This is a genomic window from Pararhodobacter sp. SW119, from assembly GCF_017811755.1.
In the GTDB taxonomy this organism is placed as follows: domain Bacteria; phylum Pseudomonadota; class Alphaproteobacteria; order Rhodobacterales; family Rhodobacteraceae; genus Pararhodobacter.
Genome location: NZ_JADDJF010000004.1, coordinates 112,999 through 169,786 on the forward strand (window position 1 = coordinate 112,999; position 56,788 = coordinate 169,786).

Below are 56,788 nucleotides of genomic sequence, written 5' to 3' on the forward strand. Positions count from 1 at the left end.
CGGGGGGGCAGGTCCATCCCCTCGGTCATGCGCGTGGCGACGAAGCCGGGCAGCACGGTGATCACGCGCACCGGGCCGCGCGCGAAGCGGTTGCGCAGCCCCGAAAGATACGCGGTGAAGCCCGCCTTGGCCGCGCCGTAGACGTAGTTCGAGGCGCGCCCGCGCTCGCCGGCGACCGAGCTGATGCCGATGAGGGTGCCGGAGCCGCGCGCCTCGAACCGCTCGGCCAGTTCGGCCAGCAGGATCGCCGGCCCCTCGAAATTGCTGCGCAGCACGCGGATCGCCGCCGCCGGGTCGCGCTGGTTCTGATCCTGCGTGCCCATCAGGCCGACGGCGCAGACGGCGATCTCGGGCAGGACGGGCAGCGCGTCGAGGAAGGCGGCGAAGCCTTCGGGGTCGAGCGCGTCGAAGTCGTGGCAGGTAACCGTGACCCCGTGGCGCAGCCCGATGTCGGTGGCGTCCGGCGCCAGCGTCGCGGCGTCGCGGGCGGCCAGCATGACAGGGTGCCCGCCTTGCGCGAAACGCTGCGCGCAGGCGCGCGCGATGTCCGACCGCGCGCCGAGGATGAGGACCGCGCCCCCTGTTGCCGCGCCGGTCATAGCGCCAGCCGCTGCGACTGCGCCGAGGCGAAGGCCTCGGCCAGCCCGGTCTTCTGGCGCATCTGCGCGAAGTCCGACCAGCGCGGGTCGGTCGCGTGCAGCGTTGCGGCGTCGAGGCGGGCGTCCTTGGCGAGGTAGAAGCGGCCGCCGTGGTCGGCGGTGATCCGGTCGAGTCGGTCCATGAGGGTCAGGCTTTCGCGGTTATGGGGGAAATCGAGGGCGAGGGTGTAGCCCTCCATCGGGAACGACAGGCGGCTGTCCTGCGCGCCGAAGCGCTTGAGCACCGCCAGGAACGACCCTGCGCCGCGCGCGGCGATGGCACGCAGCAGCGCGTCGAGGCCCGCGGCGGCGGCGGGCAGCGGCAGGACGCACTGGAACTGAAGAAACCCGCGGCGGCCATAGAGGCGGTTCCAGCCGGCGACCGCGTCGAGCGGGTAGAAATAGCGGTCCCAGTCGACCAGCGCCGCGCCGGCCTTGCGGTTGCCGGCCCACCAGTAGGCGGCGTTGAAGGCGCGCAGCGTTAGCGGGTTGAGCGCGAAGGCGGGCAGATCGACGGGCAGGCTGCGGGCGCGGCGGCGGGGCACGTCGAACGGGGCGCGCCGCGCGGCGGGGGGCAGATCCTCGACGCCCGCGTGGCGGCCCAGCATCACCAGGCTGCGCCCCAGCGCCGGGCCGCGCGCGGTGCAGTCGATCCAGGCGACCGAATAGGGCGCGTCGAGATTCCCCTCGAACGCGTCGATGGCGGCGGAGAGCGAGGGCGCGGGTAGCGTGGTCTGCGCGATCCAGCCGCTCTCCACCGGTTGCAGGCGCAGGCCCGCGCGCAGGATCACGCCGGTCAGACCCATGCTGCCCAGCGTCCAGTGAAAGAGGTCGGAATGGGTGTCGTGCGACGCGCGGGTGACGGTGCCGTCGGCGCCCATCACGTCGATCCAGTCGAGGGCGGCGCCGAAGCTGCCGGCGCCGTGGTGGTTCTTGCCGTGGACATCGGCCGCGATGGCGCCGCCGAGGCTGACGAACTTGGTGCCCGGCGTGACCTGCGGAAACCAGCCGCGCGGCAGGAATGCGGCGATGACTTCGGCCAGGGTCACGCCGGCCTCAACCTCCAGCGTGCCGGTGGCGGGGTCGAAGGCGAGGAAGCGGTTGAAATGGCCCATCGAGACGGTGTTGGCGGCATTGAGCGCGCTGTCGCCATAGGCCCTGCCCATCCCGCGCGCGATGGCCGGGCCGCGGGCCAGCGCCCGGGCCAGCGCATCGGCGTCGCGCGGCGCGCTGAGCGCGCAGTCGATGCGCGGGTAGCGGCCCCAGCCCGAGAGTTGGGTCATGCCGGCCCCGGGCGGGTGAAGACGAAGGCGCGGTCGAGCCGGTACTTCACCACGTAGCCGATGGTCAGCCCGATGACCGCGCCGATCTCGCGCATCGTGTGGGTCTGCCAGATTGCCCAGAAGGCCGTCTCGGTCGCCCAGAAGATCGCAGTGGTGGCGATGCCGGTGGCGGTGTAGCGCGAGAACTGCCGGCCGGTGGCGCGGAACCCGGCGCTCTGCTGCCCGAAGATCCAGCGCCGGTCGAGCAGGTACTTCACCACCAGCCCGACCGCCGTGCCGAGGGCGACGGCGGCGACGAAATGGCCGGCGCTTTCGCCGAAGGCCAGCACCGCGCGCTGCGCCGCGAGGTTGGCCAGCACCGCCAGGACGGCGAAGGCCGCGTAGCGCAGGGCGAGTTCCCAACGGCTCACAACAGCACGGCCCCGAGGTAGAAGACGAAGATCAGCGCCAGCACCAGTTGGCTGACCCCGTCGCGCGCGGCAAAGACGATCGGATCGTCGTGCATGCGGCCGCGATGGGTGACCATGGTCATGCGGATGATCCAGTAGAGCAGCAGGAGGCAACTGCCCCAGAGGAGGAAAGGCGTGGAGTAGCGCGCGATCGTATCGGGTTCGCTGAGGTAAAGGACCATGACCAGCGCCGCGACGAACCCCGCGCCGGTGGCGACCTGGGTGACGATCGGCAGGTCGTCGACGACATAGCCGCGGCCCTTGGCGTCGTCGAAGCCGCGTTCGATGGCGTCGACCAGTTCGGCCTGGCGCTTGACCGCGGCGAGCGAGAGAAAGAAGAAGACCGAGAAGGCCAGCAGCCAGACCGAGGGCGTGATCGCGGTTGCGGCGGCGCCGGCCAGCACGCGCAGGGTGTAGAGCGTGGTCAGCACGAAGATGTCGATCAGCTGCCGGCGCTTGAGCCAGATCGAATAGAGCACGGTCAGCACGTAGTAGCCGGCCAGCACCAGAACGAAGCGCAGATCGAGCGTCAGGGCCAAAAGCAGGCCCGCACCCAGCATCGCCAGGATCAAGATCATGCCCTGCTTGATCGGCAGCGCGCCCGAGGCCAGCGGGCGCTCGCGCTTGCGCGGATGGGCGCGGTCGGCGGAGAGGTCCAGGAGGTCGTTGAGCAGGTAGACGCTGCCGGCGACCAGTCCGAAGGCGATGAAGGCGGCGAGCGCGGCGAGGAAGGTCGCGGGGTCGAACTGGTGCGCGGCCAGCATCGGCAGGAAGACCAGCAGGTTCTTCAGCCACTGGTGCGGCCGGATCGCGTGCAGCGCCGGGGCCAGCGACGCGGCGGGGGGGCTGAGGTGGCGGGCGTCGGGGTGGCGGGCCTCGACCCGGGCGCGCAGTGCGGGCGAGGCGCCGACGGTGATGGCGGCGTCGGCTTCGTGCCAGACCGGCAGGTCGGCGGTGCTGTCGCCCGCATAGACGAAGCCGGGATCAGTGAAGGTCTGGCGCAGGAAGTCGGCCTTGGCCGGGCCTTTGAGGTTGGTCGTGCCGTCGGAGCCGCGGGCGAAGTCGAAGAGGCCCAGATGGTCCGCCACCGCCTGCACCAGCGTGTCGTCGGCGGCCGAGACCAGCGCCGTGCGCCCGCCGGCCTCGCGCCAGTCGCGGATCAGGGTCAGCACCTGCTCGTCATAGGGCAGGAGCGTCGGATCGGGCGGCGCGCAATCCGCCAGCATCCGCTTGAGCGCGGCGCGCCGGCGGCTTTTGCCCAGCGTGTGCACGGCGCGAAACGGGATGCGCCAGTCGCTGGCCGTCGCCGCCCAGAAGCTTTCGAACAGAAGGTCGGAATGCACCAGCGTGCCGTCGAGGTCGACGACCAGCACACGATCCGCCATTCCGTCACCACGCATTGCGGGGTCCCCGTCTACGCCCCATGAACGGGACCATGCCGAAGGCTTGCACCGGCAAGGTGAGGGGGCAAGGGAAAATTTCCGTTAAGGGCGACACGGCGGGCAGGATGCGGTCAGACGTCCTCGATCCGCAGGGCGACGGGGTCGCCGACCAGCACGCCGGTGGCCTCGAACCGCGCCAGCGCGTCGCCGATGTCGTCGCTGGAGGCCTTGTGGGTGACGATCAGCACCGGGGCATGCGCGCCCTCGTGTCCGTACTGGCGCATCCGGTCGATGGAGATGCCGGAATCGCCCAGCGCGGTGGCGATGCGGGCCAGCGCGCCGGGTTTGTCGAGAAGGGTCATGCGCAAATACCAGCGCGCCGCGGCGGATACCGCGGCGGGTGCGGCGACCGTCAGGTCGGCGGCGGGTTCGCCGAAGGTCGGCAGGCGCAGGCCGCGGGCGATGTCGATCACGTCGCCCATCACGGCGCTGGCCGTCGGCCCCTCGCCGGCGCCGGCGCCGCGCAGCACGATCTGGCCCACCGCGTCGCCCTCGACCACCACCATGTTGGTGCCGCCCTGCAACTGGCCCAGCGGGTGGGTTTCGGGCACGAGGCAGGGGGTCATGCGCTGTTCCAGCCCGCGGCCGGTCATCCGCGCCACGCCCAGGAGCTTGATCGCGAAGCCCATGTCGCGCGCCAGCCGGATATCGTCGATGGAGACCGCGCCGATCCCTTCCAGATGCACGTTGTCGAAATCGACCCGGGTGCCGAAGGCGATGGCGGCCAACAGCGCCAGCTTGTGCCCGGCGTCGATGCCGCCGACGTCGAGGTTTGGGTCGGCCTCCAGATAGCCCAGCTGGCGGGCTTCCTCGAACACCGTCTCGTAGGGCAGGCCCGCGCTTTCCATCCGGGTCAGGATGTAGTTGCAGGTGCCGTTCATCACGCCCATGACGCGCTCGATCCGGTTTCCGGCCAGCCCCTCGGACAGGGCCTTGATGACCGGGATGCCGCCGGCGACCGCGGCCTCGAACCGCAGGGTGCGGCCCGCGGCCTCGGCAGCCTCGGCCAGGGCCTGACCGTGATGGGCAAGCATCGCCTTGTTGGCGGTGACCACGTCCTTGCCGTTCTTCAGCGCGGTTTCGACCAGCGCCTTGGCGGCGCCGTTTTCGCCGCCGATCAGCTCGATCACCAGGTCGACATCGGGGCGGCGGGCCAGTGCGACCGGGTCGTCCTCCCACGCGTAGACGGAGATGTCGGCGCTGCGGTTCTTCTTGCGCGAACTGGCGCTGACCGCCACGATCTCGATCGGCCTGCCGGCGCGGCGGGCGATCAGCGCGCCATGCGCCTGCACGATCTTCACCACGCCAATGCCGACCGTGCCCAGACCGGCAATGCCGAGGCGGAGGGGGCTGTTCATCGGAAACTCCGGTTGCGGACCTGCCTCCCCTAGCCTGAAGGCCGGGCGGGCGCAATCGGGCCGGTGCGGTCGTCGGAGGGGTCGGGCAAGCGTCAGCTGCCGGTGCGCAGGGCCGCGGCGCGGACGCGCAGCGCGGCGGCGCGGGCGGCCAGCGCGGCCTCGTCGCTTGCGGCCTGTTCTGGCGCGGTCGCGGTGTCTGCGGTCAGCGCGGCGATCTCGGCCGGGCTGAGCAGGCGCGGCGCCTGCGGCGCGTCGGGGCGCGCGCATCCGGCCAGCAGGGCGCCTGCGCAGGCAAGGGCCAGCAGCGGGCGGAAGGCGGGACTGGCGGGGATGCGGATCATCGGGTTCCGGCGCGGTGGTGGCGGGGCATCCTAGCGCGCCGGGTGCTGCGCCGGCAAGCCGGCAGCGACGCCGCCCGATCCCGGCCCGACGAGGGCGCGAATGTCATCGACTGCCAGCCCCTGCGCGCGAAAAAGCGACAGCGCACGGGCGTCGTCGCGCTTGGCCAGGCGCTGGCCGGCGGCGTCGCGGATCAGGCGGTGGTGGTGGTAGTCGGGTACCGGCAGGTCCAGAAGCCGCTGCAGCAGCACATGGATCGCCGTCGCCGCAAAGAGGTCGGCGCCGCGCGGCACCAGGCTTACCCCCTGCACGGCGTCGTCGACCACGACCGCCAGATGGTAGGAACTGCCGATATCGCGCCGCGCCAGCACGATGTCGCCCACCTGACCGACCATCTGCGCGGTGTCGAAGACATGGCGGCCGGGATAGATCGGCCCGGCCTCGTGGAAGCTGACCAGGCCGCCGACCCGCGCCATCGCCGCGGCCATGTCCAGCCGGACCGCCGCGTCGCTGTCGCTGTGCCCGGCCTGCCGGCAGGTGCCCGGATATACCGGCCCGTCGGGGCCGTGGGCCGGCGCGCCCTCCTGCGGGGCGGAGAGCGCGGCGCGGATGTCGCTGCGCGTGCAGATGCAGCGGTAGGTGAGCCCCATCGCCGACAGACGCGCCAGCGCCTGCGCATGGGCGGCGGCGCGGTCGGACTGGCGCATGACAGGTTCGGGCCAATCGAGGCCGAGCCAGCGCAGATCGTCGAAGATCGCCGCCTCCCATTCGGGTTTGCAGCGCGCGGTGTCGATATCCTCGATCCGCAGCAGGAAGGTCCCGCCGCTGGCCTGCGCGAGATCCCAGGCGATCAGGGCGGAAAAGGCGTGCCCCAGGTGCAGCGGCCCGGTGGGCGAGGGCGCGAAGCGGGTGATCAGTCCAGCCATTCCCGGAACGCGGCCTTGGCGCGGTCGGTGTAGGCGCGGTAGCGGTCCTTGCGCCCGCGCCGTCCGCCGTTTGCGTCGATGGGCGGGAAAAGCCCGAAGTTGACGTTCATCGGCTGGAAGGTCTTGGCCTCCGCCCCGCCGGTGATGTGGTGGATCAGCGCGCCCATCGCGGTTTCGCGCGGCGGCGGGGGCAGGGTATCGCCCTTGATCTCGGCCGCCGCCATGCGCCCCGCGACCAGCCCCATCGCGGCGGATTCGACATAGCCCTCGACGCCGGTGATCTGCCCGGCGAAGCGGATGTTGGGGCGGGTGCGCAGGCGCATCTGCTCGTCCAGCAGCGTCGGCGAATTGAGGAAGGTGTTGCGGTGGATGCCGCCGAGGCGCGCGAAGCTCGCGTTCTCCAGCCCCGGGATCATGCGGAAGACCTGCGTCTGCGCGCCGTATTTCATCTTCGTCTGGAAGCCCACGATGTTGTAGAGCGTCCCCAGCGCGTTGTCGCGGCGCAACTGGACCACGGCATGGGCCTTCACGTCGGGCTGGTGCGGGTTGGTCAGGCCGACGGGCTTCATCGGGCCATGGCGCAGCGTTTCGCGGCCGCGCTCGGCCATGACCTCGATCGGCAGGCAGCCGTCGAAGTAGCCGGCGGTTTCACCTTCGTGGAATTCCGTCTTGGGCGCGACCAGGATGGCGTCGATGAACGCCTCGTAGGTGGCGCGGTCCATCGGGCAGTTGAGGTAGGCCTTGCGCTGCGCTTCGGTCTCGCCCTTGTCGTAGCGCGACTGGAACCAGGCCTTTGACAGGTCGATCGAGTCGAAATGCACGATCGGCGCGATGGCGTCGAAGAAGGCCAGCGCCTCCTCCCCGGTCTCGGCCCGGATCGCCTGCGCCAGCCTGTCCGAGGTCAGGGGCCCGGTGGCGATGATCCAGTGCCCGTCGCGCGGCAGTTGCGCCACCTCGCCGGGTTCGACGCGGACCAGGGGATGGGCGCGCAGGCGCTCGGTCACCGCCCGCGCGAAGGGGTCGCGGTCGACGGCCAGCGCCCCGCCCGCGGGCAGCGCATGGGCATCGGCCATCGCCATCACCAGCCCGCCCGCCGCGCGCATCTCCCAGTGCAGCAGGCCCACGGCGTTCTGTTCGTCATCGTCCGAGCGGAACGAGTTGGAACAGACCATCTCGGCCAGATCGCCGGTGCGGTGGGCGAAGGTGCCGACCTGCGGGCGCATCTCGTGGATCACCACCGGCACGCCGGCCTCGGCAGCCTGCCAGGCGGCCTCGGATCCGGCCATGCCGCCGCCGACGATATGCAATTCGGTGCTCATGGCGCCCATCTAGCGGTGGCGCGCTGCGAAGGAAAGGGGCGCGATGGGGACGGGCCCCCGGCCCGGACCCGCGGCGAGAGACCCCTCGACGGGGTCTCTCGCCGCGCCGCCGTTTCCGGTCAGGCGGTCAGGGGCGCGGCGCGGCCGAGCCTGGCGTCGATGGACCACTGGCCGGCGCCGGCAAGGGCCAGCAGCAGGTAGCCGCCGGTCAGCCCGAGGTTCTTCATCAGCGCCGTCATCTGCATCTGGTCGCCCAGGTCGAAATGATAGAGCAGCCCCGAGGCCAGGCAGAACGCGCCGAGCGCCAGCGCGGCGATCCGGGTCTGGAAGCCCACCAGGATGGCAAGGCCGCCGAGGATTTCGAACAGGACGACCGGCCAGGCCAGGAAGGCCGGCACGCCGCCCGAGGCCATGTAGGCGCCGAAGCCCTGGACATCGCCAAGCTTGCCAAGGCCGGCGACGATGAAGAGGATGGCCAGCAGGACGCGGGCCGCGAGGATCGTTGCATGGGTCATGTGTCTGTCTCCGGTCGGCGCCGGGAAGTGGCGCTGAGCGGCAGATATAGTGCGTGAACTGGCGCACCAATCCGGCACGGATCAACAGCCGCCGCGCATCTGCGCACAGAACGACGGGCGGTTCAGATCAGCGCGAGACGTTCGGCGCCTTCCGGATCGGGATAGGGACGGTAGAGGCCGAATTCGACATGCGCGATATGCTGGTGCATCTGGTCGTAGCGGCGTTGGGCGTCCTCGTCCGCTTCGGCGAGAAAGCGGAAAGCGGAGTCGAGTTGGGCGAGGTCGGCAACCTCGATCTCCAGCAGGAAGTCGGCGCAGGCGGGGCCGGCGAGGTTCAGCTTGCGCCGGAAAAGCCGCCAGGCGCCGATGCGGCCCTGATCCTGAAGCAGTGTAAGCCATTGGTCCAGCGCGAAAGAAAAGAGAAGCGCCTTGGCATCGTGCTTCAGGTCGATCATGCAGTGATAGAGGTTCATGGGCCCGCCCGCTTCGGCTGATCGCGGCAGTCTAGGCGGGCTTTATTGCGGCGTGGTAAACGCCTGCGGGGCCTTTGGCTTGGATCCCCGCGGCGTACGTCTCGCAGGCGCACACCGCTGGACCCGGGCGGGGGCGGCGGGCTCAGGCGTCGCGCAGCATCCGCGCGATCGTGTCCTTCAGCTCCAGCCGCTTGCGGCGCAACTCGGCCTCGTGGGCCTCGGACACCGGCTCGACATTCGTTTCGGCGCGGTGGATGTCGCGGTTGACCGCGTGGTACGCCTCCGACAGCCGGGCGAAATGCGGATCGGCGAGTTTCAGGTCATGCAGCTTCGCCGCGTGCTCCGGGAATTCCTCGGCCAGTTCGTGGGGGGTGTGGGTCATCGTATCCTCGTCTGATGGGTAACGGCGACGTAACCCGGCAACAGGCGCGGGGCCTTGATCTGGATCAGAAGAGGGTCACGACCGACGAGTTGCGGAATGGAGGCACCAGAAGATCGAGGCCGCGCGGGACATGCAGCGCCTTTCCAGCAGCCCCTCGGGCTGCAATCGGTCGGTTTCGAGCGCTCTGCGGGTCAGTCCTTGGCCACTTTCAGCGTGTTGCCGAGGCGATCATAGGGTGCGCCCTGCACGATGGCATCCAGCCGACGCTGTGGTACGGGGGCGGTCTTGCGCTGCAGCATCAGACCGACCGCGCCGAGCCCGACAAGGCTGCCGCCGACCGACAGGCCAAGAACCAGATTTTCAACTCCGACCGCCTCGAACATGGCACCCTCCGCTTTCTGTTTCATAGATAGGGTATTTCGCCGTCGATTTCCAGTCACGGCAGGTCACCGATGGCTTTTGCCAGCGACTCCGCCTGGTCGGCGCGCTTGCGGTGCCGGGCGCGGCGCCGCATGAGCCGCAGCCGGCCCCAGGAGGCGGCGCCGACCAGCACGAGCGGCGCGGCGACCGCTGCCACCGCGCCCAGGCCGGCGATGCTGCCGGCAATGACGCCGCCGAGCGCGAAGACGAAGAGCGTGGCGCCCAACCGTTGGGTCCAGACGCCCCAGGCGGAATCGCGGTTGCCGAATTCCTCGGACAGTTCGACCAGATCGGCAGCGCGCGAGCGCAGCAGGTCGGCGACGATGATGCGCACGTCGCGGTCGTTGACCCTGCCGAGCGCGGTCAGAAGGGCGGCGCGTTCGGCGCGGTCGGACACCACCGCCTCGATCAGGAGGGCGAGATCGGCGTCGGCGACCGGCACCTGCATCGAGAGCGCCTGGGCATAGGCGACGAGCGCGGTCGCCGGGGAGCGCTTCATCGCGTCGTCGGCGGCGTTTACCGGGGCGTCGGTTGTGCCCTCGGGGGTCGATCCGTCCGCGCCGGTGCCGCCCGGCCCGCTTGCGCCCGTGCGGCTTCGGCGGCCCGATCCTGGCGCGCGCGCCATTGCGGGATCAGCCCTCGTCCGCCTGTTCGGCGATGCGCGCGACCGAGACGACTTCCTCGCCCGTGCCGTTGAGGTTGAGCACCTTCACCCCGCCGCCCGAGCGCGCCATGAAGCGGATGCCCTCGATCGGCACGCGGATCGACTGGCCGCCCGAGGTGACGAGCATGACCTGATCGGCCATGTCGACCGGGAAGCTGGCGACCAGCGGGCCGCCGCGCCGGGCGCCGTCGGTGGCGCGCACGCCCTGCCCGCCGCGGCTGCGCAGCGGATAGTCGAAGCTGGAGGACAGCTTGCCCAGCCCGCCGGCGGTGATGGTCAGCAGCAGGTCCTCGGCGGCCGACATCTCGGCGTAGCGTTCGGGCGAAAGCTGGCCGATCTCGACCGCGACTTCGTCCTCCTCGGGCTCGGCGTCGGTATCCTCGGGCGCGCCGGCCATCAGGCGGCGCTGCTTGAGGTAGGCCGCGCGTTCCTCGGGCGTGGCCTCGAAATGGCGGATCACGGCCATCGACACGACGCGGTCGCCGTCGGCCAGGCGGATGCCGCGCACGCCGGTCGAATCGCGGCCCTTGAAGACGCGGACATCGGTCGTGGGGAAGCGGATGGCGCGGCCCAGCGCGGTGACCAGCATGACGTCGTCCCCCTCGTCGCAGATGCGGGCGTTCACCAGGCTCACGCCGTCGGGCAGGCGCATGGCGATCTTGCCGTTGCGCATGACGTTGGTGAAATCGGAAAGCGCATTGCGCCGCACCCCGCCTTCGGAGGTGGCGAAGAAGATCTGCAGCTTGTCCCAGTCGTCCTCGGGCGCGTCGACGGGCATCAGGGCGGCGATGCCGATGCCGGTGGCGATGGGCAGGATGTTGATGATCGCCTTGCCGCGCGCGCTGCGGCCGGCCAGCGGCAGGCGCCAGCACTTCAGCTTGTAGACCATCCCGTCGGTGGTGAAGAACAGAAGGTTGGTGTGCGTGTTGGCGACGAAAAGCGTGGTGACGACGTCGTCTTCCTTGGTCGACATCGAGGAAAGCCCCTTGCCGCCGCGGCGCTGGGCGCGGAATTCGGCGAGCGAGGTGCGCTTGATGTAGCCGGACTGGGTGATGGTCACCACCATGTCCTCGCGCTCGATCAGGTCCTCGTCCTCCATGTCGCCGGCCCAGTCGACGATCTCGGTCCTGCGGGGGACGGCGAAAAGCTCCTTCGCCTCGGCCAGTTCGGAGGAGATGATCTCCATGATGCGGGCGCGCGAGCGCAGGATGTCGAGGTAATCGCGGATCTTGCCGGCCAGTTCCTCCAGTTCGTCGGTGACCTCCTTCACGCCCATCGCGGTCAGGCGCTGGAGGCGCAACTCAAGGATGGCGCGGGCCTGGATTTCGCTCAGGTTGTAGGTGCCGTCGTCGTTCATCGTGTGGCTGGGATCGTCGATCAGCCGGATATAGGGCGCGATGTCGGCGGCCGGCCAGCGGCGGGTCATCAGCTTTTCGCGCGCTTCCGCCGGGTCGGCCGAGCCGCGAATGGTGGCGACGACCTCGTCCACGTTCGACACCGCGACGGCGAGGCCGCAGAGGACATGGCTTCGCTCGCGCGCCTTGTTCAACTCGAACGCGGTGCGGCGGGTGACGACCTCCTCACGGAAGGTGATGAAATAGGTCAGGAAGTCGCGCAGCGTCAGCTGTTCGGGCCGGCCGCCGTTGAGCGCCAGCATGTTGCAGCCGAACGAGGTCTGCATCGGCGTGAAGCGGAAAAGCTGGTTCAGCACCACGTCGGGCGTCGCGTCGCGCTTCAACTCGATCACGACGCGCACGCCGACGCGGTCGGATTCGTCGGCGACGTGGCTGATCCCCTCGATCTTCTTCTCGCGCACCTGGTCGGCGATGCGTTCGACCATCGTGGACTTGTTCACCTGGTAGGGGATTTCGTCGACGATGATGGCAAAGCGGTCCTTGCGCACCTCCTCGATATGGGTGCGGGCGCGGATGAGGACGGAACCGCGCCCTTCGAGATAGGCCTTGCGCGCGCCCGAGCGCCCGAGGATCAGCGCGCCGGTCGGAAAGTCGGGGGCCGGGACGAATTGCATCAGCTCTTCGCTGGTCAGATCGGGGTTCTCGATCAGCGCCAGCGTCGCATCCACCACCTCGCCGAGGTTGTGGGGCGGGATGTTGGTGGCCATGCCGACGGCGATGCCTCCGGCGCCGTTGACCAGCATGTTGGGAAAGCGCGCGGGCAGGACCGTGGGTTCGCGGTCCTTGCCGTCGTAATTGTCCTGAAAGTTGACGGTGTCTTTCTCGATATCCGCCAGGAGGAAGTTGGCCGGCCGGTCCATGCGGACCTCGGTATAGCGCATCGCGGCGGCGGTGTCGCCGTCCATCGAGCCGAAGTTGCCCTGCCCGTCCAGCAGCTTGAGCGACATCGAGAAGGGCTGCGCCATGCGCACCAGCGCGTCGTAGATCGCGCTGTCGCCGTGCGGGTGGTACTTGCCCATCGTGTCGCCGACCGAGCGCGCCGACTTCCGGTAAGGCTTGTCATGCGTGTTGCCGGATTCGTGCATGGCAAAGAGGATGCGGCGGTGCACCGGTTTCAGCCCGTCGCGCAGGTCCGGAATGGCGCGGCTGACGATCACGCTCATCGCGTAATCGAGGTAGGAGGTGCGCATTTCCTGCGTGATCGAGACGGTCGGTCCCGAAGGTTTCCGTGCTTCGGTGTCGTCCGGATTTTCGGGCGTGTCGGTCACCGGGGCCTCGCTGGGTGGAATCCGCTAGATTTTGTTGCCCGGCTTATAGCAAGACCCAAGGGGCGGGCGCAATGGCGGGGGCGATCCGGGCCTGACCCGAGTCAATGTTCCCCGCCGGTTTATCCTGCTAGGATGACGGCCGACAGTTTGCAGGAGGTTTCATGTATCGCAACATTCTGGTCCCAGTCGCCTATGAGGCGGGACACGACGCCCGGGAAGAACTGGACGCGGCGCGCAAGCTGGCCGATCCGTCGGCGAAGATCACGCTGCTGCACGTCATGGACCCGGTGCCTTTCTTCGCCATCGACTACATGCCCGAGGGCTACCGGGACGAGTTGACCCGCGCCATCGAGGCGGATCTGCAGCGGCTGGCCGACACGCTGCAGAACGGCGCCGTCGCCGTGCTGGAAGGCGACGCCCCGCGCGAAATCCTCGACTGGGCCGAGGGCAACCAGGTCGACTGCATCGTTCTGGCCACGCATCGGTCGGACCGGTCGCTTTACGGCTCGACGGCTGCGCGGGTGGTGCGGTATGCGCCCTGCTCGGTGCATCTGCTGCGCTGAAGCGTGGCACGGAAGGAGGCGGAGATGACGGCAAGGCGGGTCGCGATCCTGGGGGCTTCGGGCTATACGGGTGCGGAACTGGTGCGCCTGCTGGCGACGCATCCGGGGTTCAAGATTGTGGCGCTGACCGGCGAGCGAAAGGCCGGCCAGCCGATGGCCGCGGTGTTCCCGTTCCTGCGCCATCTGGACTTGCCCGAGCTGACCCGGATCGAGGAACTGGACTTCGCCGGGATCGACATGGCGTTCTGCGCGCTGCCGCATGCCACCAGCCAAGCGGTGATCGCCGAGCTGCCGCGCGATCTGCGCGTCGTCGATCTGTCGGCCGATTTCAGGCTGCGCGAGCCCGACGCCTATGCGCGCTGGTACGGCAAGGCCCATGCCGCGCCCGATCTGCAGGAGGAGGCCGTCTATGGCCTGACCGAGTTCTACCGCGACGAGATCCGCGCGGCGCGGCTGGTGGCGGGAACCGGCTGCAATGCGGCGACTGGGCTTTACGCGCTGCTGCCGCTGGTCGCGGAAGGGGTGATCGATCTGGATGAGATCATCCTCGATCTGAAATGCGGCGTGTCGGGCGCGGGGCGGGCGCTGAAGGAGAATCTGCTGCATGCTGAGTTGTCGGAGGGCACGCAACCTTACGCGGTCGGCAGCACGCACCGGCATCTGGGCGAGTTCGACCAGGAACTGAGCCTTGCCGCCGGACGCCGCGTCGAGATCCAGTTCACGCCGAACCTGGTGCCGATGAACCGCGGCATCCTGGCGTCAGCCTGGCTGCGCGGCGAGGCGCGGGCGATACACGAAGTGTTGAGCGCGCGTTACCGGGACGAGCCGTTTCTGAAGGTGCTTCCTTTTGGCACAGTGCCCTCGACTCATGACGTGCGCGGCTCCAACTATGTGCATATCGGGGTGGTCGGGGACAGGCGGCCGGGGCGGGCGATGGTGGCGGCGGTGCTGGACAACCTGACCAAGGGGTCGTCGGGGCAGGCGTTGCAGAACGCCAACCTGCTGATGGGATTTGACGAAACCGCGGGGCTGATGGCGCCGCCGGTGTTTCCGTGAGGGGGTCATGAGGGGCCTGAAGAAAAAGCGCAGGGTGCAGATCATTCTGGTCGCCGCGGTGTCGCTGACGCTGTCGACGGCGCTGATCGGCTATGCGATGCGCGACGGAATCAACTTCTTCCGCTCGCCCAGTCAGGTGATGGCCGACCCGCCGCCCGCGAACGAGGTCTTCCGTTTGGGCGGGCTGGTCCAGCCGGGATCGATCCGGCGTGGCCAGGGCGAGGAGGTCTACTTTCGCGTGACCGACAACTGCACCGCGGTCGAGGTGCGCTTCCGCGGCATCCTGCCCGACCTCTTCGGAGAGAACGAGGGCACGGTGGGCACCGGCCGCTGGGTCGAGGGCATCTTCGAGGCGCATGAGGTGCTGGCCAAGCACGACGAGACTTACATGCCGCGCGAGGTGTCCGATTCGCTGGCCGCGATGGAAGAGGCGCATGCGGCTGGCGCCGAGTGCGCCGAGATGCCGGTTTACGAAGCGCCCGCTCCCGAGTCCTGATTTCAACCTTTCGTTCACATCCTGTCCTTCGAAACACCAATTTGGAGAGGCAGGATGCGCAATCTACGCCAGCTTGCCGAAGACATCGTCGCCCGCGAGGGTGGCTTCGTGAACGACCCCGACGATCCCGGCGGGGCCACGAACTTCGGCGTTACCATTCACACGATGCGCCGGCTGGGCATGGACCTGACCGGCGACGGGCAGATCGATGTCGACGACGTGCGCGCGCTGACGCGCGGTCAGGCCGTCGAGATCTTCATCGACCATTACTGGCGCAAGCCGCGGATCGAGGCGTTGCCGGAGGCGCTGCAGGCGCCGGTCTTCGACATGTATGTCAACGCCGGCGCCAATGCCGTGCGGGTGCTGCAGCGCCTGCTCGTCGAGATGGGCTACGACATCGACGTCGACGGCGCCATCGGGTCGCAGACCGTGCGCGCGGCGCAGGCGGCCGCACTGGCCGCGCCGGCGCATCTGGCCGACGCCTACGGGATCGCGCGGCGAAACTACTACTACGCCATCGCCGACGCGCGTCCGGCCAGCCGGAAATTCGCCCGGCGGCGAGATGGCGGCAAGGGCGGCTGGATCGCCCGCGCCGAGGAGTTCATCAGCGCCCGCTATCACCTGAGCCGGGGCGAGCATCTGGAAAGGACCGCGGCATGGGGTTGATGGGAGCAGGATTGCGCACGCTTTTCGGCGGCGGGGCGGCGGGGGCCGTCGCACTGGGGCAGACCGTGGGCAGCGTGGCCGAGGTCTTTCGGGCCAACGCGACGCGGCAGATGGAGTTGGGGCACGACGCCTACATGTCCGCCCACGCCAGCCACACCGCGGAATTCACACATGCGCGGCAGGGCTGGTTCGACGGTTTCGTCAATGGGCTCAATCGCCTGCCGCGGCCTTTGCTGGCGCTGGGAACGCTGGGGCTGTTCGTCTATGCGATGGCCGATCCCGAAGGCTTCGCGCGCCGGATGCGCGGCCTGGCCGAGGTGCCCGAGCCGCTTTGGTGGCTTCTGGGCGCCGTCGTCGCCTTCTACTTCGGCGCGCGGGAGGCGCATCACCTGCGGTCGCACAAGCCGGTGATCGTGCCGTCCCCGTCGGCGGCGCCAGAGGCCGCGCCAACCACCGCGAACCCGGCGCTGGACGACTGGCGGCGGCCGGCCAACGATTCCGGCCGTGACCATCACGGTCCCTGAGCGATCAGCGATCCAGGAACGACAGCGACGGCGCCCGCGACCCGCGGGTGCCGTTTGCGTTTCGGGCCGCACCCGCGCTGTCCTGACGCAGGATTTACCGCCGCTTCCGCTTTGCGAGGCGGTCAATCGCGGCTATACCCTTGGTCATGATCGTCGAACTTGGACATTTCGCCCTGATCCTGGCCTTCGCGGTGGCGCTGATCCAGTCGGTGGTGCCGCTGGTCGGCGCGCACAAGGGTTGGGGCGACTGGATGGCCGCGGCCAACCCGATGGCCAGTGCGCAGTTCGCGCTGACCGCGCTGAGCTTTGCCGCGCTGACCTGGGCCTTCGTCACCTCGGATTTCTCGGTCTCGCTGGTGGTGAACAATTCGCACACCGCCAAACCCCTGATCTACAAGATTTCCGGTGTCTGGGGGAACCACGAAGGGTCGCTGCTGCTTTGGGTGCTGATCCTGACCCTGTTCGGCGCCTGCGCGGCGTGGTTCGGGGGCAACCTGCCGGCGACGTTGCAGGCACGGGTGCTGGCGGTGCAATCCTCCATCGGCGCGGCCTTCATGGCCTTCACGATCTTCACCTCGAACCCTTTTTCACGCATGTCCTTTCCGCCCTTCGACGGGCGCGACCTGAACCCGCTTCTGCAGGACCCCGGCCTGGCGCTGCATCCGCCATTTCTGTACCTCGGCTATGTCGGGCTTTCGATGGCGTTTTCCTTCGCCGTCGCCGCGCTGATCGAGGGGCGGGTCGATGCCGCCTGGGGCCGCTGGGTGCGCCCCTGGACACTGGCCGCCTGGGTCTTTCTGACCATCGGGATCGCACTGGGGTCGTGGTGGGCCTATTACGAGTTGGGCTGGGGCGGCTTCTGGTTCTGGGACCCGGTCGAGAATGCGTCCTTCATGCCCTGGCTCTTCGCGACCGCGCTGCTGCATTCGGCCATTGTGGTGGAAAAACGCGAGACGCTGAAGGCCTGGACGATCCTGCTGGCGATCCTCGGTTTCGGGTTTTCGCTGCTGGGCACGTTCATAGTGCGCTCGGGTCTGCTGACCTCGGTCCATGCCTTTGCCAGCGATCCCGAGCGCGGGGTCTTCATCCTGATGATCTTCGCCTTTTTCATGGGCGGCGCGCTGATGCTGTTCGCCTGGCGCGGCGCGGCGATGGAGGCCAAGGGGGTCTTTGCGACCGTCAGCCGCGAATCGGCGCTGCTGACCAACAACGTCCTCCTGGCGGTGTCGTCCTTCGTCGTCTTCATCGGCACGATGTGGCCGCTGGTGGCCGAGATGTTCTTCGACCGCGTCCTGACGGTTGGCCCGCCCTTTTTCAACGCGGCCTTCACACCCTTCATGGTGGCGCTGGCCGTGGTGTTGCCGGTGGGCGCGATGCTGCCGTGGAAACGCGGCAACCTGCTGACCGCGGCCCGCCGGATCTGGGGCGTCGCCGTGCTGGCGGTGACGCTGGGTGCCCTGACGTGGGTGTTGCAGACCGGTGGCGCGATGATGGCGCCCATCGGCGTTGCGCTGGGGGTGTGGGTGGTCGTCGGGGCGCTGGCCGATCTGTGGCTGCGCGGCGGGCGTGGCGGTCCGGTCGAACGGCTGCGCCGCATCACCCGCCTGCCGCGCGCCGACTGGGGGAAGGCGACGGCGCATGCCGGGATGGGCATCACCATCTTTGCCATCGCCGCCCTGCTGGGCTGGGAGACCGAGGATATCCGCGTCGCCCATATCGGCCAGAGCTTCGAACACGACGGCTACACGCTGACCCTGACCGATGTGCAGCGGGTGCAGGGGCCGAACTACATCTCGACCATGGCTTTCGTGGATGTCGCCCGCGATGGCCGGTTCGTCACCGAACTGCGCCCCGAGAAGCGCATGTACCCGGCCGCCGGCATGCCGACGACCGAGGCCGGGATCGACTACGGCTTCTTCCGCGACGTCTACCTCGCGCTGGGCGACCCGCAGGAGGGGGGCGGCTGGGCGCTTCGGACCTATATCAAGCCGTTCGCGAACTGGCTCTGGGCGGGCTGCGCGCTGATGGCGCTGGGCGGGCTGATGTCGCTGTCGGACCGCCGCTTCCGTGTGGCCGCAGGTGCGCGCAGCGCCCCGGCGCAGGCGCATCCGGCGGAGTGAGGCCATGCGCGCGCTTTTCCTCGCCCTCATCCTGGCGCTGAGCCTGCCCATCGCCCCGGCGCTTGCCGTTCAGCCGGACGAAGTGCTGAGCGATCCTAACCTGGAGCGCCGCGCGCGGTCGATTTCGGCCGATCTGCGCTGTGTCGTCTGTCGGAACGAAAGCATCGACGAATCGAACGCCGAACTGGCGCGCGACATGCGGCTGATCGTGCGGGAACGGCTGGTCGAAGGCGACACCGACGCGCAGGTGGTCAGCTTTCTGGTCGACCGTTACGGGGAATACATCCTGCTGCGGCCGCGCACCGATGGGGTCAACCTGATCCTCTGGGTCTCGGCGCCGCTTCTGTTTGTCGTGGCGCTGGGGATCGCGGGGGTAGCATTGCGCCGCCGCGCCGCGCCTGAAAAACCGCTGAGCCCCGAGGAAGAGGCACGATTGCGCGAGATTCTGCGAGACTGACGCAGGGTTGTATCTTGGCGCGCCGCACAACCTGAGGCTATGCTCGCCCCTGCATCCGCCGCAGGAGGGCCGCATGGACTACCAGACCCTGATCGTGACCGAGGAAAATGGCGTCGGGACGATCATGATGAATCGACCGACACTGTTGAACGCGCTCAACACCCAGATGCGGGCCGAGATCCTGCACGCGGTGCGCGATCTGGGGGGCCGGATGCGGGCGCTGGTGCTGACCGGCGCGGGGCGGGCGTTCTGTTCGGGGCAGGACCTGGGCGGCGGCGTATCGGTTGATGAGCTCGACCTCGAACGCATCCTGCGCGAGGAATACGAGCCGATGTTGCAAGCGATCACCGATTGTCCGCTGCCGGTGATCGCTGCGGTGAACGGAGCGGCGGCCGGGGCGGGGGCGAACCTGGCGCTGGCGGCGGATGTGGTGATTGCGGCGCGCTCGGCGGTGTTCATTCAGGCGTTCACGCGGATTGGCCTCATTCCGGATGCCGGCGGCACCTACTGGTTGCCGCGGCAGGTCGGGTTTGCCCGCGCGATGGGCCTGGGGCTCTTTGCCGAGCCGGTCACCGCCGAGCAGGCCGCGGCGATGGGCATGATCTGGGCCGCCGTCGATGATGACGCGTTCGAGGGCGAATGGCGCGCCCGCGCGGGCCAGTTGGCGAAAGGGCCCAGCGTCGCCTATCGCGCGCTCAAGCAGGCGATCCGGGCAAGCCAGCAGAACGACTTTGACCAGCAGCTTTCGCTTGAAGCCCAGCTTCAAGGCGAGTGCGGGCGGTCGCGCGACTTCCTGGAGGGGGTGATGGCGTTCCTGGAAAAGCGACCAGCGCGGTTCGAGGGGCGCTGAGGCGGGCGGGCCAGCTGGTTCCGACGGCCCACCGGCACGCGATGGATTGTGCGCCTGCGACCGGGAAAGGCGGCGGGTCCACGCGTGGACGATCGACCAAGGCACTGAAACAAAACGGAAAGCGTTTTTCTGTTAACCTTTCTGAAACGCGTGACTCGAGCGTCGGACCCGGTCGCTGACGATTGGGCAGGCCACCAACCCGCCCGTCGCGCGATTGACGGCGATCGGGCGGCATTCCGATGATAGCGACGGGTCCGGGCAGCACGGCCGGCACGGGCCCGGGTCGTCACGGGCCGCCCGCCGGCCAGGCCGCACCGCGCAGGCGCCAGAGGTCGCGCACGAAATGTTCCAGATCGCTCAACGCGCCGCCGTAGCGCGGCGTGCCGCCGAAGCGGGCGTCGTAGTAATCCTCGCAGATCTGCGCCTGCTGTTCGCGGTTGAAGTCGGAAAAGCCGCGCCCCGCGGCGATCGAGGCCGCAAGGGAGCCATCAAGGCGATTGTAGTCGTAGCCCTGCCCGGCAAGCTGCGCGTGCAGGGCCTGCGCCATGTATTTCGCCCCGGCCATCGTGTACTGGCCGACATGGGTGAGTTCATGGACCGCCAGGCCGGCCGACATCGTGCCGGTGCCGGTATGGATCACATGCATCGTGGTGACCGATCGAAAAACCGCCCCCGGACCGCCGACAAGCTGGTTCAGGATCGGCGCGCCACTGCCCTGGATCGCGGCTAGGCGCGCGCCGATGCCGCCCCGGTCGACCAGCACCTGCGCATAGGGGATCAGCCCCGGCGGATGAACGTGGCGCGAGGCCGTCTCCTCGGTCGGATCGAGGGGGCTGAGGGCGCCGCTGGTGACGAAAAGCGAGCGGGCGAATTCATCGATGCCCAGCACGTCGATGGCTGCGCCAAGGACTTGGCCGGCAAGTAGCGAGCCGTCCTGAAGGCCCCGGATCAGATGGTCGAACAACTGCTGCGAGCTGTGACCATGTACCAGGAGGATCCGCACCAGATCGGCTGTCCAGCGGTCGGCGGCCTGTGCGCCGTCGCGGACCTCCAGCAAGAACCGAAGCAGACTCCGCGGAAGCGCCGCCACCACCCGCGCGTGCGCTGCGTTCACCCCGGGCGCGGCGGCCAGCGCATAGCCCACCGGTTCGGCGAGGAAGTCGCGCACCGGATCGAAGATGCCAAAATGCACCTTCTGCGCGTCCAGCCGTTCCGGGGAGGGGTGCGCCACGCCTTCGGCGATCCCGCTTGCACGGCGCGGGCCGCCAAGAGCGCGGCCAACGGCATCGGCATGCGCCTCGTCCCCGGCGGCGAGCGTGGTGCCGCCGCGATGCCGGGCGATATGGCCCAGTTCGTGGCCCAGCGCAAAGCGGCCCGACGGGGACCGCAGATCCGGCAACCCGCCGGAGAAGGCGACGGTGTTTCCGGCGACGGCTGCATCGGCGCCGCGTGCCCGTGCCCTTTCAGTCAGGGCGCCGGTCGCGGTCAGTCGCACATCGGCCAGCGTCACCCCCAAACGCGCCTCGGCCGCACTGCGAAAGCCCGGCTCCAGCGGGACGCCGGGCGTCGCGGACACCGACCGCGCCGATGCGGCGCGCGGCTGCGGGCCGCAGGACGGGCAGCCCCCGCCGCAGGCGCAGCCCGCGACCGGCCGGGGCCTTGGCGTCTGGCCCAAGCGTATCGGCGGGGGCGGTTTGACCGGGGCATGTCGCTGCGGGGACTCGGACGCCCCGCGGATCGGCGGGCGGGTTTCAGCGCGTCGCATGGTCAGCCACCGTTCGGTCGGTCACGGGCGTCGCGTACCGCGATGCGCGCGTTGTTGCGGATCGTCTCGGCGCGCCGTCCGAGGATCGACTCCAGGCGATCAATCGGGGTGTCGAGAAGTGCTGCGGTGTCGGCGATCCCCTCGTTCCGCAGCCGCTCGGCAATGGCCGGGCCGATGCCGTCCACCACTTCCAGGCGCAGGCGCGGGGTGGCCGGGTCGAGGTCTGGTCGCGGCGGACGCTCGGGCTGCGGTGTCGGGATCGGCGGCACCGGCTGCGGTGTCGGCGTGGGCCTGGGGGGTACGGGTTGGATCGGGTCAGGTCGGACCGGATCCGGTCTGACGGGATCCGGCCTCACCGGATCGGGGCGCAGCGGCGGATCGGTGGGGCGTTGCGGACCCGTCGGGTCCGTCGGGCGAAACGGGCTGCGCGGCGGAAGTTCGAAGCGGAATTCCTTCAGCGGATCGTAGGGGATGTCGATGCGCTGCCTTTCGTCGCTGCTGCGCAGCAGTTGCGTGGCGGGGATCGAGGCGGGGTCCGCATCGCCCAGCCGCGTCCGGATCGTCAGGTTGTCCATCGAGGCCAGATTCGCGCGCATCTCGGCGGAAATGGACAGGGCGTAGTATCCGGCGCGGTCGGTCGTGGCCCCGATGTCGAGGCTGCGTCCGCGACCATCGATCAGTTCCACCTCGGCCGCGGCGACGCCGCGTCCGTGGGCGTCGGCGATCCGGCCATCGATGACCAGCCCGCCCTGGGCGGGTTCCGCGACTTCGCGCACGGTGGCAAGATGGGCGCGTTCCTGCAGCGCCTCGGCGGCGGCCTGCCGTTGAAGGATCTCGAGCCGGAGATCGGTGTCCGGTTGCGGCTGCGCGCCGCCGATGTGCCGGACACGCTCGGCCTCGGCCGCCTTGGGCACGGTCATCCGCTGCTGGAAATCGCCGAAGCCCACAACGGTGTGCGAAAGGCCCTTCGACAGGTCGGCGCCGGCCCTTTCGATCTCAAGGTCGGGCTGGGCATCGAGGCGCATGAGCTGCGCAAGCGCCGCCAGGAGATACCTTGCCTTGTCCGGCGCCTCGATCGGGCAGAAGGCGGCGTAGACGACCTGATTGGGCGTCTCCAGCACCGGTTGTCCGATGGGCGGGCCGTTGCTGGTTGCGATCACGCAATGATCGGCCTGGTTGTGGGTGGCGATGTTCATCGCGTGCAGGCGGCCGGCCTCGCCCAGGCCGAAGGACATGGACAGCGCCGACATCGCGGTGCTGCGCGCGCGTTCGCGAAAGCGGTTGTCGGTGATGCGCACGCTCAGACCAATGGCGGTGAGATTGGTGAAGACCGCGTCGGACTTGAAGATCGCGGACTGGTTGCTGTCGAACCCCAGGTCGTCGCAGGTGGCGATGAGCGTCGCGCTGTAGGCCCGGTTGCGCGACCCCGTGCGCACGCGGTTCGAATTGAACATCACCTCGCCGCCCGGCAGCAGGTCCTCGGCCGGGGCGCGGGCGGCGAGGCCGGTCGTGTAGCGTGTGTCGCCATGCGTGCGGCCGGGCTCGAACGCGGTGTGGCCCAGAAATTCGAACTGCCGGTGCAGCCCGCCGAGGTTGGCGATCAGCACCGCCCCGGCAAAGCGGTCGACGAAGCTCCAGCGGCCCTCGCGCTCGCTGTTGAGGTGGTTGCCGACGCAGGAAACCGGGCCGAAGGCGAAGGCGGTGATCGCGCGGCCTGCCGGCTGGTCGATGTGGTTGTCACGGATATCCAGCGCCGGGCGTTCGCGGGCATCGGCCGCACCCCCGGCGATCATGGCGCTGGCCATCCGCACGACCACGCCGCCGCGCAGCCCCTCGATCCCGGCGGTATCGTAGTCGGATCCCAGCGGCCCGTTGCCGGCGATGTAGTTGCCGCTGAGGATGACTTCCTCGCCATAGCCGACGAAGATGCCGGCACAGGGATTGGCGGCGCTGGTGCCGTTGCCGGTGATGTGGTTGTCGGTGATCCGCAGTCCCTCGACCAGCGGCAGGGAGATGCCGCCCTGCGCGATCCGGGGCGCAAGCGCCCGCATCGCCGGGGTGAAGATCAGGCGCAGATTGTCCTGGATCCGGTTGCCGCGAACCTCCAGATCGCGGATCAGGTTGGTCGTGCAAATCAGTTCGCGCGGCGCGACGAGTTCGGCGACGAATTCGGCCAGCGCCGCGGGACCCGCGCGTTCGGGCGGCGGCGGTGGCGTCGGCGTCGTGCCATGAAGCAGGAAGCCGATGCCGGACAGGCCCATGCGTTCGATCGTGTTGTCGATGATCCGGATCCGGGTCAGAAAGCCCGTATCCCGCCGATCGGTCGCCGCGACGCGGCGCAAGGTGACCACCAGACGCCGCGCCGACGCCGCGTCCGTGTCGACCTCGACAACCTGATAGCCCTCGGATGCCTCGAGAAAGTAACCGCCCGTGGCCGGCACTTCGAAAACGAACACGCCGTTCGGCGGGGCCGAGACGCGCGACTGAACCGCGTTCCCGCTGGTGTTGATCAGGGTCAGCGCGACGCCGGCCACGGGTTCGCCGTCCTCGTCCTGCGCGCGGCCGCCGATAGGGCCGGCGGGAAGTCTGAAGACCCGCGGCGAGGGCGGTGTTTCAGGTGCCTCTGTCGCCGGCATTTCGCTGGCATAGGCCCCGCCCAGGACGATCCCGTGGCTGGCCCCGCCAGCGATCCGGTTGGCGATGACGTCGATCCGGTCGCAGCCGCCGCGCAGGTGCAGCCCGCCGCGCGCCCGATAGGGCTGTTCGGGCGTTGCGACGATGGTCGCAGTCCAGACCATCAATACATGCGCGACGAACAGCTTGAGGTTGCCATAGAGCTTTTCAGGTTCCAGGCAGGGATCGGCCGGGTCGGGCGTGCGTTCTCTTTCCGGCGCCTCGTCGTCGTCGACGGGCGGGGTGAAGGCGTGGGGCCAGACGGCCAGAACGTTCCTTTCTACCAAGGCGTCGCGCGCCCGAAGCGAGATCGCGGAAAGCGCTGAGGCGTGGTCGAGCATCCAGATACGGTTGCCGGTGATCCGAACCTTCTCGGCCCGCTCGACCCGGAAGCCGTAGGCAAGCGACAGGGCGCGGCAGTCCCGGATCGTCAGGTTTCGGAGCGGCGCCCTTTCTTCGCCTGTGGCATCCACGGCGATTCCGAAGGGTGCGAAGAAGTCCAGATCGGCGATCTCGACCTCGCTTCCGCCTTCGATACGGATCACCGGATCGGCGGCGGCGTCCGGTCGGGGCAGGACCATCGTCCGTTCGCGGCACCCGTGGATCTTGATGTTGCGCCGACCGATCAGCCGCAGGTTTGCCAGATGCACACCCGGAAGCAGACAGACCTGTCCGCCGCTTTCCGGCAGATGCGCGACCGCTTCATCCAGGCTGTTGAAATCGCCGAAACTGGAAACACCGTTGCCCACAAGCCAGGTGCAGCAGGTCTTCTGGTTGGTCAGCGGCCGGAACCGACGGCGGCAATCCTCGATCGCGCCGGCATGGTCGGTGTCGCGGCGGTCGGTCCAGCTGATTTCGGCCAGGGGCACCCGGTGCCGGATCGGCCCCTCTGGCGGGGCGTCGTCGTGCAGTATCTCGGGGTTCACGATCTCGCCGGCGCGCAGGTCGAAGGTCCAGAAATCCTCGGCCCGGTAGGCGGCTGGGGTCGAGGTGAAGTGAAGTTCGATACCGGCCCGCAACGGGGTAGGGCCGCCGGTGAATGCACTGATCGGCGCGATCCCGTTCCAGAGCCGGAAGAAAACCGGACCGCCCGCGCCCGGCATCGTGCCGAAAGTCGCGGGTGTCGTCAGGTTCAGGTTTCCATCGGCGTTCAATGTGGCCGGCGCACCGTAAACCACGCGCCAATAGCCGAAGTGCTCCGTGTATTCGAGTGCCTCGAGATAAAATTCGGACAAGCCGGAATTAATGATCGCGGTGCGGTTTCCCGACAACTCGACACGAGGGGTGGCGCCGCCCTGAACGCGGCCACGCCCGACCAGCCCGCCGTTCAGGCTGGACCATTTGAACAGTACCGGCGCGTCCGCGGTCTCGGCGATCTCGATCCTGTAGAGATTGTGCTCGAAACCACTGTAGCCGCCGCCGTCGACGACCGGGCAGTCGCCGGGAATCGTTGTCGGTGCTTCCAGCGTCACGCTGAGCCGGCCGCGAAGAGCCGGATCATCGCGCAGCCGCGGGCCGATGGTCGTGCAATCCTCGGCGGGTGCAAGGCGCAGAAGCCGAAGCCTTTGCCGTGGATGGATGCGCTGGGCGGTGTCCGGGCCGCCAAGCGCCGCCTCGATCAGGCGTTCGGGCTCCTGAAACCCGTTCAGCGTGTCCAGCACGACCTCCAGGATCACCGCGTCACGGATGCCGGCGCCGATGCTCCCGACATCGGTGCCTGGCGCGTTGGCGGGGGGCGAAAGATAGGTCGCGGCGAACGTTCGCGCGGGTGCGTCCGCGTCGGGGGACAGGGTCAGGGGGATGCCGTCGGCCCACATGCGACCCGGCGCAAGCCGCACGTCGACATGCGCGTCGTGCATCGTCGCGGCCTCGACCCGGTAGCCGTCGGGCTCGGTTGCGGGCACGGCGGCCACGCCGGCGCCGATCACGTCGCGGGCGGCGGTCGCGCGCCAGTTCTGCGCGATGATTTCCCCCGCCGTCAGGTCGCGGTCGGTGATGACCCGTCCCTGCTGATAGAGAAGACCCAGATCGTTCGGCGCAGAAAGCTTTGCGGCCTTGGAGAAGTCGCCCTTCATGTCCGCTCTCCTTCAGGTCATGGTTACAACCAGCGCGCGCACGCCGACGGGCATGAACTCGCGCAGGCGGATATCGAGATTGGTGCGCTTGTGCGCTTCCAGCAGAAAGCCGAAGGCGCCCATGGCATCGTCGCCCGGCCCGCGGGTCAGCACGCGCGGGTCGGTACCGCGGGCAAGCTGGCCGTAGCCCGGCTGGCCCTGGCGCAGGCTGGTGAAGGCCACGCGCGCGTCGGGCCCGGAAACGCAGGCGCGGTGCGGCGGCAAGCGGTCGCCCAACCCCGAGAAGCGACAATGCGTCAGGCAGCCCACCTGGTGGTTCCAGACAGTCAGCGCGTGCGTGAAGATCGCGCCGGTCCCGCGCGCTTCGCGCACATGCACCGGGCCGAGGAAGGTCGCCCCGGCGACCGAGATCGGGGCGGCGGGCAGCGTGCCGGGATCGGCGGCCGAGGCGACCGCCCGGGCCGTACCCGGCGGCATGCCCGGTCCGACGCCGGCATCGACGATGCTGTCCTGAACCGTCAACCGATAGCCCGGATCGACCCGAAGCGCGCCTGTCACGCTGCGCAGAAGCACGATCTCGGGGATCGCGTCGAAAGCCTCGAACTCGGCGGGGTCGGTGAACCCGAGGTCGTCCGCGACCTCGATGCCCAAGGCCAGCGGCGCGCGACTGCCGTCGCGCAGGGCATGTCCGCCGGGATCGAGCGTTACGCCGTCGCATTCCAGCAGCGCCACCGCCAGCCTTTCGATCAGCGCGCGCCCTGCGGGAAAGCCATCGGCGCGGGAGACGAAGACACCCTCCAGCCGGACGGCAAGGTCCAGGGTTTCGGGCGCGGCGGGGTCGGTCGGTCGCAGGCCCAGCGGGTGGGCCAGGCGGATTACCGGCCGCGCGCCCGCGACCGCCCGAATGGTCAGCGGGTGCGCCAGCCGCAGAGAGACGCGCCCGCCTTCGTTCATCGCCCCGCTGAGCGTTTGCGGATCGAGGTCGTGCACCATACTGTCGCGTATTTCCACGATCACCGGGCCGGTTGCGTGGTGGAGGTTCTGCAGCTGGTCTTGCAGGCTGGGCCCCCCGGCCAGCGTATCGACGATGCGCAGAACGGTGCCCGGTGGCACGTCCTGCTGGCGCGAGACGGGATGCGCGCCGACCGGACCCACCGCGCCGTAGCTGTACCCCGCCAGGAACGTCGGAGCCCCCCCGGCGACGAGCACGTCGCGCTCGGCCGCGCTGGCGAGGCCGATCAGCATCCGCCCAATCGACGGGTCGATGGCGATCTCGTGCAGCAGGAGCGGTCGGCGTAACCCATCCTCCCAGGCGCAAAGGTTCTCGCCGCGGAAGGTCCAGTCGATACCGTCGAGGATCGAGGTCGGGAAATAGAGCTGGATGCCGGTTTCGCCCAGGTTCAGGTCGGTGGGCGGGACGGAAGAGCCGTCGAATGCGTCCACGTCGACATAGGCGGCTGGGTTGCCTGCCTCGGACGCGCTGCCGAGGCGCGCGGGCAGGATTGGCGCTGCGACTGCATCCGGCTCGGTCAGCCGCTCGACCCCGTCGACCGCGCCGGGCCTGGGACGACGCCAGAGGTTGAAAAGCTGCACAGGCCGGTCGAGCGCGTCGAGATCGATGCGCAGCACATAGCGCGACATTCCGGCCGGGACGGCGCCGGGACCCAGATCGGAGACACCCTTCAGCAGCGGCCGTGTAACTGGCAACCGATAGGCCGCGAGACGCCAGAGGTAGACCGCAAGGTTCGGCAGGTTGATGTGCCGCGCCCCGGTATCGGCGCGCTTGACATCCGGCGTATGCGCAAAGGGGTCGAACGCGGTGCCAAGGAGCGACAGCATGGCCGGATCGCGCAGCGGGATCGTCCCGCCGATCCGCGGCGTCGAAGGGCCGACCGTGGCCAGTCCATAGGGCGGTTGGCCACCCCGGTCGTGGCGCTGATGGTTGATGTGCTGAGCCCAGGCGACATTGGGGCGCAGTTCGGCCGCGCGGGCGGGCCAGCCGGTCAGGTTGCGCGCCAGCCGCTCGATCGCGCCGAGCGTGCCCTTGCGCCGGCGCAGCGCCACGGTATCGGCGACATCGGCGCGCAGCGTCCAGGGATCGCCCTTCAGATGCGTGGTGCCCAGCAGATCGGCGATATAGGGCACCACCCAGTCATCGCAGGTCTCGATGAACAGGTCGTCGTAGAGCGCCTCGATATTCTCGTGCACGGCGCCCAGCACCGTTTCGGCCGCGCGCAGATAGGCAGCCAACATCCCGGGTGGGGTCTGTTCGGCGTCGCGGATCCGGTAGATCTCGGGCAGGCGGCCGTAGAGGGGAACGCGCGGAAGGTCGGTCATGTGCAGGCCTCCCCGGGGTCGGCGGGCGCGGCGGAAAGCGTCAGATGCGCCGAATGGAGTTGCAGCAATTCAAGCGCCCCCGCCGCGACCTTGGCGTGCCGCGGGCGCGGTGCGCGCGGAAGGCTCAGTTCATCGGGCGGCGTGCCGGGCGGTGTCGCCGCGAGCCTGGCGAAGGCCTGCACCCGCGCCCATCGGACGCCGGCCACCGACTGAACCCGCCCTTCGATACGACTGGCGTATTCCGGCTCGGCGATGGTGCGGGCGGTCAGCGCGAAGACGCCATTCGCGGACGCGTCCGGCCGATCCATCGGCGCCAGCAGCCGGGTCACGGCGGCGGTGACGTCCTCCTCCAGCAGCGCGGGATCGAAGGCGAAGCGCAGGTCGAGGTGAACCTGCCGCAGGACCGCCTGATCGACCTTCAGTTCGAAACGATTCGACCCCCGGCAGCGCTGGAAGGCGTAGATTGAATCGCGCACGGAGTCGTATTCGCTTTCACGCCCGCTTTCGAGCAGGACGCGCAGGAGGACACCGGGCGCCCCGTCCAACATATCCCAGGCGGCGCGCACGCGGCTGACGCCGGGGATGGACAACAGCTCGGATTCGTAATCGGCGAGACTGACGATCCGACCCAGGCCCTGGACGCGCCCCGGCGCAGCCATGCGGGCCTTTCCGGCGCTTTCAGGCTCTGCGCCGCCGGCGATCACGCCTGGAAGCTGCAGTTTCGCAACGCCCTCGATCCGCGATCCGGTTGGGGACGCGCCTTCGGCAAGCGTTCCGCGCGCGCCGGATCCGGTTCGGAAGGTTGCGGTGACGTTCCCACGGCCTGAAGGCAGGCGCGCGCCGGTTTTCCCGTCGCCGAACTGGATATGGAATTCGCCTGCATCGTTCTGGCGCAGGACATAGACCAGGTTGTCGCCGGCCTCACCGTGAAGGCTCGAAACCCGGTCCACCCTGCGCCCCGCCACATGGACCTCCAGTTCCGGCACCTCGGCCGGGTCGGCGCCCGGATGCAGATGGTGCGTCACCGGTTTGGGCAAGGCGAAGGTCTGGAACGCCGCACGCGCGTCGCCATTTCCCAGCACGACCGTTTCGACCGCCTTGCCCTGGCTTGCCGAAACCGTGTTGCCCCAGACCGTGACTTTCGGTACCGCCTCGTCGAAGTCTGTCCGCAGGAAGGGCGCGGGCGGCGCGTCGACGGACAGCGCCCACATCCTGGCCACGGCGTCGGAACCGGTGAAATCGGATTCCTCATTGATGCAGGTCAACTCGATCGCGCGGCCGTCAGCGTGTTTCAGGCTCAGTCGGCGCCCGGCGAGGCGTCGCACCTCGGTGCGCGTGCCGTGGAATGCCAGCGCCGCGTTGCCGGAACCGAACGCGCCGCCCGATGCGCTTGCGGCGGGGCGCAAACGAAGCTGGGGGCTGGTGATCTCGTGGATGCGGTAGTCGCGGATATCAGCCTCGTCGCCCTTATTCGTGCCATGGGTGACCAGCGCGCCGTCCAGCGTCAGCAGCGTCGAGGGGCCTGTCTGTGGCCCGAAGCCCAGCGTGGTCGTGCGCAACTCGCTGATCCGCCGGACCAGAAGGCAATCGCGCATTGTCCCTGCTCGCCGTATCCGGGTCTCGACGGCGACGCGGGTTCGCGGGGTCAGGTCCGCAGCCTCCTGATCCAGGGGCAGGACCGTGCCGGGCAGACTGAACGAGATCGACGTATTGATGCAGTCGTGATCGTTGCCCACATGGCGCAGGTACTTGGTGGTGAGCGTCGTCGCGCCCGTCACGTTTCCGGTGGCGGGGGTCGGCCTTGAGTAGCTTGGCGGCGCGGCATGGCCGAAATGGCGCCAGCTTCGACCCAGCCGATACGCGGTCAGCGGCAGGCTCCAGCTACGCGCGAGGCGGCTTTCGAAGGTAAGCAGGGTTCGGTCGTGAAGCTTCGACACCTCGGCGATCTTGAGCACCTGAGAGCTGTCCTGCGCGCTGAACCCGGCCGTTGCGCTGCTGCTCCAGGCAGGCGCGGAGGGCACGAGCAGGATGCGATCGCCCTTCTTCAGCTCCGCCGCCTCGACGCTGGCCGGGGACGAGTTGCCCGCGACGCTTTCTATTTCTAGCGTCAGGCTGTTCACGGGGGCCGATGCGGCGTAGCTGCGCGGCCGATACAGGTGGAAACGCGACAGATGCGGCCAGGCGACCAGTTCGGCATCGGTCTGGAACTCGGCAGGCTGGTCCTGTCCCGCCAGTTCGGCCTTGAAGGCAAAGCCCGCGGGCACCACGACCTTGCCGGCGGCGGGTTTCAGCTCCACCGCCAGTGTCGCGTGGCCGCCCAGGCCCGGGGACAGACGATAGCCGAGAAGCCGCACCAGACCCGCGACACTTTCGCGCCAGGTGGCCGTACGCAGGAACGCCTCGTTGGCGTAATGCTCCTGATAGAAGGTCAGGATGTCGCCGAGGATACCGACGCTTTCCAAGAGCGCGATGCCCGGATCGTCGGCGCCGCGATGCGTCCAGCCAGCCAGCGCCACCTCGCCGTCGATGTGGCGCAGCATCGCGGCGACCATGTCGGGGTACTCTCCGATGCGGTAGGCGATGCGGTCCAGACCCGGGCGGTTGGTCGGGCGCTGCGGAAAGCGGAGCGGATCATTGAAACCGGGATCGCAGAGGCTCATTGCCGCCCCCCTTTCAGGTCCAGCGTGATCGTGCCGCGTTCCATGTGGTCGGGGTCGTTCTCGACCAGGAAGATCTCGTCGAACGCCGCGTCGAGTTGCTCTGGAGCGGCGCCGCCGCCGGTCGGCGCGTCCCAGCGCCGCATGCGCACCTTCAGCAGATGCGCGACGCCGGCAAGCGCCTGCAGCCGGCCACTGATGCGGCTTTGGTGCAGGGCCTGCCCGAAGGTCCATTCATCGGGATGGAACAGGCCCCGCCGCCCGTCGGGCGTGTAGCCGGACGAAAGCTCGGCCTCGATGATGTCGCGCATGTCCTCGGGCCAGGCGTCTGGTGTCAGGCAGACCTCGACCTCGATCGCCAGCGGAATGAAGCGCGGCGGGCGCAGTTCCAGATCTTCGCCGATCAGCCGGACGGCCTCCAGATGCGCCGAGACCGCGTCGATCAACTCGGGCGACAGCACGGTTGTCCCCGCCGGGTCGAGGACGATGCGCACGGTACGCCAGCTGCCGGTCCAGGCGTAGGAGGCGACGGCGCGAGCGATCCCCGGCACTTCCTCGGCGCGGGCGGCGTAGTCGGCGGGCGTGACGGCGCGCAGCTGGCGCGTGCGATAGGCTTCGGGCGCGGCGCGAAGCGCCTCCGCAGCCGGTTCGGGGTCGGCGCCACCGGTAACGTCGAAGGGGTTGGAAAGGGCGACCACGGCCTCTGCATGCGGCGCGGCCAGCGGGGCGAAGCCGCGGATGGCGTCGGTGCCGACATTCCCGGCACGCCCGCCGCCAATCTGCCAGGCCGCATGAACGGTCGCGCCCCGCGGTAGAAGCCGGCCATTGATGCCGTTGCCGAAACGGATACTGCTGCGTTGCCGTTCATCGGTTTCCACGACGAAATGATCGCCCTCCTCGCTACTGTCGTCGCTGAAAACCAGCGACGGCCTTTCATCCCAGAGATTTGACGGCCCGGCCGGCTCGATCACCTCGACCCGCAGGGTCGAGCGGGGCGGCACGATCCCCCCCTTGGGGGTGGCGCGCCAGGCGAGCGGACCCGCCGGCAGATCGCAGAGCACCCCCCTCGCCTGCCCGTAAAGCGAAACGCGCCGGAAATGGCGGTGGTAGATGCCGGCGGTTTCAGGCGGCAGCACGGTTCCGGGTTCATGGAACTCGGCCATGACCGGCAGACCGTGGTTGACCTCGACCAGGTTGCCGCGAAAGATCGAAACGTCGGTGATGGGACCGCCGGGGCAAAGCGTGGTGAAGCTGTAGGCGTGGCGGAGGGCATCCTCGGCACTCCAGAAGATGCGAACCACGTCGCGGCCGGCCATCGGGTCATGGATGACCTGCGCTTCGGGCCGCAGGTGCAAGAGCTGCCGATGCGTCGGATCGCGGCCGGGTTCATGGCCGGTGCGCGGGTTGAGGCGTTCCACGACAAGAAGGCGCGTCAGCCGCTCTTCGCGGATCGCCTCGGCAAGATCGACTGCGGTGATCAGCCCTGCAGGCGCACCGTCGGCCGGCGCCGGCACGATATCGGCGGTGGTCGTGCCGCGCGGCAGCGCGGGTTGCGCGCCCGACCACGTGTGAAGAAGAAAGCTGTTGAATTCCGGCGCAAGCAGGGTGCGCTCGCTTGCAGGCATCGCTGCCTCACGCGTTGCGAAGGGGATCATGCCGCCCTCGGCCTCGGGTCCGCCGGCCCAGGCGATCAGGTCGTCGGCCAGGGTGAATGGCGCGGTGCCGTGGGCGATCTGCAGCCAGACCCAGGTTGTGGCCTGCTGGCCCTGGTGCAGATGATAATCCATCAGTCGCGCGTGACGCGAAATCGAGACCCGCTTGCGGGCCGTGCCGATGCGCGCTTCGGCCATCACCCGGTCCTGAAAGTCCGAAAGTTCATCCGCGGCAGCGGCGAAGAGGTCGATAAGAACCTGGTCGAAGTCGGCCTCGCTCGACGGCTGCCAGCCCGGCACGCGGTCCATCATCGCGACGATCATCTGATGGCGGAAGCTTGCATGATCCTTGGCGAGATAATCGATGCGGGGCGCCGCGACCCTTTCGCGACCGGCCTGCCAGTCGGGCGCGCAGGAATGGCTGAAGCAGCCGGGCCGGAACTTGAAGCCGAGACCGGCGAAGAAAGGATCGATCCGCACCGGGTCGAACATCAGGTTCAGTCGGTAGGTCGAGTAGTCCCCGACAGGTGCGACGGTCAGGCGCAGGCTCTCGGGCGTGTGTCCCGGCGCGACGGAGGTGACCTGCACCTGCCCGCTGCCGGCGCCCGCCGGCAGCCTGTGCCCGCCCTGGATCGGGAAGACCTGCGACGGCGGGGTGCCGCCGGAAAGCTCGGCCAGGATTTCGGACAGATGCAACGGGTTGTGGAAATGTACTTCCAGTTCTGCGGCGCCGGGCGGTACCGGCGCATCGAGGGTAACCAGCACCGCGGCCAGGCCGTTCAGTCCCGCCGCCTGAAGATCGCGGGCGCGATCTGCGGCGGCGATTTCGTTCCGAAGCGGGGCGACGGTTTCGGACCACATGGCTATCGACCCTTTCGCTGGAAGCGCAGGACGCGGCTGTCGGGGCTGCCGGCGGGGCGGAACTTAACGAGCACGTCCACCGTCTCGCCCTCGAAGACGACCTCCAGCGCCTCGATCGCGGCGCGGTGCCCCAGCCACCGTTTCAGCGCCTCGGTGATGCGTGCCTTGGTGACGCCTTTCAGCACGTCCGAGGTGGGTTCGAACACCAGCCGCCGCACGCCGCCACCGAAGCCGGGCAGGAACAGCCGCTCGCCAGGGTTGGTCAGCAGAAGCTGCAGGATCTCGTCGCGGACATGGTCGCTGTCGTTTCGTGGCGCGGCCGTGCGGCCGTCGCCGTCGATGCGGAAGGGAAAGGCAAGGTGTCGTCCAGCCGAAAGCGTCATGGCGTCCCCCTCATGTCGCGCGCGCGGTACTGCCGGCGTTGGCGATGATCGCCGGACCCTGCGGGATTTCCTCTGCGCTGTAGCAAAGACCGACGGAGGCCTGCGTGACGACGCTGGTACCGCCGACCTTGACGGCGGTGGCCCCCATCTGCCAGCGCAGGGTAACGCAGGGTTGCGGCTTGGTTCCGGCGCCGACCGGGACCTGGAACGCGCAGCCCGCGATGGTGTGCTCGTCGCTGGTCAGGATCACGCGCCCGCCGTCGGCCTCGGCATCGGATTGACTGGTCGACAGCGTCGCCGCCCCGCCATGCGGGCACATGACAGAGCCGTTCGTGGTCAGGATCGGTACCGACATCGCCTACCCCCCCACCTTGAAGGCATCGTTCGCCAGGCTGGCCCCCGCGGTGGTGATCTTGGCCATGCCGCTGTTGATGACCACTTCCGACCCGGTCAGTTCGATCGTCGACTGGCCTGCCGACAACGTGATCCCGCCCGAGCCCAGCACGATCCTGGCGCCGCCGGGATGGATCAAAGCGATCTCGTCGGCATCCTCGTCGATCAGGATCTGGTGGCCGGCCGCGGTGGCGAGCAAGCGTTGCCGCGCGCCCGACGGTTCCGGGCGCTGGCCGTCCGCCCACCAGCAGCCGGTCCAGATCGGATTGTTCAGGTTGCCGGCCTCGAACTCGACCCAGACACCGTCGCCCGGTTCGGGCATCAGCGCCAGGCCATGGTCGGGCCCGGCGAATGGCACGCAGGGCATCGCCCATTGCGACGTGCGCTCTCCCAGCACTGCCGGAACCTCTGCCCGGATGCGGCTGCGGCCCTCCGGGTCGGCATTGTCGGTGACGATCCCTCGGTATTTTCCGAAATAAGTCGTCCGCTGCCGTTCGCTGATCTGCTCCAGCAGGGTTTCGAGATCCGTGTCCATACCTGGCATGCCTCCCTAGAACAGGCCCGAGGCCGCGCCCAGGTCGAGCGGCCCAGCCGCCGGGTCCGAGCGGGCGTTGCGTTTTGCCTCGATCTCCTGCGCATAGATCGAGGGGGTGATCCGGTGGGTGACCTTGTGCAGCAGCCAGTCCCCCGACTGCGGCAGCGTGCCCGCCCGGACGGTCACGACCTCGTAGGGCGAAAGCACATCGTCGTAGCTGCCGGGCACCAGCGTCGCCGACATCCGCATCCCGTACGAGGCACGCCGCGCGCGTCCCGCCGCGGAGGTTTCCGGGTCTTCGCGCAGGTTCTCCTCGGGCGGAAGCTCGCGCAGCGCTGCGGTGTCGCTCGTGACCGGCGGCAGGTCGCCCATTAGCGCCACATCCGCATAGCTGCGCTCCGACGCGGTGACCTGCTGGTCGGTGATGGACAGAACCCGCCCGGAACTCCGCTCGGGTCCCTCGGCATCCTCGCGGAAGGTGGCGGCCTGAAGATTGCGCGCACGGCCCAGCAGCACCAGCGCCGGGTGCCCGCGAGGCTGGCTTGCCGGCGCGTCGAAGACGCCGACGCTGGTTCCCGGCCTGTCGCCCGGCAGCACATAGGCGAGATAGCCATACGCACGGGCCAACTGCCGGAGAAACTGGATCGACGTGCCGCGCCGCACCGTCGCCGGATGCACCGTGGTTGCGGCGCCCATGCGAGTTTCCGCGATGCTTGCGAAACGGCCGAAAACCTCCTCCGCGATGGACGCATCCGAGCGGTTCTCGAAAACCTCGATATCGTCCTCCCGGTTCATCAGGACACTGTCGTCGCGCACCACCAGGTTCACCACGCTGCTGCCGGGTGTCGCGGCGAGTTCGGTATCGAAACCGGCGACTGGGCCGTCGATCAGTGGCCGGAACCCCCGTTCACCCAGACGCACCTCGATCCGGACGCGACTGAACGGGCGCACCGTGGTGTTGGGCGGCGCCCGCCATCTGCCGCGATCGTCCAGGCTGAGGGACAAGCGCACGCGCGCCTCCCAGGCCATTTCCATCTCCTGTTCGACGACGATCTCTTCGACCTGCCGCAGCTGGGCAACGGTCGCCGGGGCCTGGTCGTAGAACATTCTGAAAGCCGCGTTCGACATCATTTCTCCGGCAGGTTGAAGCGGTCCAGGACCCGCGCCAGCAGGTCGTTCGCGACAAGTTCGGTGTTGGCATCCGCGATGTGCCAGAAGCGCGTGCCGTCGCCGAAATGACGTTCGGCGAGGACGTCCAGCCGGTCGCCCTCGATCACCGTTTGCGGCCGGCCGGTGGTGGGCGGCAGGGGGCGCAGGCGAAGCGCTGTCACCTCGGGGCCGTCGCGCGTGGTGACCGTATCGGTGGGAACATTGGCGTAGCGCGAATTTTCAAGAAACATGACGCGGTGTCCTCAGAGCGGGATGAGTTCGACGATTTGCTCGGCGGTATTGGCAAGGTTCGCCACCGCCTGAACGTCCTTGGCAAGCTGGGTGTATTGTGAGGCGCCGATTGCCAGCACATCGTTGGAAAAGGGATCGATCGGCAGGACCTGGATTTCCATCTCGACCTCGGCGCGGATGGGGTTCAGCAGGTTGTCGTACTCGACCTCGGCAATCCTCATCGAGGCGACGCGAACGGGTTGCACGCGCGTGAGGCCCCAGATGAAAAGCGTGCGCGGGAAGGACTGGCGCGGGATCGGCTGGATGGGTCCGTCGTCGCCTCCCCCGCCCCGGCCCAGCGCGTCCCCGATCGCGTCCAGCGCCTGGCCCAGCAGCCCGCCGCCTTCGGGTGGCGGCACCACCAGCTTCTCCAGCGCCGCCAGTTGCGGGCCGATCCCGAAGGCCTTGGCAAGGGCCTTGTCCTCGCCAAGCATGTCGAGCGCGCTGAAATGCGCGGTCAGCGAAATCTTTTCGCCGACAGGTTCACCTGCCTGGTTCTGTTCGCGGTCATTGGTACTGGTCGGGCGCTGCGGCAGCAAAAACGTGCGGTTGAGCGATTCCGGATTGAACTGGAAGATCACGACATTCGGGATCGGCCCGATGAGATCGGTGCCATATTCGATCAGAGCACCCTTGAGCAGTATCGCCATGTCAGTTCTCCGCCTTCGCGTGTGCGTCCAACCCGGCCCGCACCCGCGCGGCGACCTCGCGCGCGAGTTTTTGCGCGATGGTCGGTGCATCGGTTGCGGTCGTGGATATCGTGGCGTCGGTCGGCGCCCCGGCGCGCGACAGTTCCGTCCGGATCGCGCCGGGCAAGGCCGCCGCGACGGCGCGGGCGAGTTGCGCATCGACGCCGCGAAGCTGCAGGTCGAGCGCCTCGATCCGGGCCAAGCGGTGATGCGTCTCATTCGGCATGGCGGATCTCCGCAGCATGGGGGCCAAACTGATCCAGGCTCACGGTGCGCCCCAGCTTGTCGAATTCGTCTTTCACCGCGCGGACCAGGGCGCCCATTTCCAGACGCGGCGGCGCGCCCCGGCGCGCGCTTTGCAGGCACGCATTGAAGATGGCCGAACGAATGTGCCCGCCCGAAAGCGGCAATCGCTCGGCCAGGAACTTCAGGTCGAGCGCGGTGCAATCGACGCCTTCGGGCATCATCCCCTGCCAGATCCGCAGCCGCTCGGGCGCCTCGGGCAGCGGGAAGGTGACGATCGTGCGCAGCCGGCGCAGAAAGGCCTCGTCCAGATCCTTGCGCCGGTTCGAGGCCAGGATCGCCATGCCCTTGAACCGTTCCATGCGTTCCAGCAGGTAGCTCACCTCCAGATTGGAGTAGCGGTCGTGGGCGTCCTTGACCTCGGTCCGCTTGCCGAAAAGCGCGTCGGCCTCGTCGAAGAACAGGATCGCATCGCCGCTGTCGGCGGCATCGAAAAGGCGGCGCAGGTTCTTTTCGGTCTCGCCGATGTACTTGTTCACCACCTGGCTCAGGTCGATGCGGTACATCGGCATCCCGACCTCGGCGGCGATGGCCTCGGCCGCCATGGTCTTGCCGGTGCCCGGCGGCCCGGTGAAGAGGACCGACAACCCGCTTTCGTTCCACACCCGCGCCATGCCCCAGTCCATATGAACCGTCCCCAGCGCGCCAAGCGCCCGGATCAGGCCACGGATCTGGTCTTCCTGGCGCCGTGGCAGCATCAACTCGTTCAGCCGGAAGCGCGGACGCACCGGCTGGGCCAGATCGCCCAGGTCCAGAACGGCGCGGCAAGCCGCGAAAAGCGTGTCGCGGTCGATGCTGCGGTCGAGGGCGCGCACGGTCGCCGCGACCCGCTCTATGGCTCGTGCCTCGATCCCGAAGCGGTGGGCGCATTCATGAAGAACCGCGCGCCCGGTTTCACCCGCCCAGACCTCGGGCAGCGCCGCGCGCCAGGCGGCCAGGCGCGCTTCGGGCTTCAGGGGGGCAAGCGTGACCCGCGGCAAGGTTTCACGCCGGGGCAGCAGGGACAGGCGGTCTCCGTCGGACATCGGCACGAACAGGGTCACGGGCAAGCCGGCAAGCGGCAGGTCAACCCGCCCATCGCTGCCTGCGAGTCTAGCCGCAGGTACAAGCACGGCGGCGCGACGCGCCCAGGCGACCACCAGCATCGGTGCAATCTCGCCGGCGCCTTCCAGCGCAAGCAGTTCCAGGCCCGCTGCCGCGGCTATGGCGGCCGCGGTCTCGGCGTGGGGCGCGTCTTCGGGGCCGACGAGTGGAACGAGGGTCGCGCGGTCGGTGCTTCGGGCGCGCAAACGCGCGGCGGTCAGGGTGACCGCTTCGTCCGCCATCGCCGGAATCGGGGGCGCGACGGGGACCAGCGCCTTGGGCGGCGGGTCATCGGGGAAAAGCAACTGGCGCGCGATCACCGGCGGGATCGAGAGTGGCGCGTCCCAACCCGTGCTGGCTGCAAGCGGCAGAATTCCCGCCGCAAACAACCTGTGCCCCGGATCCAGCAGCGGCAGGACCGCCTCGGGCAGGTCCCACAGTCGCTGGGCAAGCGCCAGTGTCGGGTCGCGCGCCTCGGGCGTGTTCAGGCAGGCCGCGACGACAGCGCCGCGCGCCGCATCCACGGTCCCGCCCAGCGCCAGCGCCAGGACGAAGCATTCGACGGGTTCCAGCGCCAGCTCCGCCGCCAGCCAGCCGAACCCACCCCGGCGCGGTGGTCCGCCGTCGGGGACAAGCGCCGCGATTCGGTCACTCAGGTAGCGTGCGGTCGGGTCGGAGGCGAAAAAGGCGTTACGCTCGACATCGTGGCGGGCCAGGTCGAGCGCGTCGTGCAGCGGGTCGTTCAACGGGGGCAAGGTGCCGCCGCCCTCGATCCCCTGCACCGTGCCGCGCTCGTGCCAGAGCCAGGCAACCTCGCGACGCAGGCGAAGCGTCGCCTGCGCCAGCCATAACCGCGCCAGCGGATCCCCCACGGTGATGCGCGGCGTGAAGCCGACAGGTTGCGCACCGGCGCCGGATCCCGCGCGCACCGTCATGATACCACCACGCGCGGCGCGACCCGGGCCGGCTGGCCGTTCACCCGCAGCAGCGCAAGGTAGCTGCCGGCGCCCACCGAGGCGATCCCGGACACCGTCAGGCTTTGCTGGTCGTCGGTCGTCATTACCGCCTCGAAGCTGCGCACCGGCACACCATCGCGCAGCAGCGTCAGCACGACATCATCGCTGGCGCCGCCCAGCAACTGCCCGGTCAGTTGCAGATCGGCCCCGGCGAGCGTGGCGCCGGTCACCACCGGGCGCAGTTCAAGCTCCAGCAGCTTCGATCCGCGATACCGCCCACCGGGCAGCGATTGCCGCACCGACAGCGGATGCGCGCCAGCCGATATCGACCGTCCCGCGGCAATGGGACCCACGGCGCCGCCATCGGTCGGCGTGCCCTCGACCTCGACGACCAGCCGGTCGGGTTTTTGCGCGACGATCCGCAGCACCACGCCGCCCAGGACAGCTTCCAGCCGCGCAGCGTCCAGATCGTGCCCGTGAACGGTGATGCGCCCTCCGGGTTCGACGGCGGCCGGGGTCACCCGCTCCAGCACCGGGCCCAGGCCGGGAAGCGTGTCGATCCGCACGCCCTCGGTCCCGATCTCGGCGGGCGGGCTGCGGCTGTAGTCGACGCCCACCAGCAGCGACGATGGCTCTGGCACGGCGGGCATCAGCAAGACCGGGCGCACCTGCACGGCCGCCGACAGCCGGTAGCTGTCCTCGGCGCCCTGCATCAGTTTCGACAGCAGATCCGACGAGCTGTCCTCGAAGGTCAGCTTCAGGGGCTCCGGGTTCATCTCCAGCGCGCGCCGCACGTTCATCGCAGTCGTCGCGTCGAGGCGAAGGTAATTCAGGTCGTTGAGCGCCATCAGCCCGCGGCCGAGCAGTTCGTGCGCCGCGGCACTGTCGCTGCGATCGTCATCGTCGAAGGCGCTGAGCAGATAGTGCAGCGTCAACCAGACCGGCGGCGGCCGACCCTCCTCGAGCGACAGGTTGCGCATCGCGCCGTCGAAGGAAATCTCGTAGAGAAAGAGGTTCAGTTTGGCGGCCGTTTCGGCCGCTGTGGCCTCGTCCGGGCGCCCCACGGTCACGACTAACGCGCGCCGGTTCAGATGATCCTGCAACAGCCTGGTCACCGCCCCGATTGCCCGCTGGGAGTCCGCCTGCGCCATGGCCGCTCACACCCTGATGAAGCGCCGGCGCAGGCGGCTGGTGGTGGCAGGGGCCAGACCACGCGGAGCGGGCGGAGCAGGCGCGGCAGGCGGCGATCGCTTCGCGTCGGCCGACGTGGGCGGCGGCGTAACCTCAAGCCGGATCGCGCCGATCGAGATGTCGATGTGTTCCTCGACGATGCCGTTTTCGGGTGGTGTCGGGGATTGCCGCTCGCGCGCGGGTGCGGGCCGTTCCCGTGGCGGCACCGGGTGGGCGGATACCGTCTGGGCGGGCGCGGGCTGGGATATCTCGAGGAACGGCAGGTCAGAAGCGTCGAGCCGGGAAGAATGCGCTGGACGGGGCGTTTCGGTCGTCGAATGGGTATCGGATCGGCGGGTAATCGGCGGTTCCGACACACCCTCCTGCGCCGGCAGTCGTTCGTTCGTGGCGACCCACTCCAGGACCTGCCGGATGCGCATTTCGCGCACTGAATCTGGCGAAGGGGGTGCTTCCGGCGGGAAAGTGTCGGGCTTTTCGGGCGGCTTCATGCGTCGCGCGGTCGGCGCGGGCGAGGGCCGCGAGGCTTCGTTCGGCCGTTTCACCGTGGCAGGGTCTTGCGTCGGCAGTGCGGGCGCGACGTCGACGTGTTTGTCGATCGAGGACGGTGGTCCCTCGCGCTCTTCGAAAAGCGGTTGGAAGGGCATCGGCGGCTGTGTTGGGACAGATCGGGGAAAAGCCGCCTCGGCGCCCGACGCCTCCGGTGACGGCAATTCCACCGTCTCCACGATCTCCAATGTTTCTGGCAGCGCGGGCGTGCGCGCCGGGCGTTCCAGAAGTCCGCTCTGCAGGACAAGGCGCGCGAAGTAGTTCACATCCACCCCTCCGCGGTTTCAGCGATGCGCAGATACCGCGCGCGGCGTCGGGCCGGCATCGCCAGGATATCGATGTCGCGCCAGCCATAGCGCCGCGCGAGCGTGTCGATCTCGGTGAAGAGGCGCGACTGGTCTGCGGCAAGCCGGTCGAGCAACGCCCCCTCCAGATCGATGGGATGCGTCGCCTCCGCGCCGCAATCGGGGCAGCGCGCGGCTACCGAGAAGGCGGGCAGCGGATCGAACTCGGCCAATGCCTCGGCCAGGTCGTCGCGCGCCTCTTGCGTTGTCGGCAACGTGCCCGATTCCAGAAGCGAGGCGAGGATGGCGGCCTCGGGGTCGTCGCAGGGCATGGCGGCGCGCCACCGCCTCTGATCGGCGCCGGTCGGGCGTCGCAGTGTCAGGTCGGCGCGCGAAAGCCCGCGCGTCGTTTCGGCCGTGCGCGCCAGTTCCATGAGCGCGTCAACCGGCACCGCGGCTTCAAGATCGGCGCCGCAGGTCCCGACCGGACAGCGCAAGCGAAACTCCAGCGTGTCGATGCAGTTGCCGGCGGTCCAGACCGCGAGCAGCCCGCCAATCCGCGCGGCCAGCGTCAGGGCGATGACCGTCCCGGCCTCCTGAGGCGGCTCGGCGCAGCAGGCCAGGACCGTCGTCACCAGGCGCGGGCGATCCGGCGCGGCGAAGTCGATGTCCAGATCCTCCACGCGTCCCAGCGCGCGAAACCGCAAGGCAGCCCCGGTGCCGCCGGGCAGGATGCTCAGATCCGACCGCGCCGCCATCACGCGTCCCCGGCCCATAGAGGCGCAGGATCAGCCGGCCGCGGGAACCGCGCCAGCCTCGTCGGGTTCCTTGGTGTCGACGTCACGTTCCCACCCTTCCATCTCGATCTTGATCGACTCGATCGCCACTGCGTTCGCGTTGGCGTCCAGGTCCGGCAGGGCGGTGAATTCGCTGACCCAGCAATTGTAGAGCGCATAGCGCATCGCCACGTGGCCGCGCTCGTTCAGCACCTCCAGAACGAGGTTCTTCTTGTAGCCGACGAGGTCCATCGCCGGGTCGCCCGCCGGGGAATGGACCTTGTTCGCCCAGGCCTCGAACTCGTGGTCATGGGTGATGCCGCGCTCCATCGTCACCCCCTCGTAGCTGGTGCGCCCCGGGGACTTGTGATCGGTCGAGTTGTCGCCGCCGTCGCGGTGGGTCACGACCTCGGTAGTGCGTTTCAGCGCGCTCACCTTCGAGACGCCCATCACCACCCGTCCGTCCCACACGACCCTGAACTTGAAGGCCTTGTAGGGATCGGTCCGATGCGCGTTGACCACGAAACCTTTCGCCATGTCTCAGATCCTCTCTTCCTCGCCCTTCCTTCCGGTCCGGGCGCTCGCATCAGGACAGATCGCCGGCGATCTGCTGGATGGTGATGACGACGAACTCGGCCGGCTTCAGCGGCGCGAATCCGACCTGGATGTTGACAATGCCGAGGTTCCGGTCCGCCTGCGTCGTCGTTTCGGCGTCGCACTTGACGAAGAAGGCCTCGGATCGACTGGCGCCCTGGAAGGCCCCCTGCCGGAAAAGCCCATTCATGAAGACCCCGACATTCAGCCGGATATTCGCCCAGAGCGGCTCGTCATTCGGCTCGAAAACCACCCATTGCGTGCCGCGATAAAGCGACTCGGCGATCATCAGTGCCAGCCGCCGAATCGGGATGTACTTCCACTCCGACCCCAGGTCGTCGGCACCGTCCATCGTGCGCGCGCCCCAGTTCACATGCCCCGAAACGAAGGACCGCGCGCAGTTCACGCCAAGCTTGTTGAGCACGCCGTTCTCAAGATCGGTGAGCTTGACGTTCAGCCCGGCAATGCCGCGCAGGTCGGCCTCGGTCCCGGCGGGGGCCTTCCAGACCCCGCGGCTTGCATCCGTCCTTGAGATCAACCCGGCGATCGCCCCCGTCGGCCCGACCCGGCGCAGCACGCCCGCGTCGTTCCACAGAAGCTTCGGGTAGAAGACCGCCGAATGGTCCTTCACCACCGTGGCGCGCAGGTTGTTGATGTCGTCGGTGTTCTGCACCACCGCCGGGCGTCCTTCGGCGTCGGTCCAGCTGTCGGGCGGATCGATCAGCAGGAAGGCCCGGCGCGCATGGCAATAGATCGACGCCGGCCCCCACAGCTGGCGCCGCTCGGCCTCGGTCATCGCGGTGTCGGCGGGCAACAGCATCAGGTTGAACAGATCGACCGTGTCGAGCGCATGAAAGCCGGTCTTGGCCACCGGATCGCCGACATAATTGACGAACGCGGGCGCGCCGCCGTCCTCTCCCTCCTGCGTCGCCGCCGACGCCGCGAAGAGGCTGGTGCCGTTGGGGCCTAGCGGCACCTGCCGCGTGTTGCGCACGACCGAAGGATTGACCGTCGCCGCATTCGGGCCGGCGTAAGCGATGCTGGCCGGGATCTCGTTGAAGGTGCCGTCCTTGGCGAGCACCGTCAGCAGGTAGCCGCTTGCCTCGGCGCGGTAGCGGCTGCCCGGCGCGGTCGAGATCGCCTGCGCGATGATCCGAAGTTTCTCGCGCACGCCATCGTTGTTTCCGTTCGGGCTGGTCGCGCCGGCATTGTCGACCAGCATCGGATCGCCCGCCCCGGTCGTGACGATGCTGTTGGGCGCGGCGTTCAAAACGATCGGCGGCTCGCTGCCCACCGTGATCTGGGTCAGGTCGGCCTGCGTCAGCGCGGCCAGCGCATTGAGCGGGGTCAGCGCGCCTGCCCCGTCGTCGATGCGGAAGACCGAACCGGTCGGCGCCGGCCGTTGCTCCGACAGCCGGGCGAATTCCACGCCGCCGTTGTCGACCCCGGCCATCAGCGCCGCGGCCAGATCCTCGGACGCGGCGCGGCGAATGCGGACGCTGGCGGCGTTGCCGCTGGTCGCGGTCATGCGCAGGAAACGCTGCCCTCCTGGCGCTGCCGCGACGCTGACGTCAACGGTCTGCGCCGGCACCAGCGCGCCGAGGGCGTCGTTGACCCGGTCGCGCAACTGCTCGGCCAGCACCGCGACGCCGGTGATCGACGCGTCGTTCACGTCCCAGGCCCCGAGGTTGACGGTCACGAAGGACGATCCGTTGACCGAAATCTCGAACCGCCGGGCGCCGGTGGGGTTGCCGAACTGGATCAGCCCGCCCAGCGTCGCCCGCATCTGCGCGAGGGTGCTGCCCAGGGGGCGGCGGGCCTCGGAAAAACCGGCATGGGCGGGGGCGGTTGGGTCGAAATCGGCGCCGGTGGTCAGGTCGACCAGCGCCGAACTCTGGCTCACCAGACTGGCTGCGAACCGCGCCTCGGTCGGGTCCATCGACAGGTTCGAATGGACCTCGCGCGCAACCTCGCGACCGCCCTCGACCTGCGTCACGATCAGGTTAAACGTCGCCCCCGGGTTCGGTGTCGCATAGGAGATCTCGAGCCGCAGCCCGTTCCCCCATACCCCCGCCATCTTCGCGGTGGCGGTCAGCACATGCGCGCTGTCCCAGCTTAGCAGATCGACGCCAGCCTTCTGCGCGCCGGCGCCCGCCAGCCGGACGACATAGCAATCCGTCCCGCCGTTGTCGAAGAACAGCTTGACGCTTGCGCCGATCTCGCTTTCCGGATGGGCGCCGCCGAATGCGCGCAGGAAATCGGCATGGCCGAGGCAGCGCACCGCCTTGTCGATCGGTCCCTTCTGCGTACGCCCGAAGAAGGCGGCGATCGAGGTGGCGACACCGGTGATCGTGTTCACCCCGCTCGGCTTCTCGACGACGTAGACGCCGGGATAGGAAAGTTGCACCATGGTCAGGACTCCCGCATTTCAGGAAGGACGGCGCGCATCACCGGGGATCGCCGGTGCAAGCGACGAGGCGTTTCGGTCAGGGATCGCGGAGGCCGCACAGACCGCTGCCGCCCCCCGCAACTCACGATAGAGGCCTGCGCGAAAAATGGACCGGGCTGTGCCATGAAAGCCCTCGGAACATCGCTGAAAACAAAAGATATAGGGCCGCCCAAACGGCGACAGACGCGAACTTGCACTCAAAAGTATTGAGGCGATTCCTAACACATCTTCGGGCAGAAATCTATCGAAGTGTTGGGTGTCCGTGCCCGGTGTGCGCCGCCTGGTTGTGCCGGATCGCGTCTAGTTTCGCGCCCACAGATCCGGCTCGGCGAACTCGATCGAGTTGCCCGCAGGGTCGCGGATATAGAGCGAGCGCGCGCCGTTCGGCCAGTCGAACGCGACCTCGATCTCGATGCCGGCCGCATCAATTCGCGCTTCCCAGGCGGCAAGCGACGCGCGGTCGGCGCTGAAGCACAGGTGACCCGGTCCGCGTGCGCCGTGCGGCGGCACCGGCAAGGCCGGATTGCTCGACGGGCGCTCCGAATTGTCGGGGTTGAAGAGCAGCAGCATGCCGTCGCCCAGCCGGAAGAAGACATGCCTGTCCGCGACCTCCGGCCCGCGTTCCAGGCCGATGATCTCCTCGTAGAACCTCGCGCATTCCTCCAGGTTCACGGCGTAGAGCGCGACTTCCAAAGCGCGCGTCGGGGGCGGAGCGGGCGGAAGTGGCACGGTCATGCCGCCATGCTGGCCCCGACGCGCGCACATTTCAAGCCGTTTGCGATCGCGCGCCCTTGCCGTTGATCTGCGCGTGGGACGCGATATCTGCCTTCTCCGGGTGCCGCACCGGCTCAAAACCCGCAAGGCAGGGGAAATCTCCGGTGGCCCGAATGCGACGCAAGGCCGATCTCCCCCGCAAGCTCTGCGCCATCTGTGGCCGCCCTTTCACCTGGCGGCGCAAATGGGCGCGCGACTGGGACGCGGTGCGCCACTGCTCGGATCGCTGCCGACGCAACCGCCCGCGACCCGGCGAAACCACGCCGCACGACGAGCACGCGTGATCCCCGGCCTCCGGTTGCTTACGGACCGCTTCTTCCGTATGTGTGCCGCCGCAAATCAGCGGCGCAGCGCCCGATCCAGGAGAAGATCATGACGAAGCGGATCGAAAAGCACGGTCTTCAGGTGGACGCCCGAATGGTCGCCTTCATCGAGGACCACGCGCTGCCCGGCACGGGGGTCAGCGCCGATGCGTTCTGGTCCGGCCTCTCGACCCTCGTCCACGACCTCGGCCCGCAGAACCGGGCCCTGCTGGAAAAGCGCGCGAGCCTTCAGAAGGCCATCGACGACTGGCACATCGCCCGGCGCGACCAGCCGCATGACGCGGATGCCTACACGGCGTTTCTGTGCGAGATCGGCTACCTGGTGCCCGAGGGGCCGGATTTCGAGATCGAAACCACCCATGTCGACCCCGAGATCGCCGACCTGCCCGGCCCGCAACTGGTCGTGCCGGTGATGAACGCCCGCTACGCGCTCAACGCCGCGAACGCGCGCTGGGGGTCGCTCTATGACGCGCTCTACGGCACCGACGCGCTGGGCGAGACGCCGCGGCCGGGCCCCTACGATCCGTCGCGCGGTGCCCGCGTCGTCGCGCGCGCCAAGGCGTTTCTGGATACCGCCGTGCCGCTCGCCAACGGCGGGCACGCCGACGTGACCGGCTACCGGGTGCAGAACGGCGCGCTGGTCCCCGCGCTGCAGGACCCCCGCCAGTTCGCCGGCCATGCCGGGGAACCCGGACGACCGACCGCCATCGTCCTGCGCAACAACGGTCTGCACATCGTCGTGGTGATCGATCCCGCGCATCCGATCGGCAAGACCGACCCCGCGCATGTCGCCGACATCCGCCTGGAATCGGCCATGTCCTCGATCATGGATTGCGAGGATTCCGTCGCCGCCGTCGATGCCGAGGACAAGGTGCTGGCCTGGGGCAACTGGCTGGGCCTGATGCAGGGCACCCTGCAGGAGCGGTTCGACAAGAACGGCAAGCTGACGACCCGTCGCCTCGCCCCGGATCTGGAATTCACCGCCCCCGACGGCAGCCCGCTCGTCCTCAAGGCGCGGGCGCTGATGCTGGTGCGCAATGTCGGCCACCTGATGACCAACCCCGCCGTTCTGGACCGCGACGGAATAGAGGCGTTCGAGGGGCTGCTGGACGCGATGGTCACCACGCTGTGCGCGATGCACGACCTGCAGAAGTCCGAGGGTCTCCGCAATTCGACCCAGGGCTCGGTCTATGTGGTCAAACCCAAGATGCACGGCCCCGAAGAGGTCGCCTTCGCCGACCGGATCTTCACGCATGTCGAGGACGCGCTGGGCCTGCCACAGTACACCGTGAAACTGGGCATCATGGACGAAGAACGGCGCACCAGCGTCAACCTCAAGGAATGCATCCGCGCGGCGAAGCATCGCGTCGCCTTCATCAACACCGGCTTTCTCGACCGCACCGGGGACGAGATCCACACCTCGATGGAGGCCGGCCCGATGATCCCCAAGGGCGAGATGAAGAACGCCGCCTGGATCAAGGCCTACGAGGATCGCAATGTCGACATCGGGCTGGCTTGCGGGCTGGCGGGACGGGCGCAGATCGGCAAGGGCATGTGGGCGATGCCCGACCGCATGGCCGAGATGCTGGAGGCGAAGATCGGCCATCCCAAGGCCGGCGCGAACTGCGCCTGGGTGCCCAGCCCCACCGCCGCGACCCTGCACGCCACGCATTACCACGCCGTCGACGTCCGGGCGCGCCAGGCGCAGATCGCCGCCGGCGGGCCGCGAGGTACGCTTGCCGACCTGCTGTCCATCCCCGTCGCCCACGGCCGCAACTGGACCGAGGACGAACTGGCGCGCGAGGTCGAGAACAACGCCCAGGGCATCCTCGGCTATGTCGTGCGCTGGGTCGATCAGGGCGTCGGCTGCTCGAAGGTGCCCGATATCAACGACGTCGGCCTGATGGAGGATCGCGCCACCTGCCGCATTTCCAGTCAGGCGTTGGCCAACTGGCTGCACCACGGCGTCGTCACCGAGGATCAGGTGTTGGCGGCGATGAAGAAGATGGCGGCGGTCGTCGATCGGCAGAACGCGGGCGATCCCGCCTACAGCCCGATGGCGCCGGACTTTCAAGGCCCGGCCTTTGAGGCGGCCTGCGATCTGGTTTTCCGCGGGCGGGTCCAGCCTTCGGGCTATACCGAGCCGGTGCTGCACGCGCGCCGGCTTGAACGCAAGGCGGCCGGGGACTGACAGGCGGGACGTTGACCTTTGCCCGCGCCGTGGTAGGGCAGGGCGCAGCAAGGAAAGACACTGATGAACCTGTTTACCGATATCCGCGCGCTGGTGCTCGACTGCCTCGCCGCGATGGCGGCCGAGGGGGTCCTGCCGCAAGGACTGGACCTGGCCAACGCCGCGGTCGAACCGCCGCGCGATCCGGCGCATGGCGATATGGCGACCAACGCCGCGATGGTGCTGGCCAAGCCCGCCGGCTGCAACCCGCGGCAGATTGCCGAAGCGCTGGCGCCGCGGCTGACCGCCGATCCGCGCATCCATACGGCCGAGGTCGCCGGGCCGGGTTTCCTCAACCTGCGGCTCGCCCCCGCCGTCTGGCAGGACGTCGTCCGCGCCGCGCTGACCCAGGGGGCTGACTTCGGCCGCGCCACGGTCGGCGCGGGGGAACGGGTGAACATCGAATTCGTCTCGGCCAACCCGACCGGGCCGATGCACGTGGGCCATGTGCGCGGCGCGGTCGTGGGCGACGCGCTGGCGAGCCTGCTGGACTTCGCCGGCTGGCAGGTGACGCGCGAATACTACATCAACGACGGCGGCGCGCAGGTCGACGTGCTCGCCCGCTCGGCCTACGAGCGCTACCGCGAAGCGCATGGACTGAGCCCCGAGATCGCCGAGGGGCTCTATCCCGGCGACTACCTGATCGAGGTGGGCGAGGCGCTGAAGGCCGAATACGGTGACCGCTTCCTTGACCGGCCGGAAAGCGAATGGCTGGCCACCGTCCGCGACTTTGCGACCGATCGGATGATGGCGATGATCCGCGGCGACCTCGCGGCCCTCGGGGTCGAGATGGACGTCTATTCCAGCGAAAAGGCGCTCTACGGCACCGGCCGGATCGAGGCCGCGCTGGCGCGCCTGCGGCAGGCGGGCCTGATCTACGAAGGCGTGCTGGAACCGCCCAAGGGCAAGACGCCCGAGGATTGGGAGCCGCGCGAGCAGACCTTATTCCGGTCGAGTGTGCATGGCGACGACGTCGACCGCCCGGTGAAGAAATCCGACGGCGGCTGGACCTATTTCGCCCCCGACATCGCCTATCACTGGGACAAGATCGAACGCGGCTTCGACCAGCTCATCGACATCTTCGGCGCCGATCACGGCGGCTATGTCAAGCGGATGAAGGCCGCGGTCTCGGCGCTGTCGGACGGGCGCGTGCCGCTCGACGTCAAGCTGGTGCAACTGGTCAAGCTCTGGAAGAACGGCGAACCCTTCAAGATGTCGAAGCGCGCCGGCACCTTCGTCACCCTGCGCGACGTGGTCGAGATGGTCGGCCCGGACGTCACCCGTTTCGTGATGCTGACCCGCAAGAACGACGCGCCGCTGGACTTCGACTTCGACAAGGTGATGGAGCAGTCGCGCGACAACCCGGTCTGGTACGTGCAGTACGCCCATGCCCGCATCGCCTCGGTCCTGCGCAAGGCGGCGGATGCGGGGGTGGCGACGTCGGACACCGCGCTGGCGGCGGCAGAGGTGTCGCAGCTCGACGATCCCGCCGAACTTGCGCTGATTCGCAAGCTCGCCGACTGGCCCCGCCAGGTCGAGATTGCCGCCCGCGCGCGCGAGCCGCACCGCATCGCCGGCTTCCTGACGGAGCTTGCCGCCGACCTTCACGGCCACTGGAATCGCGGAAACGACGAGCCCGCCCTGCGCTTCCTGCAGGACGATCCAGCAACAGCCGCGCCGAAAATCGCGCTGGCCCGCGCCGTCGCCGTTGTCATTTCGGCCGGTCTTGGTATTCTCGGGGTCAAGCCTGCCGAAGAAATGCGCTGATTTACAGGCCAGCGGCGGCAGGCGCGGCGGATCGCGCCGCGATCGAATGACGACCGGGACAACCCGGCAGGACATGAGGCGAGCATGACCGAGTGGCATGGATATCCGCATGCCGCCGCCCAAGCGCACCACGACGCATCGCCGTCGCTGGGCGCTCGACTGGCGGTGGTGGCGAACTGGACCGGGGCGCTGATTTCCGTCGCCTTGCTGGCGGGCGTCGGCGTCTGGAGCTATCGATTGATGGTGCGCGACATCTCCGGCGTGCCGGTGGTGCGCGCGCTCGACGGGCCGATGCGCATCTCGCCCGAGGATCCGGGCGGGCGTCAGGCCGCGTATCAGGGCCTGGCGGTGAACGCCGTCGCCGCGGGTGAAACGCCGCCCCCCGCCGCCGATGCCGTGGCCCTGGCGCCCGAACCCGTCGCACTGGCGCCCGAGGATCGCCCCCCGCCCGCCCCCAGCATCGAGACCCCGCGCCCGGTGCCGGAACTGGCCGCGACCGCCGAACGCGCCGAGGCGCAGGACGCCCCGCCAATCGACGACGGCACCGACACCGCGCTGGTCGAGATTGTGGCGATGTCCGCCGACGTGCCCGGCATCGCCCGCTCGCCCTTCCCCTTGTCCCGCCCGACCGCGCCGCCGCGCTTTGCGATGGCGCGCGGCCAGCCGCAGCCGGTCAGCGATGCCGAGGCGGACGACGCCGAGGCCGAGGCGCTTCTGGAATTGCTCCTCGCCCGCCTTGCCCCCGGCACGCAGACCGAGATCGACCCCGAGACGCTGCCGGTCGGCACCCGCCTCGTGCAACTCGGCGCCTTCCCCGACGAGGTTGGCGCCCGCGACGCCTGGGAGGCGCTGAGCACGCAGTTCGCGGCGGCGTTCGACGGGCGCGCGCGCGTGATCGAACCCGCGGTCTCGGCCGGACGGACGATCTACCGGCTGCGCGCCCACGGCTTCGCCGACGAGCCCGAGGCGCGCCGCTTCTGCGCGCTCCTCGTGGCCGAAGGCGCCGATTGCATCCCCGTCCTGATCCGCTGATCCGGCCGGACCGGACACCTCGCGCGGAAGGACGGCAATGACCGGTGCAACGATCCTGGGCTGCGCGGGGCCGCGGCTGACGGCCGCCGAGGCGCGCTTTTTCGCCGAGGCCCGCCCCTGGGGCTTCATCCTCTTTCGCCGCAACATCGAGGACGCGGACCAGACCCGGGCGCTGGTGGATGACCTGCGGTCGTCGCTGGGCTGGCACGCGCCGGTCTTCGTCGATCAGGAAGGCGGCAGCGTGCAGCGCCTGCGCCCGCCGCTGGCGCGCGACTGGCCGGATGCGCGCCATCAGCCCGGCGGGGCGCGGGCGGCCTGGCTGCGCCACCGGCTGATGGCGGCCGAATTGCGCGCGCTCGGCATCGACGGCGACTGCGCCCCGGTCATCGACGTCGCCGGCCGCGCGACTCACCCGTTCCTCGCGCGCCGCTGCTGGTCCGACGACCCGGCGCAGGTCGCCGCACTCGGTGGCGCGGCCGCCCGAGGCCTGCTGGACGGGGGCGTCCTGCCGGTCATCAAGCATCTGCCCGGCCACGGCTCGGCCGCCGCCGACAGCCATCACCAACTGCCGCGCGTCACCGCGTCCCTTGATACCTTGCGCGCCCGTGACTTCGTCCCCGTCCGCGCGCTGAAGGATCTGCCGCTGGGGATGACCGCGCATGTCGTCTATGACGCGCTCGACCCGTCCCTGCCCGGCACCGTCTCGCCCCCGGTGATCGCCTATCTGCGCGACGTGCTGGGCTTCGACGGGCTGCTGATGACCGACGACATCACCATGGGCGCGCTCGACGGGACCATGGGCGACCGCGCCGCCGCCGCCATCGCGGCGGGTTGCGATATCGTCCTGCACTGCACCGGCGACGCGGCCGAGATGGCGCAGGTGGTCGCGGCAGCGGGCACCCTGTCGCCCGCCGCCGCCCGCCGCGCCGCGCGCGCGCTCGAAGCCCGCATCACGCCCCAGCCGATTGACATTGCCGCCCTCGAGGCCGAGTTTGATCGCCTGACCGGGGGAACGGACGCAGGCACATGACGGCAGAGGAAGGCGCGGACGCGGGCAGCGTCGCCGTACGGCTGCAAAGCGAGGCGTTGATCGTCGATGTCGAGGGCTATGAAGGCCCCCTCGATCTGCTTCTGACCCTGTCGCGCCAGCAGAAGGTCGACCTGCGCCGCGTCTCGGTCCTGCAACTGGCCGAACAGTACCTGCGTTTCGTCGAGGCCGCGCGCAAGCTGCGCATCGAACTTGCGGCCGACTACCTGGTGATGGCGGCCTGGCTCGCCTTCCTCAAGTCCCGCTTGCTGCTGCCCCCCGACCCGACCGAGGAGGGCCCCTCGGGCGAGGAACTGGCCGCGCATCTGGCTTTCCAGTTGGAACGCCTCGGCGCGATGCGCGAAGCCGCGGCCAGGCTGATGGCGCGCGACCGGCTGGGGCGCGACTTCTTCGCCCGCGGCACGCCGGAAACCGTTTCGATCAGCCGGCGCACGCAGTATACGGCGACGCTGCTGGACCTGCTTCAGGCCTACGCGCGGCTGCGCACCCGCGACGATTTCCGCCCCTACGCCTTCGACCGGACCGATGTCTATCCGCTGGAAACCGCGCTCGAACGGCTCCGCGAAATGTTGGGGCATTCCGGCACCTGGGCGGATCTTGCCGGTTTCCTGCCCCCCGGATGGCGCGGCGCGGGCAAGAAGCGCCGTTCGGCGCTGGCCTCGACCTTCGCAGCCTCGCTGGAACTCGTGAAACAGGGTCAGGCCGAACTACGCCAGTCCGAAACCTTCGCCCCGATCCATCTCAGGCCACGCCTCAAGCCGCGGGGCGCGCCATGACGACCGAGAATGACACCGCCGCCGCGACGCCCAGCCTGTTCCCCGCACCCCCGATGGCCGAGCAGGAGCGCATGATCGAGGCGCTGCTTTTCGCGTCCGCCGAACCGATGAGCGTTGCCGAACTCAGCGCCCGCCTGCCCCAAGGGTCCGACGTGCCCGAGGCCCTGCAGCACCTGCGCTCGCGCTATTCCGGGCGCGGCGTGCATCTGGCGCGCGTCGGCGACGGATGGGCCATGCGCACCGCGCCGGACCTCGGCTGGCTGATGCACAAGGAACAGGTCGAGACGCGCCGGCTCAGCCGCGCCGCGATCGAGACGCTGGCGATCATCGCCTATCACCAGCCCGTCACCCGCGCCGAGATCGAGGAGATTCGCGGCGTCGCCGTCAGCCGCGGCACGGTGGATCAGCTGCTGGAGCTGGAATGGATCCGCCTCGGCCGCCGCCGCATGACGCCCGGCCGGCCGGTCACGTTTGTCGTGACCGAACGGTTTCTGGACCAGTTCGGACTGGAAAGCCCGCGCGACCTTCCGGGCCTGAAGGAACTGCGCGAGGCCGGACTGCTGGACAGCCGGCCGATGCCCGGCACCCCGCGCGAGGATGACGAGGACGCCCCCGAAGGACAGGTGGGCCTATTCGAGGACGACTGACGCCAGCGCCAACGGACCGCCGCGCGCGCCCTGTTTCGCGCCCGCGCGGAACGCGGCGGCGCAAGGCACACAGGACCCCCTGCGCAGTCCCGGCCCTTCGCGATTCTCATGCCGCGAGCAGAAGTTTCATTGCGGTTAACGGCACAAATTCAGCATATAAAAATCAATAACTTGCGACTTTGTGCACGCGTGCACACCCCCCCTCTCGACCGCGATCCGAAGTGCCCCGACGCCGCACTGCGGACCCTGCCTCAATGTCACCCTCTGGGCGGCTTGTCGCCCACCCCTGCCGGGAAGGCTTGTGGCTTCCGGCGCAAAAGCGGAACCTTCGCGCCGGGCCGGGCGTTGTTTTCCAGTCCGATGTATGAGGAGACTTCGAATGAGCAAGATTTTCGCAACCGGCATCCTCGCGGCGACCATCGCCCTCGGGGGTTGCCAGTTGACCCAGACCGAGCGGCAGGTCATCGGCGGGATCGCCGGCGCCGGCGCCGGCCTGATCGCGGCGGACGCGCTCAACGCCAATCCGAACTGGACGATTCTTGCGGCGCTCGGTGGCGCGGCGGCCGGTTCGATGGTCGCGCGCAACACCCGCACCAACGAATGCGCCTACGCCGTCGGCGACGGCACTTATCGTGTCGGCCGCTGCTGACCGGCAAACGCCGATCAGAAAAGACTAAGCTGGTCGCCCGGACCTTCGGGCGGCCGGAACTTCGACAGATCCAGCGCCGGCAGTTCAGCCGCGTAGCCCAGCCGCCGCTTGGCCAGCTTGAAACGCTGGCGTAGCAGCGCCGCCACCGGTCCCTGACCCGTGAACCGGCGCCCGAACGCCGCGTCGTTGTCCTTCCCGTCCCGCATATCTTGCAAGCGATGCATAACCTTCGCCGCAGCACCGGGCCTGTGCCTTTCCAGCCAGTCGCGGAAAAGCGGGCTCACCTCGTGCGGTAGCCGCAGCAGGCTCCACCACGCCGCCTGCGCGCCGGCGTCGCGCGCCGCCTCCATGATCCGCTCCATCTCGTGATCGGTCAGCCCCGGGATCACCGGCGCCAGCATCAGCCGCGCCGGCACACCCGCGCGCGCCAAGGCGGACAGGATCGCAAGGCGGCGTTGCGGGCTTGGTGCCCTCGGCTCCATCGCCCGCGCAAGCGGCGCGTCCAGCGTCGTGATCGACACGCCTACCTGCACAAGCCCCTCGCCGGCCATCGCCGACAGGATGTCCAGATCGCGCTCGATCAGCGTCCCCCGGGTGGTGATCGTCACCGGGTGCCGCCAGTCGCGCAGCACCTCGAGCACGCGCCGGGTAATCCGGTGATGCGCCTCGACCGGTTGCCAGGGGTCGGTATTCGACCCCAGGCAAATCGGCGCAACCCTGTAGCCCTTGCGCCCCAGTTCCCGCGCCAGAACCTCCGGCGCATCGGGTCGCGCGATCAGCCGCGTTTCGAAATCCAGCCCCGGCGAGAGGCCAAGATAGGCATGCGTCGGCCGCGCGTAGCAGTAGATGCAGCCATGCTCGCACCCCCGGTACGGGTTCACCGCCCGGTCGAACCCCAGGTCCGGGGAGTTGTTCCAACTGATGACGCTGCGCGGTCGTTCGACCGCGACCTCGCGCACGACACTCCGGGCGTCTTCCTCCAGGTCCCATCCATCTTCCGCCCACTCCCGATTCTGCCGGTCGAAACGCGGCGCAGGCTGCGCCGCGGTACCCCTTGCCGGGGCCTGCAACCTTGGGTCGAGGGGTGGGAGTCGGGACATCGCCGCAGCATGAACGTTTCAGGAACAAATTTCAAGTTCGCTGCGCGGGCAATTGCTTGCCGTCGCCTTTAATCCGGCGCATGTCGCAAAAGGAACAGTGGACGCGGCCGCTATGGCGCATCCACGCCAAAGACCCACCCAGCAGGGATTCGCGCCATGGCCGCAGACGACGAGATCATCCTGTCCGAACTCGACGACGACGATCTCGTCCAGCAGATGATGGACGACCTTTACGACGGTCTTCGGGAAGAGATCGAAGAAAGCGTCACCATCCTGCTCGAACGCGGCTGGACCCCCTACGACATCCTGACGAAAGCGCTGGTCGCCGGCATGACGATCGTCGGCCACGACTTCCGCGACGGGATCCTTTTCGTGCCGGAGGTGCTGCTGGCGGCGAACGCGATGAAGGGCGGCATGGCGATCCTCAAGCCGCTTCTGGTCGAGACCGGCGCGCCGAAGATGGGCAAGATGGTGATCGGCACCGTCAAGGGCGACATCCACGACATCGGCAAGAACCTCGTCGGAATGATGATGGAGGGCGCCGGTTTCGAGGTGGTGGACCTGGGCATCAACAACCCGGTCGAGAAGTACCTCGAGGCGATCGCGCGCGAGGATGCCGACATCCTTGGGATGTCCGCGCTGCTGACCACGACGATGCCCTACATGAAGGTCGTCATCGACACGATGGTCGCCCAGGGGATCCGCGACGACTACATCGTGCTGGTCGGCGGCGCGCCCCTGAACGAGGAATTCGGCCGCGCCATCGGCGCCGACGCCTATTGCCGCGATGCTGCCGTCGCCGTCGAGACCGCCAAGCAGTTCATCGCGCGCAAGCACAACATGCTGAACGCGTGACGCGCATCGAGTCTGCGCGCGGGTCTTGCCAGCAAGGCCGTCAGCCCCTATAGACGCGCGGGTCGAGCGACATGCGCGATGCGGCAGGGTCAATCTGGCCCCTTCCCGCATTATGCCATCGAATCGGAAACCAAAGACCGGCGGATCCAACCGTCAGGCCTGTGAAACGCATCCAAAGGACTGAATCTGAATGTGCGCTAAAGCCACCATGGAAGAATTCGAGGCGCTGCTGAACGAGAGCCTCGACATCGACACGCCCGTCGAGGGCAGTGTCGTTACCGGCAAGGTCATCGCCATCGAGGCGGGCCAGGCCATCATCGAC

At 68.9% G+C, this 56,788-nt stretch carries 52 protein-coding genes (2 of these 52 running past the window's edge); 18 read left to right on the plus strand and 34 right to left on the minus strand.

All coding sequences use genetic code 11. From position 1 onward, the window contains the following. The 14 genes from IM708_RS04465 to gyrA form a co-directional block, all read right to left on the minus strand. Window positions 1-599: the 5' portion of an SDR family oxidoreductase gene (locus IM708_RS04465; protein ID WP_209425119.1), read on the minus strand. The gene continues 151 nt to the left of window position 1, outside the view; only the first 599 of its 750 coding nucleotides appear in the window; it begins with the start codon at window positions 597-599; its stop codon lies off the left edge, out of view. Continuing rightward, entirely contained in the window at window positions 596-1,921 is a 1,326-nt protein-coding gene (locus tag IM708_RS04470; protein ID WP_209425120.1) for an FAD-binding oxidoreductase, read from the minus strand. Before IM708_RS04470 ends, IM708_RS04465 begins: the two co-directional genes overlap by 4 nt. Next, window positions 1,918-2,331: a GtrA family protein gene (locus IM708_RS04475; RefSeq protein ID WP_209425121.1), complete on the minus strand. Its 414-nt coding sequence runs from the start codon at window positions 2,329-2,331 to the stop codon at window positions 1,918-1,920. The genes IM708_RS04470 and IM708_RS04475 overlap by 4 nt, the downstream gene beginning before the upstream one ends. Continuing rightward, the gene (locus IM708_RS04480; RefSeq protein ID WP_245242996.1) at window positions 2,328-3,770 is read right to left on the minus strand and encodes a UbiA family prenyltransferase; all 1,443 of its coding nucleotides are present in this window, start codon (window positions 3,768-3,770) and stop codon (window positions 2,328-2,330) included. Before IM708_RS04480 ends, IM708_RS04475 begins: the two co-directional genes overlap by 4 nt. Window positions 3,771-3,883: 113 nt before the next feature. Beyond that, on the minus strand, window positions 3,884-5,170 hold the full coding sequence (locus IM708_RS04485; protein ID WP_209425122.1) for a homoserine dehydrogenase: 1,287 nt from the start codon (window positions 5,168-5,170) through the stop codon (window positions 3,884-3,886). A gap of 92 nt (window positions 5,171-5,262) precedes the next feature. Continuing rightward, on the minus strand, window positions 5,263-5,511 hold the full coding sequence (locus IM708_RS04490; RefSeq protein ID WP_209425123.1) for a hypothetical protein: 249 nt from the start codon (window positions 5,509-5,511) through the stop codon (window positions 5,263-5,265). Window positions 5,512-5,541: 30 nt separating this feature from the next. Then, complete coding sequence (gene gluQRS, locus IM708_RS04495; RefSeq protein ID WP_209425124.1) at window positions 5,542-6,435, minus strand: tRNA glutamyl-Q(34) synthetase GluQRS; 894 nt, start codon at window positions 6,433-6,435, stop codon at window positions 5,542-5,544. Beyond that, window positions 6,423-7,754, minus strand: coding sequence for a methylenetetrahydrofolate--tRNA-(uracil(54)-C(5))-methyltransferase (FADH(2)-oxidizing) TrmFO (gene trmFO / locus IM708_RS04500; RefSeq protein WP_209425125.1), 1,332 nt, complete (start codon window positions 7,752-7,754; stop codon window positions 6,423-6,425). The genes gluQRS and trmFO overlap by 13 nt, the downstream gene beginning before the upstream one ends. Before the next feature lie 119 nt (window positions 7,755-7,873). Further along, window positions 7,874-8,269 (minus strand): DoxX family protein, encoded by a 396-nt coding sequence (locus IM708_RS04505; RefSeq protein WP_209425126.1) that lies wholly within the window; start codon window positions 8,267-8,269, stop codon window positions 7,874-7,876. A gap of 122 nt (window positions 8,270-8,391) precedes the next feature. Then, window positions 8,392-8,742, minus strand: coding sequence for a DUF6614 family protein (locus tag IM708_RS04510; RefSeq protein ID WP_209425127.1), 351 nt, complete (start codon window positions 8,740-8,742; stop codon window positions 8,392-8,394). 142 nt (window positions 8,743-8,884) lie between these two features. Beyond that, window positions 8,885-9,124, minus strand: coding sequence for a DUF465 domain-containing protein (locus tag IM708_RS04515; RefSeq protein ID WP_209425128.1), 240 nt, complete (start codon window positions 9,122-9,124; stop codon window positions 8,885-8,887). Between the two features lie 191 nt (window positions 9,125-9,315). Next, a complete protein-coding gene (locus tag IM708_RS04520; RefSeq protein ID WP_209425129.1) occupies window positions 9,316-9,507 on the minus strand; it encodes a hypothetical protein in 192 nt (63 codons plus the stop codon). A 53-nt stretch (window positions 9,508-9,560) separates the two neighbouring features. Continuing rightward, complete coding sequence (locus IM708_RS04525) at window positions 9,561-10,169, minus strand: hypothetical protein (protein ID WP_209425130.1); 609 nt, start codon at window positions 10,167-10,169, stop codon at window positions 9,561-9,563. A gap of 7 nt (window positions 10,170-10,176) precedes the next feature. Continuing rightward, on the minus strand, window positions 10,177-12,891 hold the full coding sequence (gene gyrA / locus IM708_RS04530) for a DNA gyrase subunit A (protein ID WP_209425131.1): 2,715 nt from the start codon (window positions 12,889-12,891) through the stop codon (window positions 10,177-10,179). Window positions 12,892-13,052: 161 nt separating this feature from the next. Between gyrA and IM708_RS04535 the strand changes: the two genes are divergently transcribed. From IM708_RS04535 to IM708_RS04570, 8 genes are all read left to right on the plus strand, one after another. Further along, complete coding sequence (locus tag IM708_RS04535; RefSeq protein ID WP_209425132.1) at window positions 13,053-13,454, plus strand: universal stress protein; 402 nt, start codon at window positions 13,053-13,055, stop codon at window positions 13,452-13,454. Between the two features lie 24 nt (window positions 13,455-13,478). Next, a complete protein-coding gene (gene argC, locus IM708_RS04540; protein ID WP_209425133.1) occupies window positions 13,479-14,510 on the plus strand; it encodes an N-acetyl-gamma-glutamyl-phosphate reductase in 1,032 nt (343 codons plus the stop codon). A gap of 7 nt (window positions 14,511-14,517) precedes the next feature. Next, the gene (gene ccmE / locus IM708_RS04545) at window positions 14,518-15,006 is read left to right on the plus strand and encodes a cytochrome c maturation protein CcmE (protein WP_209425134.1); all 489 of its coding nucleotides are present in this window, start codon (window positions 14,518-14,520) and stop codon (window positions 15,004-15,006) included. 54 nt (window positions 15,007-15,060) lie between these two features. Continuing rightward, window positions 15,061-15,672 (plus strand): holin-associated N-acetylmuramidase, encoded by a 612-nt coding sequence (locus IM708_RS04550; RefSeq protein WP_209425135.1) that lies wholly within the window; start codon window positions 15,061-15,063, stop codon window positions 15,670-15,672. Further along, window positions 15,663-16,196, plus strand: a complete 534-nt coding sequence (locus tag IM708_RS04555) for a holin family protein (RefSeq protein ID WP_209425136.1) — start codon at window positions 15,663-15,665, stop codon at window positions 16,194-16,196. Before IM708_RS04550 ends, IM708_RS04555 begins: the two co-directional genes overlap by 10 nt. A 146-nt stretch (window positions 16,197-16,342) precedes the next feature. Beyond that, window positions 16,343-18,316 carry a heme lyase CcmF/NrfE family subunit gene (locus IM708_RS04560; protein ID WP_209425137.1) on the plus strand — a complete coding sequence of 658 codons (1,974 nt, stop codon included), beginning with the start codon at window positions 16,343-16,345 and terminating at the stop codon, window positions 18,314-18,316. Window positions 18,317-18,320: 4 nt separating this feature from the next. Continuing rightward, the gene (locus IM708_RS04565) at window positions 18,321-18,773 is read left to right on the plus strand and encodes a cytochrome c-type biogenesis protein (protein ID WP_209425138.1); all 453 of its coding nucleotides are present in this window, start codon (window positions 18,321-18,323) and stop codon (window positions 18,771-18,773) included. 73 nt (window positions 18,774-18,846) lie between these two features. Next, window positions 18,847-19,623 carry an enoyl-CoA hydratase-related protein gene (locus IM708_RS04570; RefSeq protein ID WP_209425139.1) on the plus strand — a complete coding sequence of 259 codons (777 nt, stop codon included), beginning with the start codon at window positions 18,847-18,849 and terminating at the stop codon, window positions 19,621-19,623. Between the two features lie 286 nt (window positions 19,624-19,909). Here IM708_RS04570 and IM708_RS04575 read toward each other — a convergent pair whose 3' ends face one another. The 19 genes from IM708_RS04575 to IM708_RS04665 form a co-directional block, all read right to left on the minus strand. Next, window positions 19,910-21,199 carry a DUF4157 domain-containing protein gene (locus IM708_RS04575; RefSeq protein WP_209425140.1) on the minus strand — a complete coding sequence of 430 codons (1,290 nt, stop codon included), beginning with the start codon at window positions 21,197-21,199 and terminating at the stop codon, window positions 19,910-19,912. A 191-nt stretch (window positions 21,200-21,390) separates the two neighbouring features. Then, window positions 21,391-26,136, minus strand: coding sequence for a hypothetical protein (locus IM708_RS04580; RefSeq protein WP_209425141.1), 4,746 nt, complete (start codon window positions 26,134-26,136; stop codon window positions 21,391-21,393). 12 nt (window positions 26,137-26,148) lie between these two features. Further along, window positions 26,149-28,473 carry a phage tail protein gene (locus IM708_RS04585; RefSeq protein ID WP_209425142.1) on the minus strand — a complete coding sequence of 775 codons (2,325 nt, stop codon included), beginning with the start codon at window positions 28,471-28,473 and terminating at the stop codon, window positions 26,149-26,151. Beyond that, entirely contained in the window at window positions 28,470-31,133 is a 2,664-nt protein-coding gene (locus IM708_RS04590) for a hypothetical protein (RefSeq protein WP_209425143.1), read from the minus strand. The genes IM708_RS04585 and IM708_RS04590 overlap by 4 nt, the downstream gene beginning before the upstream one ends. Continuing rightward, window positions 31,130-33,643: a baseplate J/gp47 family protein gene (locus IM708_RS04595; RefSeq protein ID WP_209425144.1), complete on the minus strand. Its 2,514-nt coding sequence runs from the start codon at window positions 33,641-33,643 to the stop codon at window positions 31,130-31,132. The genes IM708_RS04590 and IM708_RS04595 overlap by 4 nt, the downstream gene beginning before the upstream one ends. Before the next feature lie 2 nt (window positions 33,644-33,645). Continuing rightward, window positions 33,646-34,026: a GPW/gp25 family protein gene (locus IM708_RS04600; protein WP_209425145.1), complete on the minus strand. Its 381-nt coding sequence runs from the start codon at window positions 34,024-34,026 to the stop codon at window positions 33,646-33,648. 10 nt (window positions 34,027-34,036) lie between these two features. Then, window positions 34,037-34,381, minus strand: coding sequence for a hypothetical protein (locus IM708_RS04605; RefSeq protein WP_209425146.1), 345 nt, complete (start codon window positions 34,379-34,381; stop codon window positions 34,037-34,039). A 3-nt stretch (window positions 34,382-34,384) separates the two neighbouring features. Continuing rightward, entirely contained in the window at window positions 34,385-34,954 is a 570-nt protein-coding gene (locus IM708_RS04610) for a phage baseplate assembly protein V (RefSeq protein ID WP_209425147.1), read from the minus strand. A gap of 15 nt (window positions 34,955-34,969) precedes the next feature. Continuing rightward, window positions 34,970-36,061, minus strand: coding sequence for a hypothetical protein (locus tag IM708_RS04615; RefSeq protein ID WP_209425148.1), 1,092 nt, complete (start codon window positions 36,059-36,061; stop codon window positions 34,970-34,972). A gap of 20 nt (window positions 36,062-36,081) precedes the next feature. After that, window positions 36,082-36,354 (minus strand): hypothetical protein, encoded by a 273-nt coding sequence (locus IM708_RS04620; protein ID WP_209425149.1) that lies wholly within the window; start codon window positions 36,352-36,354, stop codon window positions 36,082-36,084. A 12-nt stretch (window positions 36,355-36,366) separates the two neighbouring features. Continuing rightward, a complete protein-coding gene (locus tag IM708_RS04625; RefSeq protein WP_209425150.1) occupies window positions 36,367-37,044 on the minus strand; it encodes a hypothetical protein in 678 nt (225 codons plus the stop codon). Between the two features lies 1 nt (window position 37,045). Then, entirely contained in the window at window positions 37,046-37,309 is a 264-nt protein-coding gene (locus IM708_RS04630; protein WP_209425151.1) for a hypothetical protein, read from the minus strand. Further along, window positions 37,299-39,404 (minus strand): ATP-binding protein, encoded by a 2,106-nt coding sequence (locus IM708_RS04635; RefSeq protein WP_209425152.1) that lies wholly within the window; start codon window positions 39,402-39,404, stop codon window positions 37,299-37,301. Before IM708_RS04635 ends, IM708_RS04630 begins: the two co-directional genes overlap by 11 nt. Continuing rightward, the gene (locus tag IM708_RS04640; RefSeq protein ID WP_209425153.1) at window positions 39,401-40,576 is read right to left on the minus strand and encodes a Pvc16 family protein; all 1,176 of its coding nucleotides are present in this window, start codon (window positions 40,574-40,576) and stop codon (window positions 39,401-39,403) included. Before IM708_RS04640 ends, IM708_RS04635 begins: the two co-directional genes overlap by 4 nt. Before the next feature lie 6 nt (window positions 40,577-40,582). After that, complete coding sequence (locus IM708_RS04645) at window positions 40,583-41,428, minus strand: hypothetical protein (RefSeq protein ID WP_209425154.1); 846 nt, start codon at window positions 41,426-41,428, stop codon at window positions 40,583-40,585. Next, window positions 41,425-42,204 carry a hypothetical protein gene (locus IM708_RS04650; protein ID WP_209425155.1) on the minus strand — a complete coding sequence of 260 codons (780 nt, stop codon included), beginning with the start codon at window positions 42,202-42,204 and terminating at the stop codon, window positions 41,425-41,427. The genes IM708_RS04645 and IM708_RS04650 overlap by 4 nt, the downstream gene beginning before the upstream one ends. Window positions 42,205-42,234: 30 nt before the next feature. Further along, window positions 42,235-42,759 (minus strand): phage tail protein, encoded by a 525-nt coding sequence (locus tag IM708_RS04655; protein ID WP_209425156.1) that lies wholly within the window; start codon window positions 42,757-42,759, stop codon window positions 42,235-42,237. 49 nt (window positions 42,760-42,808) lie between these two features. Beyond that, window positions 42,809-45,226: a phage tail sheath C-terminal domain-containing protein gene (locus IM708_RS04660; RefSeq protein ID WP_209425157.1), complete on the minus strand. Its 2,418-nt coding sequence runs from the start codon at window positions 45,224-45,226 to the stop codon at window positions 42,809-42,811. 339 nt (window positions 45,227-45,565) lie between these two features. Further along, window positions 45,566-46,000, minus strand: a complete 435-nt coding sequence (locus IM708_RS04665) for a VOC family protein (RefSeq protein ID WP_209425158.1) — start codon at window positions 45,998-46,000, stop codon at window positions 45,566-45,568. A 143-nt stretch (window positions 46,001-46,143) separates the two neighbouring features. On the opposite strand from IM708_RS04665, the gene IM708_RS04670 reads away from it, so the two are divergent. The 8 genes from IM708_RS04670 (at window position 46,144) to IM708_RS04705 (ending at window position 54,511) form a co-directional block, all read left to right on the plus strand. Further along, window positions 46,144-46,323, plus strand: a complete 180-nt coding sequence (locus IM708_RS04670) for a DUF2256 domain-containing protein (RefSeq protein WP_209425159.1) — start codon at window positions 46,144-46,146, stop codon at window positions 46,321-46,323. Window positions 46,324-46,411: 88 nt separating this feature from the next. Next, on the plus strand, window positions 46,412-48,553 hold the full coding sequence (locus IM708_RS04675) for a malate synthase G (protein ID WP_209425160.1): 2,142 nt from the start codon (window positions 46,412-46,414) through the stop codon (window positions 48,551-48,553). 63 nt (window positions 48,554-48,616) lie between these two features. Beyond that, window positions 48,617-50,359 carry an arginine--tRNA ligase gene (gene argS / locus IM708_RS04680; RefSeq protein ID WP_209425161.1) on the plus strand — a complete coding sequence of 581 codons (1,743 nt, stop codon included), beginning with the start codon at window positions 48,617-48,619 and terminating at the stop codon, window positions 50,357-50,359. 84 nt (window positions 50,360-50,443) lie between these two features. Continuing rightward, a complete protein-coding gene (locus tag IM708_RS04685; RefSeq protein ID WP_209425162.1) occupies window positions 50,444-51,391 on the plus strand; it encodes an SPOR domain-containing protein in 948 nt (315 codons plus the stop codon). A 37-nt stretch (window positions 51,392-51,428) separates the two neighbouring features. Next, on the plus strand, window positions 51,429-52,421 hold the full coding sequence (locus IM708_RS04690; protein ID WP_209425163.1) for a glycoside hydrolase family 3 protein: 993 nt from the start codon (window positions 51,429-51,431) through the stop codon (window positions 52,419-52,421). After that, window positions 52,418-53,215 (plus strand): ScpA family protein, encoded by a 798-nt coding sequence (locus IM708_RS04695; protein WP_209425164.1) that lies wholly within the window; start codon window positions 52,418-52,420, stop codon window positions 53,213-53,215. The genes IM708_RS04690 and IM708_RS04695 overlap by 4 nt, the downstream gene beginning before the upstream one ends. Then, entirely contained in the window at window positions 53,212-53,862 is a 651-nt protein-coding gene (gene scpB, locus IM708_RS04700) for an SMC-Scp complex subunit ScpB (RefSeq protein ID WP_209425165.1), read from the plus strand. Before IM708_RS04695 ends, scpB begins: the two co-directional genes overlap by 4 nt. 379 nt (window positions 53,863-54,241) lie before the next feature. Beyond that, window positions 54,242-54,511 (plus strand): glycine zipper 2TM domain-containing protein, encoded by a 270-nt coding sequence (locus IM708_RS04705; protein WP_209425166.1) that lies wholly within the window; start codon window positions 54,242-54,244, stop codon window positions 54,509-54,511. 14 nt (window positions 54,512-54,525) lie between these two features. On the opposite strand, the gene IM708_RS04710 is transcribed toward IM708_RS04705, so the two are convergent. Continuing rightward, the gene (locus IM708_RS04710; RefSeq protein ID WP_209425167.1) at window positions 54,526-55,611 is read right to left on the minus strand and encodes a PA0069 family radical SAM protein; all 1,086 of its coding nucleotides are present in this window, start codon (window positions 55,609-55,611) and stop codon (window positions 54,526-54,528) included. A gap of 156 nt (window positions 55,612-55,767) precedes the next feature. Here IM708_RS04710 and IM708_RS04715 point away from each other — a divergent pair, with 156 nt between their 5' ends. Together IM708_RS04715 and rpsA are read left to right on the plus strand one after the other, a co-directional pair. Continuing rightward, window positions 55,768-56,466, plus strand: coding sequence for a B12-binding domain-containing protein (locus tag IM708_RS04715; RefSeq protein WP_209425168.1), 699 nt, complete (start codon window positions 55,768-55,770; stop codon window positions 56,464-56,466). Window positions 56,467-56,656: 190 nt separating this feature from the next. Next, on the plus strand, window positions 56,657-56,788 hold the 5' end (the start) of the coding sequence (gene rpsA, locus IM708_RS04720) for a 30S ribosomal protein S1 (RefSeq protein ID WP_209425169.1). Its footprint extends 1,548 nt past the window's final position; 132 of the gene's 1,680 nt are visible here — the first part of the coding sequence; it begins with the start codon at window positions 56,657-56,659; the stop codon falls past the right edge of the window.

Bases quoted from the DNA above. Each gene is read 5' to 3' on its own strand.
- IM708_RS04650 (WP_209425155.1), bottom strand. From the start codon at position 42,204: ATGGCGGCGCGGTCGGATCTGAGCATCCTGCCCGGCGGCACCGGGGCT.
- IM708_RS04590 (WP_209425143.1), bottom strand. From the start codon at position 31,133: ATGAGCCTCTGCGATCCCGGTTTCAATGATCCGCTCCGCTTTCCGCAG.
- IM708_RS04490 (WP_209425123.1), bottom strand. From the start codon at position 5,511: ATGATCCGCATCCCCGCCAGTCCCGCCTTCCGCCCGCTGCTGGCCCTT.
- IM708_RS04570 (WP_209425139.1), top strand. From the start codon at position 18,847: ATGGACTACCAGACCCTGATCGTGACCGAGGAAAATGGCGTCGGGACG.
- IM708_RS04565 (WP_209425138.1), top strand. From the start codon at position 18,321: ATGCGCGCGCTTTTCCTCGCCCTCATCCTGGCGCTGAGCCTGCCCATC.
- IM708_RS04505 (WP_209425126.1), bottom strand. From the start codon at position 8,269: ATGACCCATGCAACGATCCTCGCGGCCCGCGTCCTGCTGGCCATCCTC.
- IM708_RS04510 (WP_209425127.1), bottom strand. From the start codon at position 8,742: ATGAACCTCTATCACTGCATGATCGACCTGAAGCACGATGCCAAGGCG.
- IM708_RS04600 (WP_209425145.1), bottom strand. From the start codon at position 34,026: ATGACGCTTTCGGCTGGACGACACCTTGCCTTTCCCTTCCGCATCGAC.
- argC (WP_209425133.1), top strand. From the start codon at position 13,479: ATGACGGCAAGGCGGGTCGCGATCCTGGGGGCTTCGGGCTATACGGGT.
- ccmE (WP_209425134.1), top strand. From the start codon at position 14,518: ATGAGGGGCCTGAAGAAAAAGCGCAGGGTGCAGATCATTCTGGTCGCC.
- IM708_RS04630 (WP_209425151.1), bottom strand. From the start codon at position 37,309: ATGCCGAATGAGACGCATCACCGCTTGGCCCGGATCGAGGCGCTCGAC.
- IM708_RS04685 (WP_209425162.1), top strand. From the start codon at position 50,444: ATGACCGAGTGGCATGGATATCCGCATGCCGCCGCCCAAGCGCACCAC.
- IM708_RS04560 (WP_209425137.1), top strand. From the start codon at position 16,343: ATGATCGTCGAACTTGGACATTTCGCCCTGATCCTGGCCTTCGCGGTG.
- IM708_RS04710 (WP_209425167.1), bottom strand. From the start codon at position 55,611: ATGTCCCGACTCCCACCCCTCGACCCAAGGTTGCAGGCCCCGGCAAGG.
- IM708_RS04625 (WP_209425150.1), bottom strand. From the start codon at position 37,044: ATGGCGATACTGCTCAAGGGTGCTCTGATCGAATATGGCACCGATCTC.
- trmFO (WP_209425125.1), bottom strand. From the start codon at position 7,754: ATGAGCACCGAATTGCATATCGTCGGCGGCGGCATGGCCGGATCCGAG.
- IM708_RS04555 (WP_209425136.1), top strand. From the start codon at position 15,663: ATGGGGTTGATGGGAGCAGGATTGCGCACGCTTTTCGGCGGCGGGGCG.
- IM708_RS04620 (WP_209425149.1), bottom strand. From the start codon at position 36,354: ATGTTTCTTGAAAATTCGCGCTACGCCAATGTTCCCACCGATACGGTC.
- IM708_RS04635 (WP_209425152.1), bottom strand. From the start codon at position 39,404: ATGACGGTGCGCGCGGGATCCGGCGCCGGTGCGCAACCTGTCGGCTTC.
- gluQRS (WP_209425124.1), bottom strand. From the start codon at position 6,435: ATGGCTGGACTGATCACCCGCTTCGCGCCCTCGCCCACCGGGCCGCTG.
- IM708_RS04580 (WP_209425141.1), bottom strand. From the start codon at position 26,136: ATGAAGGGCGACTTCTCCAAGGCCGCAAAGCTTTCTGCGCCGAACGAT.
- IM708_RS04585 (WP_209425142.1), bottom strand. From the start codon at position 28,473: ATGACCGACCTTCCGCGCGTTCCCCTCTACGGCCGCCTGCCCGAGATC.
- IM708_RS04595 (WP_209425144.1), bottom strand. From the start codon at position 33,643: ATGTGGTCCGAAACCGTCGCCCCGCTTCGGAACGAAATCGCCGCCGCA.
- IM708_RS04610 (WP_209425147.1), bottom strand. From the start codon at position 34,954: ATGGACACGGATCTCGAAACCCTGCTGGAGCAGATCAGCGAACGGCAG.
- IM708_RS04675 (WP_209425160.1), top strand. From the start codon at position 46,412: ATGACGAAGCGGATCGAAAAGCACGGTCTTCAGGTGGACGCCCGAATG.
- IM708_RS04665 (WP_209425158.1), bottom strand. From the start codon at position 46,000: ATGACCGTGCCACTTCCGCCCGCTCCGCCCCCGACGCGCGCTTTGGAA.
- IM708_RS04535 (WP_209425132.1), top strand. From the start codon at position 13,053: ATGTATCGCAACATTCTGGTCCCAGTCGCCTATGAGGCGGGACACGAC.
- argS (WP_209425161.1), top strand. From the start codon at position 48,617: ATGAACCTGTTTACCGATATCCGCGCGCTGGTGCTCGACTGCCTCGCC.
- IM708_RS04480 (WP_245242996.1), bottom strand. From the start codon at position 3,770: ATGCGTGGTGACGGAATGGCGGATCGTGTGCTGGTCGTCGACCTCGAC.
- IM708_RS04640 (WP_209425153.1), bottom strand. From the start codon at position 40,576: ATGGCGCAGGCGGACTCCCAGCGGGCAATCGGGGCGGTGACCAGGCTG.
- IM708_RS04605 (WP_209425146.1), bottom strand. From the start codon at position 34,381: ATGTCGGTACCGATCCTGACCACGAACGGCTCTGTCATGTGCCCGCAT.
- scpB (WP_209425165.1), top strand. From the start codon at position 53,212: ATGACGACCGAGAATGACACCGCCGCCGCGACGCCCAGCCTGTTCCCC.
- IM708_RS04655 (WP_209425156.1), bottom strand. From the start codon at position 42,759: ATGGCGAAAGGTTTCGTGGTCAACGCGCATCGGACCGATCCCTACAAG.
- IM708_RS04485 (WP_209425122.1), bottom strand. From the start codon at position 5,170: ATGAACAGCCCCCTCCGCCTCGGCATTGCCGGTCTGGGCACGGTCGGC.
- IM708_RS04525 (WP_209425130.1), bottom strand. From the start codon at position 10,169: ATGGCGCGCGCGCCAGGATCGGGCCGCCGAAGCCGCACGGGCGCAAGC.
- IM708_RS04660 (WP_209425157.1), bottom strand. From the start codon at position 45,226: ATGGTGCAACTTTCCTATCCCGGCGTCTACGTCGTCGAGAAGCCGAGC.
- IM708_RS04515 (WP_209425128.1), bottom strand. From the start codon at position 9,124: ATGACCCACACCCCCCACGAACTGGCCGAGGAATTCCCGGAGCACGCG.
- IM708_RS04615 (WP_209425148.1), bottom strand. From the start codon at position 36,061: ATGTTCTACGACCAGGCCCCGGCGACCGTTGCCCAGCTGCGGCAGGTC.
- IM708_RS04550 (WP_209425135.1), top strand. From the start codon at position 15,061: ATGCGCAATCTACGCCAGCTTGCCGAAGACATCGTCGCCCGCGAGGGT.
- IM708_RS04705 (WP_209425166.1), top strand. From the start codon at position 54,242: ATGAGCAAGATTTTCGCAACCGGCATCCTCGCGGCGACCATCGCCCTC.
- IM708_RS04715 (WP_209425168.1), top strand. From the start codon at position 55,768: ATGGCCGCAGACGACGAGATCATCCTGTCCGAACTCGACGACGACGAT.
- IM708_RS04690 (WP_209425163.1), top strand. From the start codon at position 51,429: ATGACCGGTGCAACGATCCTGGGCTGCGCGGGGCCGCGGCTGACGGCC.
- IM708_RS04695 (WP_209425164.1), top strand. From the start codon at position 52,418: ATGACGGCAGAGGAAGGCGCGGACGCGGGCAGCGTCGCCGTACGGCTG.
- IM708_RS04470 (WP_209425120.1), bottom strand. From the start codon at position 1,921: ATGACCCAACTCTCGGGCTGGGGCCGCTACCCGCGCATCGACTGCGCG.
- IM708_RS04520 (WP_209425129.1), bottom strand. From the start codon at position 9,507: ATGTTCGAGGCGGTCGGAGTTGAAAATCTGGTTCTTGGCCTGTCGGTC.